Below are 57,671 nucleotides of genomic sequence, written 5' to 3'. Positions count from 1 at the left end.
GGTCGGTATCAGGCATCGCACCCCACACGCCGAGAGCATCCGATCCGGTAGTGCGGAGATCGAGTTCAAGGCACTCGTCGATTACTGGGCAGCCGGCGCACAGCCGCTTGGCCAGCTCCCTGTCAGGTGGATCGTCCCCGGTCAGTTCCGGTATGTCCGCGCGCTCGAATGCCCAGAAGCACAGGCCGTCCCTTTCGACGACATCCTTTAAGACCGAGTCAGGAACAGGGGCGAACCGGTCTAGTTGGGCGGCGATCTCCGTGTAGTCGGGTTCGCTCATCGCGCACCCCCACCGAGGGCTCGCCGCAGCTCCGAAGCCGGGATGACGAGTCGCGAACGGCGCCGCTCGGCCCGCAGCTCGCCGATCCGGATGGCGCGATGGATCGAGTTGAGGTCAACGCCGAGAATCCAGGCGGCGTCAGCCGGAGAGTAGAACGCTGGACCGCCAGCGTCAGGCATTTTCTTCTGCATTGGGTAGTCCTTAAAGTCATAAAGCTGATTTGAGCCTTGAAAGTGCGCTGATTTAGTCGCACAAAGGCGCGAGAATGGTCCGAACGCGCGACGCGGTGTGGATCTCAGCGTCGTTGATTCCGTCAAGCGCTAATGTCGGCGCTGAGGCGGACCACGAAGGAAGAGGAATAGGTGTCGGAAGACTGGGCGGCGGTCGCGAAGACCATCAACGAGCGCGTACACGAGCTCGGATGGAAGCAACGCGAACTGGCTGAGCGCTCGCAGGTCTCCCAGGCGATCGTCCGCGAAATCCAGAACCACACCGTGGAGCGCAAGCGAAGCGACCGGACGCTCGAAGCGCTCGCGGTCGCGCTCGGTTTGCACCCGCAGCATCTGCTCGCTGTCCTGCATGGCCGCATCCCGCCGACCCTCGGCCAGCCTCGCGAAGACATGGAAGACGCCGTGTCGGCGCGGCTCGCTGTCATCGAACAGCGGCTGTCGCAGATCACCGAGCACCTCGCCGATCTCACCGAGTTGCTCCGCCGCGATGGGACTTCCCGCGGCTAGCGCGAAATCCTGTTTGCGATCGGCCGACTCGGTCGACCGCCGGTGTTCCTTGTCGTTTCTCATGTCACCAAGAAACGGTATTTTTCCGGGCCGCGGGAGCTGGCAGCGGTTTACATGCCCCGTGTTATTTCCTGTTATCTCCGCAGTTCAAGGCCGCTGCCGGAGGTGCGCGTCATGAACTCGACAAGTCCTTTGAAGGCCGCTCGCAATGCGCTTGACTGGAGCCAGGAGAGACTCGCGCGAGCAATCAACGCGCGTGCGGCGGCACACGGATTGCCCGAACGCTCGGTTCCCAGCCGCAAGACGGATATCTCCCGATGGGAGAACGGCCATGTGGTGCCCGAACCGCCGATGCGCGCCGTCCTGCGCGAGATCTATGGCCGAACCGACGACGATCTCGGGTTCCCGACGGGCGATTTCGCCGGCCCCTCCGGCGATGAACTGGCCGAACGACTGGTCATCGCCCGCCGCGTGGACGAGCAGACCATCGAACTGTTCCGCGATGAGGTCATCAGCGTTCGCCATGCCGATCGTCGGTTCGGATCAGCCGCGAGGCTCGAACGGCTCCGCGGACAGATCACCGAGATCGAGGGCCTGCTCAGGCACACCATCCTCCGTCGCGACAGGGCTCCGCTGGCCGGGGTGCTCGTCGAGGCATCCACGCTGGCGGGGTGGAACTCCCTCGACATCGGCTCACTTGCTCAGGCATGGACGCACTACGAACGCGCGAAATACGCGGCAATGGAGTCCGGATCGACCGGATTGCTTGCTCACGCCACAGCTGAGCAGGCATTCGTCCTCATCGACACGGGCAACGTCGATGACGCACTCGCCCTGTTCGAGGAGGCGCGTTCGATCGGCGAGCGCGCCCCCGAACTGCTGCGTGCCTGGCTCGCGGCCGCGGAGGGCGAAGGCCACGCGATCGCAGGTCACCGGGACGAAGCTCTCCGAGCGTTCGATGAGGCCGACACGCTCCTGCCGAACGAAGTCGTCCACCCGGAGCTTCCGTTCGTATTCCTCGGCGGCAGCCATCTCGACCGATGGCGCGGCAACGCGTTGGTGCACCTCGGCGCCCCCGAAGCGATCGAACATCTTGAACGCGTGGCCGATGATGCCCGGTCGACGTCCTTCGTTCGCGCCGGCGCCGCCGTATATGTGGATCTCGCCCTCGCCTACAGCGCATCGGGCGACCGGGAGGCCGCCCGAACCTACGCACAGCAGGCCCGGCGGATCATCTCCCAGGTCGGCTCCGTGCGGCTACGACGTCGACTGGAACGACTGGTGTTGCCAGGCGACTCAAACCCGGCGTGAGTTGAGGTAGTAGAGCAGGGACACCAGCGTGCCCGATCCGAGCAACTCCTGACGCTGCGCAAGCTCGTTGACCCTCGACAGTGGCACCCACTCCACCCTGCCGACTTCCTCCGTGTCGGTGGGCTCGCCGATGTGTTCGGCCTCGCGCCACAGGTACACGTCGACCGGCGCCGTGACCTGCCCCGGCAGCGGCTCGAAGCTCACCAGATGTTCCGGCTCACCGACCGGCTGCCAGCCGGACTCTTCAGCCGCCTCCCGCGCGGCCGTCCCGGCGGAGTCGTCGCCGTCGTCGACCATGCCGCCCAGCAGCTCATAACCCCATTGCTCGGTGGCGAACCGGTAGCGCCACAGCATCAGCGCCTCGTCCTGGTCGTTCACGATCAACGCGATAGCTATCCGCGCGAGGTGCACGACGTGGTAGTCCCAGCGCTCGCCATTCGGCGCCTCGACGTCCGTCAGCCCGACCTTGACCCATCGGTTGTCGTAGACCAGGCGCTCACCGAACGTCTTCCACGACCCATGCTCGTCAGCCACGCCGCGAGCCTACGGGCTGGCAGTTGCCCGTCGTACCACCTCCCGCTCAGTCGTCGCGCCCCGAAGCGATGAGCTGGGCAATTCGACGTTGCTGCCGCACAGACCCGATTTCGACAGCAAGGGCACGAGCACGAGCTGCGTGCGCTCGACCTTCTTCGTGCTCGCCCATAGCGACGAATGCCGTCGCGAGGTCCACTCGCAACGCTGCCTCCGCGCGCGTGAACGTCGGATCGAGACGGCTGAGCGCTGTCGAAAGCACGTTCACCGCCTCCGGTTCGCCGATCCGGGCGAGCGCGTGCCCACGCCACCTCGCGAGATGAACAGGATCAAGCACCACGTAGGGACCGTCCGCTGCGGATACGTCGGTCGGCAAAAGGGCTGCGGCACGATCAAAGGCCAGCAGACTCGCTGAACGCTGCCCGTCTGCCGCAAGAGCTTCACCGTGCGCGGCGGCGAGCCACGCTCGAAGGAGGCGGCTGGCTAGATGCCGGGCCTGACGCTCGGCAGCGCACAACAGGTCGACCGCTGGTCCAGTCTCGCCGACGTCGATCAGCACAAAGGCCTGTTCAGCGAGGCAGTGCACTTCAAATGCCTCGTCACCAGACTCGTGAGCAGCCGCCTTGGCTTGCTCGTAGAACTGCCAGGAGTCGTGAACGGAACCCATATCCAGCCTCTGCCAGCCGGCGAGCGTGCCGAACTCGGCAAGCAGCGCGGCAAATCGGCTACGAACGTCCGAAGTGAGGCTGTGGGACCGCAAGCGCGCGATCTGCCGGATTTTGGTAGCCACCTCTTCGTGGGCTGTTGAAGCACCCAGCTCCCGATCAAGGCGCCGGACCGAGGACAACTGGCTCTGAAGCAGGGTAAACACGTCCGCGTTCACACGGCGAGCAGCGCTAAGTCGCTGCCGGAGTTCCGCATCGGGGTCTTCGGTGGAACTGCGGACGGCGTCAGGTGCCGACAGCAACTCGCCGATCCCAAGACCGAGCATCCGTTCGAGCAGGCGCGCGGTAGCCGGACGCGGGCGTCCGACCGGTGATCCGTCCGGCTTGCGTCCCGAGATCAAGCGCTGCAGGTGCCGCACGCTGAGCGTGCCAGGCTCACCGAACCTGCGCGCGAACCGCTCGGCATCCTCGACGAACTCGGCGAGGGTCTGATTTCGCTCCCGGAGCTTCATCTCCAGAACTGTTCGCGGCAGGTCGTCGGTGCCGCCGCCAGCCGTCATCGTGCCCTCCCGGGGTTCATGGTGCCCGCTAGATGTCCTAGCTATGTCGTCCGCGCGTCCTATCGCCTAAATGAGCGCATAAGGCAGGCTGATTTCAGATCATACAGCCCGTTGTGGCTGGTCAGCCTGTAGGTAGCGGAGGACTCATGCGCGATGTGCTGCGGCCAGGTGTGGCCGCCGGGATATACGTCACCTGGCACAGGAGCGAGATCGACGGCCTCGATCACGCCGTAACCGACGAAGAGTTCGCGCGCGGCCGGGATGACGACCTCGGACGATACGAGGGACTCTGCGGTCACGCCGTGCTGCCCTTCTCGATGCTCGTTCCACCTGGGCGACCATGTGGCCGCTGCAAGGCGTACCTGTCAGCTCGGTCGACGCTATCCACCGTCGACCAGCGCCTCCGCACGCCTCAGCACCGCAAGCCGTCGCGCTTGCGCCGGCTCTTCCAACTTTCTTCTGGCTCCGATGCTCAGAGACCGTGTGCACGGCATTTGCTGAGCACTGCTCGAAGCCGCGGGCTTCCGACTTTGAGCGCCGCTTTCTGCACTGCCGAGCTACCCCGCGACAAGTCATGACATCGCCAACCGACGCCTCGATCCCCGTCTTCCAGCTTGAGCTTGACCCACTTCTGCTCCTGCCGATCCGGCTGTTCGTGCTGTGCCTTCTCACTGACGTCAGGTGGCAGGAAGAGGGCGCTCTTGCGACGCGCCTTCGCGTCAGCTCACGAGTCCTCACCCCTAATACCGACCGGCTGCTCGCGGCCGGGTACCTGGCTCGACACGAAGGGCATCGAAGCCTGCTACGTCTCACCGAACTTGGCTTCGAGCGACTTACCAGTCACGTGACCGCGTTCCAGCGAGTCGCTAGCCGAGCCGTAGATCTCGTCGCGACGCAGCGCGCCGGCCCAGTCCACGGATGCGACACCTGATCGCCGTCTCCCAAGGCTCGCCTCCAACGGCGATTCGTGACGGGCGTGACGGGCTCAAAGCCAGCCGACTCAACCGTCACACGAAGCGTTCCCCCAGTTCAGGGCCGCCTTCATGTGTCACAACACCTGCGACGGCACGTGTCTCACGAGACGGCCGTTCTATCCCCGCTTCCAGCACGGCGTTTGCCACTACACCCCTGAGCAGGAACTGGTGAAATCGAAGAAGACGCCCCAGCTGTCTACCGCAAAACAGAGGGAGCTCGGCGCCGAGCTGCGACGAATCCGCATGCGCGCCGGCTATCTCGCAACTGACATGAGCCGCATGCTCGGCTGGCCCGCCTCCACCATCTCTCGCCTAGAGAGCGGTCTACGCAACTACCAAGCCGGGGACATCGCCATCTACCTCGCCCGAGCGAAGGCAACCCCTCGCGAACTCGATGACCTCGTAGCCCTGGACCGCCACCCCGACGACGGCTACCAGGTCAGAAGTCACCCCGTGGGCTTCTCCGACGACCTCCCGCTCATCTCCGTGCTCGACACTGGCAGCGAGTCCGTTACGGTCTACGACCCTGTAGACATTCCGCGACAGCTCCAGATCGAGCCCTACATCCGCCAGTCCCTCACCAGGAACGGTCCTGCTCTGGATGCAGCAGTGCATGCGCGACTCGCCAACCAGCTCACATCCCTCCGGGTGTCGGCTCGTCTCACTTTCTACCTTTGCGAAACCGCGCTGCTCGCGATTCCTGAAGGTCTGGCCGTCAAGCACGAACAGGTGCTACATCTGCTGATCACATCGTCGCTGCCTCGTCGTCACATCCATCTCGTCCCCGCTGACTCAGTCGTGACCGATGTTCACACAGGGTTCACCGTCTACCGACACGACCAACACCGTCCGGTCGTCCACCACCAACAGCCCACCACAAGCCTCTTCCTAGAGAACGCCCACGACATCGCCTACTACGAAGGCCAGCTCGAACGCGCCGCTGACCAGGCGCTCAGCACCCAGCAAACCCGCGACTGGCTCACCAGCTACCTAGCTGAGCTCGAGTCAAGGCTTGACCACCAGTCAGCCGACCCCGAGACCACTGAGCCATTGGGGGCCTAGCCCCGCCTGGGATTGCGTCCTCGAAGCCAGCTGCTGCTACCTCCACCTGCGACACTGTCGCCTATTGATTCAGCTCGACATACCCGAGGCGATCGAGCACATCCCATGAGGGCACCAGATGGAGCGACGATCGGCAGGGTGATCGTAAAGAGCGGCTAGCACTACCGACTGCGACCGAGAACCTGACGGGATCGGCGAACAGTGGGCTTCAGCGGCACGTGCACCACCACCAGTGGGACGGTGACGACCGCAGCTGTTCCGGTAGCGGCCGGTTGGAATATCGCCACGCCCTTGGTCTCGCCGTACACGGAACACACGCCTAACATTCGAACAGTTGTGCGATTTATGCACGCACGACCGACGACCCGGCACGATCTCCTGAAGTACCTGGTGAGACATGGACAGTATGAGCGAGTTCGAGCCTGGCCTTTCCAACGAGTTGCACTCGCGACCTGCACCAATCCCAACGGGCGGAACCACAGCCGAAGCCGAAATCAGGGCCTGCAGTACCCGACCGCAGCGCACTGATGAGTGCTGGCTAGGCTCCTTGCCATTGCCTGACCGCATCGATGACGGCCCACAGGCTGCTGTCGGTGCGCTGGTAGTAGATCCGACGCTGCTCCTTGCTGTCGGACACAGTGAGCATGCCGAGGGTCACCAATCGGCTCAGCTCCGCGCCTGCCGCGCTCTGAGAGATCACCTCGTCCGGTGGCTCGGATTGGTAGAACCGCGGTTTCGGGTAGGTGAGGATCCAGAGCGCGAGCCGGAGCCGACAAGATCGGCCGAAAAGCAGATGGCCGAGTTCGTCGGTGTCCAAGATCGCTCCTTGGATGTAGTATTCATCTTCAAGATAGTTGATAGTTGAGTTACGTCAATCCTGTGACCTGGCGAAACTCGAACGAGTCGATCAAGCAGTTCAAGGGACGTGCTAGGCAAGGAGGTCGGTGTGGACGCAGCGGTCAGCTCCGGCCTTCCACCGCGTTTAGGCTCAGAGGGGCTATGTACCCGCCTCCCCGGCCACGGCCCCGTTGCCTTCGCCCTGTACCGGTTGGACGTTGACGAACACGGACGTCGCCAGGGTGAGGGCGTCTGTGACCTGACTGACCTCTCTGCCCTGGACGCTTTGCTCACGTTGCCGGAGGGCGCGGCCGTGGCACGCCAGGCGGTATCCGCCCGAGTGCAACGCATTGTCGAGCGGCTACCGCAGGCAATAGTGTCGCGGGATTCGCAGCACCTGTGCCGGCTCGCGCGGACACCCGTGACCGTCGACTGCGTCAGTGTGACCGTCCAACGATCGTGGTCCGCAGCTTTGCATCGCGTGCTCGAGTTCAGCCAGTACGCCGAGCGGATACTGGTCTGTCGGTCGAGCCCCGACACCGAGCAGGTCCTCGAGGCATCCTACTGGGGAGTCGGGATCACGGTCCCGACCAGCGCGGGCTGGGATTGGCTCATCGAGCCGGCCGCGTTTGTGGTGAAACACCATTCGGCGGCACGCTGGGAGTTCGCTGAGCAGATTTACGGTTTACATCTGTCACATCCGAACGCACCTGCGTCGCTCAGCTCGGAAGCTTCGCCCAGCGGATCAAGGCTTCCGGCGGCTTGAACGCCTTCGGGTTTCCTAGCTGGTTGTTGAGGAGTTCGTGGTGGTCGACTGCCACCTGGCAACGCTTCTTCCACCATCCAGCCCGATCGGCCCGCAGCGGCAAGTCCCGATGCAGGGTAAGCATGAGGTCACTCCAGACCGCGATGTTGTGCGAACGGGCTTCGAGCTTGTCCTCTTTTGGGTCCAGCAGGCGAGTTAGTCTCTGTCCTTGACAGACCGTGCATGAACACGACGGCGGCGTCGAGTTGGCGAACTTCTTCAGCAGTGTTGTGGCCCAGATGAATCGCAACAGTTCGCTGACCAGTACGCTCGGCGGAACGGGGCCGTCGCTCGGCCCGGACTGTGCCTTCTCCTCGGGGGGAACGAGGTGTCGACGCGTGCCGGTGAGCCCGATCGCGCCAGCGAAGGCACCGTGACAGAGTCCGTCGATGGCGGACAGGTCGGTGGACAGCCTCATTAAGTGGGGCACCTCCGCTTCGAGCCGGCGAAGGTTTCCAGGGGCGTCTTTGAACTGGGCGAGGGGATCGAACTGGCCGCCGAGCCGGAGCGCGATCGGCTTGCCCACCGTCCGCAGAATAGCGATGAACTGGTCGATGAAGGTCTCGTTGATCCACGCGACAGCAACGGCCGCGACGTAGATGGTGTCGTCGCGCTGCAGCTCCGCGACCCTGCGGACCTGCGCCTTGAGACTGGCGGAATCGCCCGGTGCGATGTACAAGGAAGGTGTAGTCGCCACCGTCGCACCCCGCGCGAGCTGATCGTCCAATGCGGCCTCCAGCCCATCACCGAGCGTCTCCGGCAACTCAAACGGTTCCTCTGGCGTAGCTGTCCGCTTGCAATACGCCTCTAGATCCGGGACAAGAATCAGATCATCGAAGCCGGCATCCCGGTAGCCGGCGATCTTGAGCGCCGCGTTGTTACCACCGACCCAGACGCCACCCCAGGTGGGATCGACGGCCCCCAGCACCTTCAGGAGTTCGCGTGTCCCGGCCGCGGTAAGCAGCCGATCGGTCAGAAGGCCGACGCGCCCTGGTGGCCGAAGTCGCTCGATATCCCTGATCGCGGCGTTCAGTTTGCCGTTCTCACGCGGTCTGGTGCGATCATCGTCAACCACACCTGCCCCTTTCGTTTGCGACGGGCTCAGAACCTGTCGCCCCGGCGAGCCCGAAGATCTCCACGAACTCCTCCGTCGTTAACAGCGTGCGAGCGGCCAGGCCGTCAACGCCATCCTGCTGTCGAGTGATCCACTCCTGCGCGGCCCGTAGTGGGAGTTGCGGTTGCTCCGGCTCCAGAATTCCAGGCTCGTCGGTTCGGTAGCCCAAACTGGACAACTCCACGTTCAAGCTGCGATAACGCCAATCCGTGATCAACCCCAGGTCACGGGCACGGCGAACCAGAGCGGCCATGGACACCCTCCACCGCTGCTTGAGCACGCCGAGTTTGCCGATATCGAGATCATTTCCGAGCTCCCTTGCGATCTGCGCCGCGGGCATGAGAAATTCGGCGGCGAATTCGTCCGCCTCGCGCTCTTGTTCAGGCCCTGGCACGGGATGGCACACGATGTGGCCCAACTCGTGAGCCAAGGTGAAGCGCTGTCGATCGGTCGGCGTCGCCGCATTGAGCAGGAAGATCGGAGCTTCATCGTCCGGCCACTGGCTGACCGCGTCCCAAGCGCTCGAGGAAGTCCGGCGCTGGACCACGATACCGCCCGCTTGCTCCAGGAGAGCGACCATCGAGGCGACCGGACCGGGCGGTACAGACCATCGCTGTCGAACCTCGGCCGCGGCGTCGCGCGCGGTGTCTGCGGCCGAGACCGGGAAGCGGAAGAACGCGTTGTCCGGCTGAACGTCGCTGCCGGTGAGAAGCAAGCGAGTCTGGATACGCGCCAGATTAAGGTAGGCATGGATCCGTCGGCCGGCGGCAGCGCTGAGAGATTGCCGCTTCCGATGGTGGACGCACGCGGTTCCAAGCCCGTAGACACCTCCGGACATCGTCAGAAGCTCGGAGGGATATCCCAACACGGCGGCGAAGAGTTCGAGGCGCTCGCCGATCACGGATACCGCGCCAGCCTCAGCCTTCGAAACGTAGCCCTGGGTGATTTTCGGCCCACCACCCCGTCGGTCGCTCATCTGCCTCGCGACGTCCGACTGAGTGAGCCCACGAGAGTCCCGAGCGAGCGTGAGCATCACCGGGTTCCCCGCTGACTGATCCATGCGACCTCCTCACCTCAGATAATACCACCCCTCATTACCTCCAAAAATCTCGCGAAATATTCCAGCTCGTTGACGCCCTGAGCACGAGGCGGCGCCCACCCGGGCCGGACGTGGCTGTTCAGGGACCGTCGGGGACGCTTGCCAAGAAAGACACGCCGATCGAGCCTGCGCGGAGATCGCTCCCGCAACGGCAGGAGACGCTAGTTTTGTCGGTGTCGTCTGGTATTTCTGTGATCATGTTCGTTCATGGGGGGTCGGTCGCCGAGGCCGCCGACGCGATCGAGGCGTCGGTGGCGCAGTTCGTCAAAGCGGCTGAGGACCGGTTCACGATGCTGTATCGGCGGCAGCTGAGCGACTCGGAGCGTTCGAGTTGGGAGAACAGCTGGCCGGCGCTGCTGCGGACGCTCACCAACGCAGGACTTGGCGATCTGCGGCTGTTCCTCGAGTACGAACTGCCGTGCAGCGGGCAGCGAGTCGATGCCCTGTTGCTGGGTTCCCGCGGCGACGGCGGAGTGACCGCGGTCGTGGTCGAGCTGAAGCAGTGGACAGAGCTGGACTCGACCACTGCGCTGTTCAGCTGGGTCCGCCGCGTCAAGTATCTGCACCCTAGCCGTCAGGCCGCGGGCTACCGCGCTTACCTGGATGACTGGATCGACGAGCCCGGGCTTCGGTTGGAGACGCGGGCCGTCGCCTACCTCCACGATGCCGGCAACGACGTGATCGGCCCGCTGCGCGAAGCGGTGGCGAACAGCCCGGGTAGCGGTGAAGTGTCACTCCTCGGCCGCGACGACATCCAGCCGTCGCCGAGCCCGCCGCAACTCGCCAAGATGTTCGGCGCCGATGACCTCCAGGCACCTGCGGAGGAGCAGGTTCAAAAGTTTCTGACGGCTCGACACCGGCCGTCGGGTGGGCTGCTCACACGTGTCGACGACGTGGTGAAGCGCGAGCCGGTCTTCCGCCTGGTCGGCGCTCAGCAGAACGCCTACCTGGAGGTCCTGGACGCGGTACGCCGCGCCCGATCAGATCCGCGCAAGCAGCTGATCGTGGTGTCCGGAGGCCCGGGAACTGGCAAAACGGTGATCGCGATGCGACTGGTGGCCGACATCCGTGGCGTCGTCGGCGACGAGGTCTACGGGTGCTACCTGACCCCGTCCGGAACCCTGCACCATCAGCTCACACGCGCGATCACCACTCCCGGCGCGGACGGACTGGTCAGCCACGTCGGCGACTTCGGCAGGCACGCGGGCAACGCCGTGGTGCCGATCGTCGACGAAGCCCAGCGGCTGCGCCGGAACCAACGCCAGGTCGAACGGATGCTCGCCCGCACGCGTGTGTGCGTCCTGTTCCTCGACGAACATCAGATCGTCCTGCCCGAAGAAGGTTTCACCTTCGCCGAGCTGGAACAGCAGGCGGCCCGGGCCGGTGCCGAAGTCACGCACGTAAAGCTGGTCAGCCAGTTCCGATGCAACGGATCCCAGCAATACCTGGGCTGGCTCGAGCAGCTGCTCTACGGCGAGACGACGCCATGGACACCGTCGGACTACGACCTGGCGATCTCCCCCACACCCGACGCCCTCAGCGAATGGGTCGATCACCACACCCGCGCCGGGCACACCGCCCGCATCACCGCGGGCTTCTGCTGGCCCTGGACCAAAAAACCGGACAGGGATGGCAAGCTGACCAAAGACGTGACACTTCCATGGGGTTCGCCCGAGCCGGACTGGGCGATGCCCTGGAACGCCTTCGACGAAGGTCACGACCGCGAAGGGCCCGTCCCGAAGACCCACTTCTGGGCGACCGACAACGGCGGTGCTCGCCAGGCCGGCTGCATCTACACCGCACAGGGCCTGGAGTACGACTACGGAGCCGTCATCCTCGGTCCCGACCTCGTCCGCCGCAGCAACCGCTGGGTGGCCGTCCCCGAGACCAACGAGGATCCGCGTATCCCGAGGGACATCGACCCCGACCACTACCTACGACTGGCAACGAACACCTACTGGGTACTCGCCACCCGGGCAAGCCTCGGCTGCCGCATCTATTCGGCCGACACAGAAACCCAGGAGTTTCTGACGAGCTTGGTTCCCGAACCGGAGGGCGCTTCTTGAACGCGCGGCTTTGTCGGTACCGGCCGCTACTCTCCCGATCATGAACGACAGGCAGCTGGCACTGCAGCCTCGCGGAGGCAGGGTCGCTTGGCCGGAATGTGGGAGAAGCGGTCAGCACTCAGCTGAAATGCGAATTCAGCCGCGGCGCGGACTCGGCCTGACGGAAGGCCAGGCGAAGCTCCTAACTCCGTGCAACCTGAGCGACTCCGTTCCCAGTTCTCACATGAGGCTCGTTCATCGAGGTGACGAGCTGTCGGTCATAGTTGCTGGCATGACAGTCGAGGAGTTGCAGCAGCGGTTACGCCAGTTCGCGCAGGAGAGGTCGTGGGAGCAGTTTCACACACCGAAGAACCTGGTGATGGCGCTGGCCGGCGAAGCCGGTGAACTGCTCGAGCTGTTCCAGTGGCTCACCCCAGACGAGTCAGCCGAGATCATGGCCGATCCGCAAACTGCTGTGCAGGTACGTCATGAGATGGCGGACGTGCTGGCCTACCTGCTTCGGCTGGCGGACGTGCTTCAGGTCGATCTTTTGTCGGCCCTAACTGACAAGATCGCGGTCAATGGCGCGAAGTACCCGGCCGAGTTGGCCAGGGGCACGGCGCGGAAGTACGACCAGCTCGGCAAAGGGGACAAGTGAGGATCGCTCTTCAGCCCGCGGGGCTCAGCAAGCCCTCGGTAAACCAGCACTTCCAGGACACCATCGAGACGCAGGTCCCGTTCGCGGCACACCGCGACCTGCTCTCTCCCAACGTGTACAAGGAGCTGCGTAAACGCTTCCCGCGAGGCAAGGCCCAGTTCTGGGGAGCAACCCCGGGCACGTCAGGAACGACCGTCGGGAAGTGGGCAAAGCTGCGGCCAGGCGATGGTGTCCTCTTCTACGGTGATCATCACCTCTACCTCGCGGGCCACGTAGCGTTGACATTCCGCAACGAAGCGCTCGCGGAGCGTCTGTGGCAGCGGACTGACAACGGCCTGACCTGGGAGTTGATGTTCGCCCTCACCGACCTGCGCAACATCAAGGTGCCTATCACCGAGGTCCGCGCGGTACTCGGCTGGCAGGACCGTGCCGTAGTTCAAGGGTTCACCGTCATCGACGGCGACCGGGCCGAACGCCTTGCCGACCTGGTCGACCTCGACGACATGCTCAACCTCCCAGCTACCTCACCTGGCCCTGCAGACACCACGCCTTCTGGAACAACCACTCCCCCGGCCGGCCCGACCGACGAGACCCGGTCGACGACAGGGCGCCGCGAGCACCGTGCCCTCAAACGGCACCTCGTCCGGATCGGTGGCGGCGTGTGCGGGCTCTGCGGCAGCACACTGCCGCCAGACTTCCTGATCGCAGCTCACATCAAAAAACGCTCATTCTGCAGCGAAGACGAACGCAAAGACTTCGACAACGTCGGCATGCTCGCCTGCTTCCTCGGATGCGACAGCCTGTTCGAGCACGGCTACATCGCCGTCGACACCGGCGGCGACATCCTCATCAGCAACGCCGTCGACAACGCCCCCGACGTCGCCAAATTCATCGCAGAACACCTCCAAGGCCGCACCACCACCTGGTGGAACACCGACCGCGAACCCTACTACGCCTGGCACCGCAACCACGTCTTCAAGAAACTTCAACGCGGCAAATAGACAGTCTGCCACCTCATGATGATCGGCCGCGCTCCTCGCGCCGAGTTGCGGAGATGATCGTGGTTGCGGCCACCTCGGACGGCACGGCAGACTCGGCGAGCTGCTGAGAGCCCTCCCATGGTGGCCACAGTCGGCCCGAGGACGACCACCGTCTGAACATCCTCGGGCCTATCCCGTCGTCCTAGATTAGGCGATCCTGCTTGGCCTGCATCCTGAGACGAAGTCACGCTTGCGAGGGTGCGCTGCCACCAACGCCCTCCCACCGAGTCGAGCGGCAAAAACGTGATGAGCTTCAATATTGGTCAAGCAGACCAACGACTGCCAACGTCTCCGGCGTAACCGGAGCCGTAGACCGTAGTCAGGAGCACGATCATGGCCAGGAAGTCACGCGACCTGTTCGCCCCTGTGGTCCCAGCGGACAAGCTCAACCGGTTATTCACGGAAGTTTCCCGGGGAGCCGGTCACGACGCTGGCCGGGCGATGATGAACGGCACCTTTGAACGTTTCGTCGATGTCGACGGCAGTTTCGTCCGCGAGTTCCAGACGACCGGGTTCTCCCCACGGGTGCTCGAACTGGCGCTCTTCGCCTATCTCGAGGAACAGGAGCTCCCCCTTGAGCGTGCTGCGGCTGCCCCTGACTTCGTCATCCGAGGCGACCGCCCCGTCGCCATCGAAGTGACCACCACCAACCCTTCCCAGGAGCCGAAACCCGAGGCAGCACCGTCGCCGAGCTGGCTGCCAGACGATCTGGAGGATGCCAATCAAGAGTTCGTCTTCCAGCTCGGCAAAGCACTCCGCCGTAAACTAACCCACCGCGACGCACAAGACAAAGCCTACTGGGAAATGTCTCACGTCAAGGGCATTCCGTTCGTGATCGCGGTCGGCGCCTTCCACAACGATCACGCCCAGATCCACTCGGACGGCCTGCTCGCCCGCTATCTCTACGGCGTAGACCAGTCGTTCAGCCACGACGAAGCAGGCACCCTCACCATTATCCAGAACGAGCTGACCGAGCACCACTGGTCAGCGAAGCCGAAGCCACTTTCCAGTGGGCTGTTCAAAGAGCCCGACGCCACCCACCTCGCCGGAGTGTTGTTTAGCAACTCGCACACGGTCGCTAAGTTCAACCGCATCGGCATCGAGCGTGGTCTCGGAAACTCCGAAGCAGCTCTGGTGCGCTTCGGCACTTGCTACGATTACACACCCGACTCCGCTGGCCCCGCCGAATTCGCCTACGTCGTGGGCGACCGGCCCGCAGAGCAACCAGAGACCTTCGCCGAAGGACTCACACTGTTTCTCAACCCCTGGGCGAAAACACCCCTCGCGCCGGAAGCCCTGCCCGGGATCGTCACGACCACCCTTCGTGAAACCGATGGCATGCTGGAGTCCACGTTCACCCCACGGTTCAGGCCCTTTGCCTCGAAGACCATGGTGTTCGAGGGTCCATACCATGATCAATTCGCCAGGTACTTCCAGCAGGACCAGCTCGGCCTGCTCAAACCCGGGGCACCCAGCTTCGCCGAGCTGATGGAAAAACTGCTAGAAGAGGGTGAATAACCTGCCCAGAGCCCTGAATTCGCCTGCTCAAGTGCAGATGATTTCGCGTATTACACCGCTAGCGTCAGAGATAGGCTAATCCGGCGCGCAGCCAAACCAGACGGGGCCGACCGGAGCATTTGAGCTGACCTTCCAGTTCCACTTACGCGACACTTTCGATCGTCGGGCACCGCGCCGAGGCCTGATCGGATGCCAACGCGCGGCGGCGAGCACCACATAACTACTTTGTGGGCAATACTCACAAAGTGCACGACCTTGCGGTCAGCCACCGACACAAGCGTAGACGTTCCGCCAGGAGCGACGGCGGCAGCGACTGTGCCCTCGCCCGCTGCACCACCACCGCGCCAGCGCGGCTGGTGTCCGGCGATTGCACCAGGTCACAGCAGTGAGCCCACATAAGCGGTCGGACCCTCTGAGACGGGATTGGTTCAGCAGGAGGGAAGACATCCGTCCCAAAGCGGGAAGGCCGGTGGAGCCGCACCGCCGCGCTGACGGGGCTGTAGCTGGTCACTCCTAGCCACGCTCCCTCGCCATGGCGCCTCCTTCTGATATGACATAGGGGCATCACCCAGCCGAGCGGACAGATAACACTCCTCGGACATGCCAATCCGGCTACGCCAGGACCACGGCCGAGCTGGCGAGGTCGCAAGCACGCTCTCGCTACGGAACAACGCCTACGCGAGCGACTTCCGGAAGGAGCGCCGTGACCAGGTTGGAGCGGCACCTCCGCCGGGTGTCCGCCAGGATCAGCGCAAGCCAGACACGGCGCTGTGGCCGAAGCGATGAACGGCTGGCTGGCCAGAGTCTCCGAGGCTAGTCACCCAGGTAGACCATCTCCACGGTATCGTCACTGCGCTGGACACGAGGGGGAGAGAACATGCAGCGGACGCACACCATGAAGGATACCGAATTCCAGGCACACACATACCGCGCTACGTGGGGTACACAGCAATAATGAATGCAATCCCTATCCACCGCCTCGGCGAGATTTGCCAGGTGCTGAAGGGGCGTAATCGGATCGCCAAAGGCGACGACACCGACCCTGATTTTCGTGTCATCCAGGCATCAGACGTGGGATCGAGATTGAGATCCTTCGACGAGCTCGACCAGTCGACTCGCCGTAAGCGTAGTTCTGTCGAGGTGCTGCCCGGAGACATTGTGGGGAGCGTTTCCGGCCCCTATGGCAGGTGGGTCATCGTTCCCGACGGCTACGGTCCCGCCCTTGCCAGTGATCACACCGTCGTGCTGCGAAAGCGCGATCGTGTGAGTATGGGCTACCTGCTCGGCTTCCTTCGTTCGCCGCCGGGCAAGGAACTAATCAGTGGCACCGTGAGCGGAAGCGTGATCAGGCGGATATCCCCCAGTGCTCTAGAGGACATTCTCGTACCGTCCTGCCCATTGGACGCAGACCACGTGGACCGCGTCGTCAAGGAGTTCGAAGACGAGCTGTACCGGATCGACACCGAGCTCAACGAGTTGCGGAGCAATCTGGATCAGGTTTACCAGAGCTCCGCATCCGCCGAGGTGGTTGCACGGCTCGACGCCCTACAGGGCATCAGCGCCTCTGTGCGCACCATGACCGACCTGAGCAACCCGCTGCTCACGGCAAAGAGCTCCTTCCCCTATCCGATCGCTCGCACGCTGCGCGTGATGGAGCGATCACTCTCGCCAGGATCGCGGTATCGGGAAATCGTCCACGAGGGACTGGAAACACTATCGATCACACTGGTGTCGCTCTGCGCCGCCATCGCTCGGAAAGAAGGGATCATCGGTGGCCCCGAGACCAGCGGCTGGCTCTCGGCAGTTCTCCGCGGCCGGGCGACCATAGGCAGCCAACAGCACCTCGCCTTCCGAGTGGCTGCGAAGATATCCGCTCCCGGTGCGGCATACGACATCGGCGGGCTCGGCCGAGCACTGGGCAGCACCGATTCGCCTGCCGTGGTCCTGTTGAAAAAGTTACTCAAGGAGCGCAACAGAACCCATGGAGACCACCCTAGAACCGACTTTCAGTTCCAGCAGCGCCTCCCCGAGTCGGAGGAGAATATGCAGCAGCTCCTGGTTGCCCTTAGTTTCCTCGCCCGATGGAAGCTGATGTACGCGGAGTCTGTCGAACCGGTGGACAGCGGCGACGGCACTCCGCACTTCTCTGGTACGTTCCGCATTCTCCGGGGCGACAACCCTGACTGGGATCTCGCTCAGAAAGTTGAGCCAACCCCGCTGTACCGAGGAAGAATCTACGCCCTGATCGACAACGAGGCATTGATCGACCTCCACCCCTACCTCCTAGTGCGGGACTGCCCGCAATGCGGAGCAAAAGAGGTCTACCACCCCAACCGGTTCGACGACGCCGAGGCACACCTAGTCTCAATCGATCGAGGTCATCCTCAGGTCACAACGGATCCGGCCCTGTTGAGCGATTTAGCGGCAGCCTTCACAACTTAGAAGAGGAGGCAACCGCCGACGACAGATCTGATTGGATTGGCTGATGGCGATCATTCCACCTGATTTGAAGGTCGAGGAGCCACTGGTTCCCATCTTCCCGTTCAATGAGCCCGGCGAAGACATCCAGCTCTATGAGGGCCCTCTCATGGAAGTAGACGGGCAGGAACTGGACGGCAAGATCTTGACACGATGCGGGTCACAGCTCCGCGTCGTCTGGCGTCTCGATGAGCACCCGTCGTCACTCTGGACATTCAACGCGCTGACGGAACCGGACATCCGGCTCCGCGTCCATCTACCGTCTGGCGTGCATGAGCTGGTTGCCCTCAAAGGGAATTTTTCGGAGGGAACCGTCCAGGGACAGACACTCGGCAGCGACACAGCGCCACTGCAGCGGGTGCTACTGCACTGGATGAACCTCCCCTCGATCCACAGTCCGACACCGATCTTCCATGGCGACGGCGAACACCGAGGATGGCGGACGGGCCGATGGCGTTTCCAACTAGGACCATGGAAGATCACACTCGATAGCCGCGAGGACTACAAGCGGGTGTGGGAAATCCTTGGCAGAGAATACAACTTCGCTATTACTCACCTCATGGAGATCACCAGGGACGATGGCAAATGCTTCACCGCGATGGAGCTTGCACCTCTTCAGAAGGCGCTGCATTTCGGATTTTCCTTTGCCTTCGGACGCTGGGTTGGGCCAACGGGGCCGATAGGGATGGACTCGACTGGCTCGATCGTCTGGCAGCAGTGGGGCGACTTCTTCTGCGAACCGGGCCGCAGCGGCGGCCTCGCATGGCTGTACCACATCTACAACGAAGATCTCCGCGACCTACTCTCGCGCGTGTACGCCGCGTTCGCCGACCCCGACCGCAGCCACACCACACACATGCTACTGGCGATGGCAGTCGAGTCGAACCAAGCCGGCCGGGTCGAGCAGCGCACAATGACCGCATTCTCCGCCCTTGAGCTACTCACGTGGATCACTCTCAAACTCGGCAAAGGGCTCAGCAAGAGTCAATACAACAAGCTTCTCGCGCAAGGACGCATCAGAACCCTGCTTACCACTGCGTCGATCGACACAGACATCGACTCGAAGCGGCAACCTACCCTTGCACAGTTTGCCAACTCAGAATTGAGCACCGATAGACCGATAGACGGGCCTGCCGCGGTCAGTGAAGTTCGGAATCGACTGGTTCATCCGAACTCGCCTCAAGATGATCTATACCATTTAAACGGCCTCGTCACTGACGCTTGGCTACTCAGCCGAGAGTACCTCAACCTCCTCATCCTACACTGGCTCGGATACAAGGGAGCTTATCAATCGGTCCTCGGAACAGGCGGCTGGGCTGGCGACTCAGATCCCGTTCCCTGGGCCCCAACTGCTCCGAAAAGCCAATAAGCACAACGGCTCTGCTATTTCCAACTCTTGAAGGTTCATGCAGCGCCTAGGGGCCGAAAGGTGACGCACAGAAGACCGATGCCGATCGCGGGGAAATCAAGGAGTAGCTGAAAAATCACTTCAGGGCAGCTGCGGTTACTGCGCGGCGCCTAGACAGTCTCCGCACATGTCATCGAGCACGCAGACTAAACCGACGAGCCAGTGCGATGTGATCGCACCGGCCGTGGTCAGCGCCACCAACGCGACGCTACCGGCGCCGACGAGCCGGGGCACGAAGGTGGACATCGGCCTCGTCGGAGACACGACGACGAGCGGCATCCCGTGGCTTACCGGGGATACGTTGCTTGCCCGGCTCGCGAATCACCTCCGCTACCTTAGCTCCTCATTCGATGGCACTCTTGGGGCGACCACAGCAGTGCTTGAATTTGCGGTCCGTTTTGGGAATACAGACGCACTTTTGGTTGCGGGAGGGCGGCTCCACGGTCAGTTTGACGGCTGAGCCGACGAGGGTACCGGCTTGGGCTGATTTGATGAGATAGCTTGTGGGGTTCCAAAAGTCGCTCACCGGCTCTGACCAGTGAATTTACGCGGCTCGTTCGTATTCGTTGATCATGCCTCCGAGAAGCCGCTGTCGCCTGATCCGCTGAGAGTTGTGGTCCGCCACGGGGTGGGTCGGTTGTGGTGGGCGGAGCTCGCGTGCCCGGTGCGGCCGTCGACCGTTGTAGTGTCGGACGTACTCGGCGAGCACGGCGCGCAGATGCCGCTCGCTAAGGATCAACATCCGGTCGGCGAGCTCGGTTCTGGCCGTGAGCACGAATCGTTCGGCGTAGCAGTTCGCCCGCGGGCAACGCGGAGGAATCCTTACCGCCTCCATGCCGACGTCGGCCAGGACGGCGTCGAACGAGGCCGAGAACTGGCCAGCCCGATCACGGATGAGGAACCTGAACTCGTCGATTCGATCACCAAGATCCAGCATGAGATTGCGGATCTGCTGAGTAGTCCACCGGCCGTCCGGATTCGTGGTCATACCGAGGATGTGGACGTAGCGGCTGCCGACCTTCAGCACGAAGAACACGTAGATTCTTCTGAGGGTGAGCGCGCAGTCGACGTGGAAGAAGTCGCACGCCAGCATCGTCGAGGCCTGCGTGCGCAGGAACTGCCGCCAGGTCGTGTCGGTGTACCGAACGGTCGCGGGAGGTATGTGTGCCCGCTTCAGGATCCGCCGGATGGTTGAGGCACCGACCCGGTGTCCGAGCTTGAGCAGCTCGCCCTGAATCCTCTTGTAGCCCCAGCTGTGGTTCTCTGTGGCCATCCGTTCGATCAGCCTGGCGATCGCGTCGTCGACTGGTGGCCGGCCGCGCCGGTGTGGATAGGTCCACTTCGCAGTCACCAGGCGCCGGTGCCAGCGCTGGATCGTGCCCGGGGTGACCAACCGGTGTGTCCGCAGCGCCTTGGGCAGCAGGCGGACCAACGCGGCGAACACAGCCCGGTCAGCCCAGTCGAGACGAGGTTTCGGGTTACCTCTGCGCAGCACAGCAGCCTCATGGCGCAGTACCAGCAACTCGACGTTCTTCAACGCCGACGAGCGACCGAGCAACACCACCAAACCCACCAGCCGAAAGGAGATCAGATAAAGCAGACGCAACGACATGGCCGACGATCAAGCCTTACCCGTCGAACACGCCTGCCGCCACAGGTCTGATGCTGGAAACCGACTTCTGGAACCCCACACCCTCCAGCGGCCAATCGCGGGACGAAGGGTTCCGCATCGGGTCAGACGGCGCCCTGTCAAAGACCGTCGGCGTACTCCCCGAAGCGGCAGCGCACCGAACTTCTGGTCAGCTTGACCCAAAGGACGCGCGGCGCTAGCCTGACACCCACAGGGCATACTTGTCACTATGACCATAAGCAGTGCCCGCGACAGGCCAGGTCACCGTTCGGACCAATGAAACGAGGAGTGCCATGACGACAGCGAGAGCAATGCCCACGGCGGTGACCGCAGCCCGGCGGGCGTTGCGGTTGTTGGTCGAGCACTCACCGATCACCTTTGATGGCTGGACCTTGTCACCGGATCTACCTGAACAACCACTCTCGCTAAGTGAAGTCGTCGATCTTCTCGGGAGTCGAGCGACTGACGATGCAGTCAAGGGCGCGATCTGGGCCGAACTGGTCCGGCTAGCTCAGCTAGAACCGCAGCCCTGGCAGATTGTCGCCGCGGGGTTGCTCACTCCTGGCCTCGCAGCGACGGCACATCGTGTCGTCGTCGAACGCGGTGGAGATCCTGCCGAAGTTGAATCGGAGGTCATGCTCGGCTTCATCGAGGCGCTACGAGCAGTAGATCCCTCAATGCGACGCCTGGTCCCCCACCTCAAGCGAGTCGCGTACGACCGAGCCATGAGCGCGTTCCAGTATCCACCTACACGCCGCACTGAGTCGACAGCATTCTGCGTAGTGCCAGTTCTGGCTCGCCCAGGACACGTCGACTTCGTTCTCGCCGAGGCTATCGACTACCACATCTTGACTCGCGCCGAGGCAGAGCTGATTGGGAGAACCAGGATTGAGGGTTTGGGCTTGGCCACAGTGGCGGAACAGCTCGGCATTTCGGTTGCGCAGAGCCGAATAATTCGCGCAAACGCCGAGTTCAAGCTCAACGAGTTCCTCCAGTCGCCCAACTATCGAAACCAACGAATTCACATTCTTCTACGAAGAGATCACTCGCCCTAGTCTCACTGCAACACAAAGCAGTATGTACGAAATCGTTTCCACTGCCCCACTCCATCAGGCGCCAAGCATGCACAAACCCCAGATTAGACAGGCCAGCAGAAACGATAATTACTCAGCGCCAGAGATGGAGTTTACGTCGACGGATAGAGATACAAAGCATCCAAATCTCACATAAATCGCCGCTATTTTGGTTGCCCCAGCGACGCCAGATGCCTAGTTGCCGACGTCGCTATAAGCCTATCTCAACTACAATTGCAGCTGTTCTTGTCAATGCGACACTAAGCCTGTAGGGTGAAGCTTGTGGAAAAATGGAATATCCCTCGCAGCGCCGTCGCGGTCGACCTGGCAGTGCTGACCATCCGGGACGGCGGTCTCCACATTCTCGTGGTCGCGCGAGCCAATTCTCCTTTTCAGGACCGGGTAGCCCTTCCAGGCGGCTTTTTGGAGGACAACGAGGACCTGGACCAGGCCGCGCACCGCGAGCTCGCTGAGGAGACGGGCTTGAACGCAGGCGATCTAGCTGTGCGCCAGCTGCGAAGTTATGGAGCACCTGATCGTGATCCCCGCGGGCGCGTCGTGTCCGTGTGCTACGTCGCGCTGATGCCCGACCTGCCCGTGCCGGTCGCCGGCGGAGATGCAAGAGCCGCGCATTGGGTTCCCGTCGAGAACCTTCTCTCCGATCCGGGCCAGCTCGCGTTCGATCACCACAAGTTGCTCATCGATGCTGTTGAGTACGCCCGCACCCAGCTGTCTTACACGACCCTCGCAACGAAGTTCTGCCCACAGGAGTTCACGATTGCACAGTTACGCGAGGTGTACGAAATAATTTGGGGCGTCGAACTCGATCCGTCGAATTTCCATCGCAAAGTTACCGGATCACCCGGGTTTCTCGTGCCCACAGGAACTCGCGCGGCGAGAACTGGCGGGCGCCCAGCCAAGCTGTACCAGGCCGGACTTGGAGTCCGGCTGCACCCCGCACTTTTACGCGACTCGGTGCCCCACAGGCCGGATGATACCGGTACCCCGTAACGCAGAGCAGGAAGGCGATGAACCGCCGATGAGTACCGTTCACGACACCGTGCTAGGCACCGTAGTCATTTGCACGGCCGTGGCCGACGAATACCGCGCCGTACGCGAACATCTGGTCGATCCGCTCGCGGAACGCCGGGAACGGGGCACCCTCTACCAAGTCGGTACCTTCCCCACCAACCGCGGCTCTTGGACCATAGTCCTGACCCAGACCAGCGCGGGCAACACCGAAGCCGGTGTACAACTCGACCGCGCGATCGGCGCATTCGACCCGCAGATCGTGTTCTTCGTTGGTGTGGCGGGAGGCCTCAAGGATCTCAAACTCGGGGACGTGGTCGCCGCCGACACTGTCTACGGCTACGAGTCCGGTAAAGACACCGCAGCCGGATATCGGCCGCGCATCAAGACCTACCCGAGCACGTATCCGCTCGTCGAGCGCGCAAACCAAATCGCCCGGGACAACGAGTGGCAGCACCGAATCTTGCCGGCTCCGCTGACGTCTCCGCCGACTGCACTGGTCAAGCCAATCGCAGCCGGCAGCAAGGTCGTCGCCGACCAGCGATCGGGAACCGCGGGTTTTTTGCGCGAGCACTGCGGTGACGCCGTCGCCATCGAGATGGAGGGGCACGGCTTCCTCTACGGCGCTCACGTGAACAGCGATGTCGCCGCACTGGTTGTACGCGGCGTTTCCGATCTGCTCAGCGACAAGACCGGGGAAGCTGACCGCAAATGGCAGCCGATCGCCGCCCGGCACGCCGCCGCGTTCACTTTCGAACTACTGAGCCGGATGCCGCAGACCGACACTGAACGCGATCAGGCTCGCCAGAAGGACCGTGCAGCGTTACACGAGGTCACCGAGTCGAACCTCCGTGCCCTCGACGACCGCATGACTTTGCCGGGTGCGGAGGGGCCTTCCACCATCAATCGCGCGGCGCTTCCGGCACTGCTCGTCACGGACGGCACCTTCGTCCTGACCGGCGAACCGGGCTGCGGCAAGACAGGTGTGCTGAGCCAACTAGCTCACGAGATGATCGACCGCGGCGATGACGTCGTCCTTCTGACCGTCGACAGTATTGGGTCCGAAGCTAACTCGATTCGCGACGACGTACAGTTGAGCCAGTCGTTGCTCGCGGTCCTCCGCGAATGGAACGGCGAATCACGCGCTACCTTGCTCATCGACGGCCTGGACGCCGCTCGAGGCGGCCCGCTCCCCTGGCTGGTAAAGCTGATCCGCGGGCTCGCCGGTTCGCGGTGGCGAGTATTCGCGACCATGCGGCGGTTCGACCTCCGTCACAGTCCGGTATGGACCGAGGTCTTCTCCGGCACACCGGTGTCTGATCAGAGTGAGCACGTCGACGATACGCTTCGCACTGTCCGCCACTTCCTACTCGGGAACTTTTCGCCCAATGAGCTCACACTCGTTGCCGGCAAGCATTCCGGTGTCGCGCAGCTGGTCTCCGGTGCGGGCGAGAATATGCTCGACCTCATCCGCAATCCGTTCAACCTCCGCCTCGCCTGTGAGCTGCTGTCAGCCGGAGTCAGCCAGGCTTCTCTGGCCGAAGCACGCGACCAGCTCGAGCTATTACACAAGTACTGGCATGTTCGCGTGGTCCCGGACTCCGATAGCGAGGCACGCCTCCGAGCGCTGGAATGCCTCAGCGAGACGATGCTGAAACGGCGAGCCCTGCGGGCGAGCAGCCGCTGCATACCTCACGCACTTCTCGACGCACGAACTGCGCTTGTCCAAGATGGAATACTGCACGAGCTCCCGAGCCGGCTGAAAGCCAGCGGCTCGCCGTTCCTCACCTACTCGCACCACATCCTCTTCGACTACAGCGTCGCCGCACTCATCTTCACCACCGACGACGAATCGCAACTAGTGGCACGACTACGAGACGATCCCAATCTCGTGCTCGTGGCACGGCCGAGCATCGACCTGCACCTGGCTGACCTCTGGCACGTCGACCAAGACCGCTCCACGTTCGCCACTGCCGTCGCGGCGCTGGCGCAGCACCGCGACAGCCTCGCCGGACTTGCCTCAGTACGGGTCCTTGTTTCCGAAGCGGACACCGATGACGACGTACGATGGCTCATCGACCTCTCGCGCAGCGATACCGGAACGTTCTCGACTATCATCGGGTGGATCGCAAGTGTCCTGGACGCGGATGACGAAACGGTCCGCGAGCGCGCACGCGACAAGATCGATTTGTGGACCAAGGTGCTCGCGAGCGCAACCAAGCAGACAGCGGCCGGCTTCGAGGTCGCTCTGGTGAACCAGACATACCGTCTCCTGACACAGATCGACAAATTATCGACAATGCGTCCTGGGACACTGGCAGCTTACGACTGGGCAGAATGCGTAGCTGAGTTGCTGTCCACAGCACTCGAAGCACCGGTTGAACGCGAACGTTTAGCCACCGCGGCCGCCAGGTTCCTGCCTCGCGCGATCGCGATCGAGCCCGGGCACAGACACCTACTCCGAGAGACCATGAAGCCGGAGACCATGGAACTCTGGCCACCAAGCTACCTCTACCACTACGTGGAAGACGTGTGCGCGATCGCCGCCGCCGACCCCAACCTGGCACGTGACCTCCTGGTCAAAGTTCTCCGACGGAGCGACGACCGAGACGACGTCACTCCTCTGTTCCAGGGAATCGTGTCGATGACCACGACCCACCGGCAAGACCTCGAAATGGCAAAATACGGGGTCGGCCGGCAAATGGGCGCCTTCATCAACGTCGCAGGGCTCAGACACTCCATCGAAGTCCTTGCCGAAGCCCTTTCCCTAGACCGAGACGAGGTGACCACGGAAGTCGGCTATCCAGTCACCGTGCGGTCCGCCTACGGCCAAATCGATCTGTACGGTCGTCACCTCAACCACGGACCAGGTCACGGCGCCACAAAGGCCATCCTCGCCGCTTTCACTGCCGCCTTGCTCGAGTTGACTCCTGTGGATGCCGACCTCGACGCGATCGTCGACGACCTAGTCCGTCATATCCGGCACCCCGAGGCCTGGCAGGCACTGCTGACCACTGCTGCCGAGCAGCCCGCCAGCTTGGGGCACGCCTTCCTGCCCGTATTGGGAAGCGGAGGACTGATCGCGCACTCCCACACCCGCGCTGCCGCCGGCAACCTGATCCGGGCAATCGGTTCCTCGATCTCCGAGGCCGAGCAGCGCGACCTCGAGCAAGCCATCCTGACTGCCCCTACACACTTTCGACACCCTTCGGACGAGGCGACAGAGCATGTCCTGGACCAGCTGTGCGGATGCCTTGCCATCGATAGAATCCGAGATACGGCGCTCGCTGAACGAGCACGTCGGCAGATCGAAGCCGACGACCCTCCACCCATCCCCCAACCTCACGGACCTATCGCAAGGTTCGAACCCCTTACCTTGCAGGACTACCTGGGGAAACAAGACGCAGAACTCACCAACTTCGAACAGCGTGAGGCGCTCGATGACCTCCGAACGCTAGTTGACGCGTTGCCTACCAGCCCGTCTCCGGACCAGGCGACTGACGTAGAACAGGCGCTCCGGCGGGCGCTCGCAGTCGGTGTGGGCGGCCTTGACCACCGCGGACCCGGCGCTGAAATGCTCTTCCGGGCCGTCGAGGCCGTCATCCGCGCAAAACCACCGGAGCCGGACTCCGACCTGGCAGAACTGATCATTCCTCTGCTGCTCTCCGCAGCGAGCACGAACGACACACGGGACAAGGAAGGGCCCGCGTGATGATGTCCTGGACCCCAACCCCAAAACGGACAGCTATCAGCACATTGGCAACTCTCTGGTGCCGATCCGCGTGGAGGTCGTCACAGCACGCTGACTCGATCCGTGCGATTCTTCGGGCCGGGATCAACGACGTCGACGACGTCATCCGGCTCCATGCCGCCCAGGTGGGGCGCCTCCTTTGCCCCGAGCCAGAAGCTGGGTTTGAGCTTGTACACGACCGTCTTCTCGTAGAAAAGCAGCCACTTATCGCCGCTGTGCTCCTCCGGGAGCTTTGGGCTTGCGGCTCAGAACGGCCCTCAGATATCGACGTTGTCCTCGCGACCCTTGTGAAACAGGCACCCTGGACACTGCTCCTGAACGAGACCGAATCCAATGCAGATCAACTCGAACCGCTCGAAATCATCACCTCACTAGCCTTACTGCTCACCATCCGGCATCAGACATCCTACGCCCAAGAGCTGACCCGAACCTGGCTCGCTGATCCCATCGCAACAACGGCCGCTCAACAGGCCGTCAGCAAGCTGCGCGCATGGATTGAACTGCCAGCTGCACAAGCGAAGGAGCGCGCATACGCGTTCGACATGCTGGACGCTGCAACTGCCGCCTTGGCTCACCTGCGCCATGCGGCAGCAAGGGACCCACACCGCTTAGGTAAGGTCTACCTCACGGCTGACCTGATCTCCCGGAACATCAAATTCGCCTCCGAAACGGTTCTTAAGACCGATGGCCAAGCCACTGAAGATAACGAATTCGCCACGAGAGCTTTCTCTGCATTGGATGGTGTTGCTCAATTCAAGCATCCCTCGATCACACATTCCCTGATCGAAGCACTCGGTCATCTTGCGACCGCAGACCCGGCGCGGGCCTTCCACATTGCAGCAGCTGCGGTGAACACAGGCGACGAATACACGTACGATTCGGTAGCAGCCGCCGAAACAACCAAATTCATCGAACGCTACCTGGCCGAGTTCCGAGAATCTGTGATCGCTGACGACAGGCTGCTAACGGCGATCCGATCAGTACTCCACGCCTTCGTCGACGCGGGCTGGCCCTCCGCCATCTCCCTCGCCTACCGGCTGAGCGAGGCATTTCGCTGAGAACTACTACCAGCGCCGTGTCAGGAACTCGAAAATTCAGATCCGCCAGCGATCACAGTCGTGCAGGTTAACCTCGCCGAGCGTGTAGGTGCCGAGAACTGTGTCACGTCATGCGACCTGCTGATATTCGTGGATCAGTCCGCCGAGTCGATCGTACCGACGAACCCGTCCGACGCCGGTCATCCGGCAGGGAACCTGCCCACGGTCGAGTGGATGCTGGTCCAATGAGCGATGGGGCCGATGCTGGTTGAAGTGATCGACATACTCGGCCAGCACCTGCCCCAGATGACGCCGGTTGACAATGAGCATCCGATCCAGACACTCGCGACGCACAGTGCCCACCCACCACTCAGCGATCGCGTTCACCCGAGGAGCTCGAACAGGGCTCCTCAGTACCTCGACACCGACCGATCCGAACACCGCATCGAACGCCGCGGTGAACTTCGCGTCGCGGTCACGGATCAGAAACCGCAAGCCTTCCACTCGATCACCGAGCACCACCAGCAGATTCCGGGCCCACTGCACCAGCCACTCCGCAGTCGGATGAGCCGCCACCCCCACGATGCGCACCCGGCGACGATCGTGCTCTACGACAAACAACACTTACAGCCGGCGCAGCAACACAGTGTCCACGTGGAAGAAGTCCGTCGCCACGATGCCTTTGGCCTGGGTAGTCGTGTATCCCAGCCCGACCAGTTCGCCGTGGATTCGCCGGTAGCCCCACGACGGATTGTCCCTCGCCATCTCCAGCACCAACCGGCGGATCACCACAGCAGTCCGTGGCCGCCCCGGCCGACGCCGGTATGTCCACCGCCGTCGCACCAGCGTCGCGTGCCACCGCGGGATCGTGCCACGCACGTCCGGCCCTCGGCGCATAGCATGACGACTGGCATTACAGCGGGCGCGTCAGCCAGCCGAGCCGCTGTGGCCACTGCGGACCTAGATGATCGTTCAGGAGCACGACCAATCGTGAACCATCGACGAAGTCGAACCGGCCGATCACCAGGCAGGACCTGATGTCGGATCCGGCTTTTACAGGCGCGCTGATCATCCGGATGCCCGGCACCGCGAACCCGATCCCGCTGGAACCCGGGGAATGGGCGGCGATCGAACTGCGGGCAGGGAACGCGAGCCGACCCGTGAGCACCGAGCCTGTCAAGACCGTGGTGACCTCGCGCCCGGTGGGCAGCATCCCCGAGGCGACAACGGCGAACAACGACTCGGGCCCCCGCGAGATCGGCTTCCCTGAGGCGAAGCTGGTGAAGCAGTACGAGGACTTCGTGGACAACGAGCTGCGCTGCCTCAGCGCACTACTGTCCTCCGGCGAGCGGCTTGTCTGCGACCTCTTCGACCCGGCGGCGAACACGCTCATTGAAGCCAAAGCCTCCAACAGTCGGCAGGACGTCCGCATGGCGCTTGGGCAACTGCTGGACTATCGCCACCACATCAAGCCCGACGCCGAACTGGCGGTGCTTCTCCCGGACCGTCCAGCGCCGAGCATCACCGAGGTCCTCCACGCACACGGCGTGCCTCTTATCCACCCCGACGATCAGGGCTTTCGCAGCGTCGTACCCGAGGAATGATGTAGCCACCGCCTCTGGCCAGCTGCACGACACGCAAACGAACGCCGCGAGGAAACACCCAGTCTCGGCGATCAGCCATGGGTGCACCTATTCGGCTCACGGGGCGGGAGATACGCCGCTTCGTCAACCGGCCACAGCACGCGCCGGCTTTAGTTCCGAGGCGGTCTGGCAAGGTCGTACGACACTCGCGCCGGAAGACCGGCGATAGCGTGGTAGCAACGCAGGCAAAGCACTCCGCCCGGACCGGCTGACGAACGGCCGCACTTCGAGCACATCTTGACCTCGACTGCGAGATCCTGCGAGGTGTGCGGATTGGCGCACGCGGTTGTGCGTGACGCACGACCGCCTCGCCGAGCCCGGGTGCCAGGCTCGTACTCGCCGAGTGTCCCCGACAGTTCGCGGAACAACTCAAGATCAGAGTGCGGTATGAGGCGGACATTGCCCCTCAGATCGCGGATGGGAACGATCTCCCTGGCTGGGACCATGCCGGCTACATCGTCGACAGTCAGCCCTCCCCAAGGCTCGGGGATGGGATGAAACTGCCCGCACGGCCGTTTCGACTTTTTGCCGACAGTGACAGGGCAAGTGTCCATGTTGACGATTGTGCAGCGCGTCGCGACCAATCGACGCGGGCCGATCGCGGTGGCCGCACGCCGCGGCGGCATCGAACGCCATGGACGCGGGTTGCTGCCGACGGTCGGCACCTCGAAGAACCACGGCGACGGGCGGTCGGAATCCAGAAACCACACCGGCAGCCAGCCCCCATGGAACGACTTCGTCGTGCGGGCTTTCACCGACCCGGTTTGGATCGACGAGCGCTGTACCTCGATGCCGGTACGCCGAGGGCCTTCGATGGCGACGTCCAGGATCGTGCCGTGCCCGGTGCTGCGCTCCTTCGTGACGCTGAAACCGGCATCTTCCGCGGCGCGTTGCCAGTAGTCCTTCTGATAGCGGTGCTCGTCGGATTCGTGTTCGACCGCGTGCTCGGCGGCGCAGTCGCTTCCCGGGAAGTGCACAGCCCAGTAGCGATCACGGATCTTCTTGATGTACATCGCCGCACCGTCGTCTCCGCCACCGTCGCGACACTCTCGCTCCAAAGCCTGCTGACACAGCAGAATTCGATCCTTGCGACCGATTTGCCCGTGCAATGAGGAGATCAGTGCGAAATCCGCAGCGTTCAGCTTCGCTAGGTCGAGAAGTCGTTCCTCTTCGCAACCTTGGGTGTACCGAACGAGCGTCGACATGCGTGGACCTCCTCAGGCTGACTGACCAGCATAAACGGGACGGCCTCTGGTTTCACTCCGCTAGACCAGCCAATCGCCGGGCGTAGCAACCGACGCACAGCTGAAATCCGCAGGTAAACGAAACCCGCAACCTGCCGACGCGCCGACGCCGGCACCCGTGTTGCCGACATCTCGACGCTGATGTCCGACGGCACCGCAGCGAGGCTGGTCAAGCGGTACGCCGACTTCGTGATCGAGAACTGTCGTACCTCAGCGCACTCTCCCCATCGGGAAGCGGCTCATCTGTGATCTCTTCGAACCGCAACGAATTCCCTCCTCGAGGCCACGGCCCCCCAACCCTGCGCCGAACTGGCAGTCCTGCTCCCTGGCCGAACCCGCATCCAGCGTCATCGAGGCACTAGGAGCGCAGAACGTGGCCTTGATGTACCCGGGCGATGACAAATTTCGCGACGACCGCGCGCGAACCGGCGGGGCATCTCCGGGCTGGCCACGAACTCCTGTACCTTGATCGCCATACAGCCGCCTGGCTTCCACGGGTTCGCCCGCGGACATGCCACACATGTATGGGAGTTCCGTCGTGTCGTCGTTCCTGCTTTCCAGGTCCGCGCAGAGCGTTCTGCAGCTCGCCGCGGGTGACACCCTCGCCGATCAGCTCGCCACCCAGTTCGCCGTCAAGTACGGCTTCCGCCCGTCCGACTCCGAGCGGCGTTCCTGGCGGATGAGCCTGCCCGCGCTCGCGCAGGAGCTGGCGGAGTGCGGCCTGGGCGAAGTCGAGATGCTCATCGAGTACCAACTGCCGCTGTCCAGCCTTCGCGCCGATGTCGTGCTCGCAGGCGTCCACCCCGAGACCGGCAGGTCGTCTTACGTCGTCGTGGAGCTCAAACAGTGGAGCAGCGCGACCGTCGAGGAGGACGAACCCCGGCTGTGCACCGTGCCGGGTGCCAAGCGCGCGTTGCTGCACCCGATCGCACAGGTCGAGCAGTACTGCGAGTACCTCGTCGACTTCACCCGTGTGCTGCACGACAGCACTGACGACGTCGTCGGGGTCGCCTACCTGCACAACGCCGACGACGCGGGGGTCGCGTCGCTGCTCGAGCTGCCGCCCCGGCAGTACGGGCAGATGTTCACCGCGTCGAACCGCTCCGCGCTGCGGACGTTCCTGAACACCCGCCTGGCCCCCAAGTCCGGTGTCCAGGCCGCGGAAGACCTCGCGAACAGCAGGATCGCGCCGAGCAAGCAGTTGATGGCGGTCGCAGCCGACGAAATCAAGCACCAGCGCAGCTTCGTGCTGCTCGACGAGCAGCAGGTCGCCTACCTGATGGTCCTGCGAGCGGTCCGGCGTGCCCAGGACGCCGACAGCAAAGAAGTCATCATCGTCAACGGTGGCCCGGGTTCCGGCAAGAGCGTCATCGCGCTCGAACTCCTCGGCGAGCTCTTCCGGAACGGCTACGGCGCGATCCACGCGACGGGGTCGAAATCGTTCACCACCACCCTGCGCAAGATCGCGGGCAAAGGCACCACCCGGGTACAGAAGCTGTTCCAGTACTTCAACAGCTTCTCCCAGACGGGACACAACAACCTGGCCGTCCTGATCAACGACGAAGCCCACCGCATTCGCGAGACCTCCAACAACCGCTACACCCCGGCCGCGAAGCGCAGCACCAAGCCCCAGGTCGAAGAACTCATCGACGCCGCCCGCGTCCCCGTCTTCCTGCTCGACGAGCATCAGGTCGTCCGTCCCGGCGAACTCGGCTCCTACGACGAAATCCACGCCAAGGCAAAGGAGAAGGGCTTCACGGTCCGGCGGATCGATCTCGACGGTCAGTTCCGCTGCGGCGGCAGCCGCACCTACGAACAGTGGGTCCTGGACCTGCTGGGCCTCTCCGGCAACCCTCCCGCCTCGTGGCAGGGCGACGACCGATTCGAACTGGCCGTCGCCGACAGCCCCGCCGACCTCGAAGCCCACCTCGCCACGAAACTCGACCAGGGCTTCGGCGCGCGGATGACCGCCGGTTTCTGCTGGCCCTGGAGCGACGCCCACCCCAGCGACGGCCTTGTCGACGACGTCGTCATCGAATCCTGGAAACGTCCCTGGAACGTCAAGGGCGACCGCGGGGTCAACGGCGCGCCCCCCTCCCAGCTGTGGGCGACCGATCCCGCCGGCTTCGGCCAGGTCGGCTGCATCTACACCGCACAAGGCTTCGAATACGACTGGAACGGCGTGCTCTTCGGCCCCGACCTGGTCTGGCGGACCGACCACTGGGTGGCCGACCCCTCCGCCAGCAAAGACACCGTCGTCGCCCGCGCCAAACCGGACGAATTCGAGCGGCTCATCAAGCACACCTACAAGGTGCTGCTGACCCGCGGCATGCAGGGAACAGTCCTGTACTCCACCGACCCCGAAACCCAGGCCCTGTTCCACACACTGGCCGACGACTGAAGCCTCGCTGACCCTCGCGAACCCCAGCGCGGGCAGTCATCGAGCGCCATCGGCCCGGTACGGCCCCAGTACACGCGCTGATGAGCGACACGACGACGTCCGTGCCGCGGTTCGCCACCCACGAAAGGAAGCCCATGTGGGCTTGGTTCGTCGGCGGCTATGCGGTGCTCATCGCGGTCCTCATCGCGTATTCAGCACACGTCGCCATTTCCTGTCACAACAAACAGCGTCGCGCCGACGCATTCAGGGTCCTTAAACTTCTCGCAGTCAGCGCAACCGCTGGCACCACTGGGCTTATTCTGACTGCGCTACGCCTCCACGAAGCAGGTGTCTTACCATAAGCCTTTCTTCAGCCGCGTCCCGTCCGGATCCAATCATGGCCACCACCGCCGGAGGTCCCTAAGTGCATTGATGACCTCGCTGACCCCGGCGTCGCCGAGTAGCCGGGGCAACGCAGGTGCTGCCGCCTCGATCAGGTCAGAAAGGTACCAGCTGAACGATTGTTCTCGCCGGAGCATCTCAGCGAGCGCGGCGTCCGCTTCGGGCGTACCGACTTCGCAGAGAACGGTGACTAGGCGGGGCAACAGATACCCTGCAACATACGGACGAGCGATGGCGCAACCTTTGAGGTTGTCGTTATCCGGCAACGTGGGCATGTGTGTTTCCCCGCCGAAGTACGAATGAAGATCGTGGTCCCTGATAGTCCCCAGACCCTCGGAAATGAGGTCGGCCCGATTGCCACAATATCCAAGACTCGTCAGGACCAATGCGACCAGAGCGGCCTCATCGAGCTCTCGCGCCTGCTTCACCGCAAGTTCGAACTCAGCACCGGAGAGGTACCCCGCGATCGCCGCCAAGGCTTGGGCACGTTCCCCGGGCGACCGAATATCGGCGACGGCGCTCAGCACCTCCCTCTGTGTCAACGGGAAGCCCTCGTGCCGGACAAGATGGGCCAGAGTGAGTGCGACATCCGACGGTGTCCCGGGGTCCGTCCTCGTGCGAAGCACGCGGTTGAGCTGTTCGGCGGTGAACAGGTCGGCAGAGGTTGACATGATGACGTGTCGCGCCGTCGAACCACACTGGTCAGCCGCATCGAGTGCATGATTGACGTATGAGGTGCGGGCTTCAGGCGGCATCTGCTTACTCAGAACGGCCAACGCGAGACCTCTGCTGTACGGGTCCTTCACCTGCAGTACAAGGTTCGCCGCTTGAACCGGATCCGGTAACTGAGCGGCGAGCCGAATCAGAGGTCCGACACGCCCTTGGCCGACCGCTATGAGTGCTGTCTCCACGTCAGTTTGATCATCACAACCAGCAAAGGCGATTTGCTCCCTCGCAACCTCTGCGTCCTTCGCACGTGCGAAGGGGGCTAACGCCTTTAGCGCGGACGCAACTGTTGCAGCGTCGGTCTCGGTACTGAAGGCGATCCTCAGTCCTTCTTTGACCAGGCCGAGACGGTCCGAAGCAGGCGCCAGCTCTATCAGATCCGCAACTTCTGTACCGTGCGCTCGCCAATCGTCACGAAACAGCGCCAAGACATACTCCAGCACTGTGCCCTTGTGCTCCTGTGAGGCGTTGCGCATCACGGCGTTCATCACGCTTCCGAAGGCAAGCGTGCCCAGAGACCAAGCCTTGTCCAGCATGCCCAGGAGCAAGTCTGGTGGTCCGGCCGGCGTGTGCTCGAGGAGACCTTCGATGGCCTTGTTGTGGAAGAGAATTTCGGGCAGTACGGCGAACACCGCTCGAAACCCCGGCACGCGTGCCGCGTCAGGTACCCTGCCCACCAGCGCGCCGACAGCGTCGATCCGCGCGAATGGATCAGCGAATCGCGTTGCCATGTCGAGAGCCCGGCCCGCTTCCTCGGGAGGCAGGAACTTGCCGAGCCACATCAGGCAGTACGCCTTGGTGCGTTCGTCGTCAAGTTCCAGCACCTCGGTCAACATGGTGGCCGGTTCGAGACGCGGGTCAAGGGCGGCCTCGACACATCGTTGCTCTTCCAGGCCGAATTGCGTCGCCAGATCCAAGGCGAGCAGTGGAGCGGTTCGGCCCGGAAGTTCGAGGAGTATGCCGATGCGCCGACGGTCATCGAGTCCATCGACGGCAGCGACGAAGGTAGCGACTTGATCTTCCAGGCTCCTGTGTGCCGAGCAGGCCAATGTCCGTACCCAGTACTCAAGCAGTCTGTACAACCCGCCGACGCGCTCGATGTCGTTGGCCAACGCGCCGATTGTCCTTTGCTGTTGAGTTTCGGATAGGTAAGGGAACAGACCGAGTTCGGCGCGGACCCGGTGGTCGGTCTTACGCATGTTCCAGGTGTGCCGGAGCGCTACGTCCAGAAGTTCTGGTGATAGCGCGGGTGCCATCGCCTCTAGCGCCTCGGCCTCCACCCAGTCGGCCCCGATCGAGCAGACCGCGTCCAGCGCACGAGGGAGCAGTTCTGCCGGAAGATGGCCAGCCAGTTCACCGAATGTCCGAGGCATCCTCAATGCGTTGGCGAATACGCGGTCCAGCGGCCAGAGTCCATACTCGAGCAGCGCCGCCAGAAGCTTTCCGGAAAACACGTGGCTACCGATATCGACCGCGTCGGCGATAAGGATGTAACGCAGCTCTAGGCCGAGTGACGGCGCGGAGCGTTTGGCGATCAACACGTCTTCACGGAAGCCTGCCGGGTCGTCACCCTTTGCGGTCAACCACACATTGGTGGCATGGCGATCATTGACAGGTCGTTCAAGGCGGAGAAGTCGATCCAGATCCTCGAAACGACCGACCTGGGACAGGTGGGTAGCAAGGTGGCGCAACGCGTACCCGTCGTCCGTCCCGGCGATGGCCGGATCGTCCACAAGGGAGTGGAAAGCGGTCAAGTAGCGATCGCAGATCCGGTTGTGCGCGTTCACCGCTTCGACGGCTAGAGTTTCCGCCCACGAATATGCGATGTCACCGGCGCCCGGCACCGGTGTCCCGGTAAGCAGCTCGCGAAAGCTCGCGTGATGCAACGCGAACCTCCGCGGGGCTCCCTCGGTTGCGGTCAGAAAAGGGCGCAGCACGTGATGGCACCAGTGCCGAGCAACGTCGTCACTCACGCCGGCCAACCCAGCCAAGGTCTGCGTTGTCAACGGTTCCGCGGCGACCGCCAACGTCGCCAGAACGGCACGTTCGGACCAACGCTGGACGTGATCGAGGTAGTAAGTGCCCAGGCTCGTCGGCAGCATAGTCAGTTCATCGGCTCGGCGCTGTCCAAGGCGGATCTCTTCGAGCACGTACCGCATGTAGACCCAGACGCCACCACAGCGTTCAGCGAGTTTGGTGGAGAACTCATGTGGGTCGACGTCGGCCTCGCGCAGGCGAGAAGTCAGCTCCGACTCCGTGGCAACCTTCACGAGGTGGCGTTCGAGATCCTCACGGTTGCGTTCGCCACGAGCGTTGATCGAAAAGACCCGCGAGGGTGAATCGACATGCCCTGGCGAGGTTCCCGTGCGATAGGTGCCGACGACAAACACACCGACCGGTAGAAGGCGTGGCAGCCCCCACGGGAGGAGACCGTCCGGCCGTTCGGCCTCGTCCGCGCCATCAACCACTAGCACGAGCGGTTCGGAAGCCCGTTCCGAAGCCTTCCCGACCAGTGATTCGAAATCCTCCGGGCTAACCGTCTCCGCCGGTGGGGCGACACCGTAACGCGTCGCGAGCTGAGCCGCCAGGTTGCCCAAGGCCACCGCGGACGCGTCACCCTTGACATACCGGGCAAAGTGGGAAAGCCACCCTCTTTCCCGGACCAGATGCGCGGCTAGAGCTGTCTTGCCGAGGCCAGCGTCCGCCTCGATCCAGACGAAGCCACTGTCGTGCGAGGCAATGAACTCGTCGATTTCTGCGACCAGCCAGTTCCGCCCGGTAAAACCATACGTGAGCACATCGGCGAAGACGCCAGCCGGATCCTTGACCCCCTGCCGGCGCTTGCCCGCCGTGGCTCTCGGCTGCACGCCGTACTCGGCCAAGGCGTTCCACACAGCCTCGCTCGTCAGTCGCTTGTGGACGGAATTGTCGACGAGATCGCCGAGGAGAGCCGCGACGATCTGCGGTGGTTGCCCATCCACCAATGAGATCAACCGGGCCTCGATCAATTCCTTGAGGTGTGGCTCATCGATCAGGTTGACTTCGACCTTCGTGAGGGCCTCGTACACCTTCTCCGGTTCGGGGTTTCCCCACGCCTCGCGTAGCCGGTCGAACCGCTTGCGCTGGTTCGCCGACTGGAGGAAATCCCGTTCGAACTCAGCCCAGTCCCCCGCGTCGGCTGCACGTTCACCAAGCTCACGCAGCTCCCCTGCGCCGGTACTCGACACGAACGCACAGCGACTACCACCTTGGATCTTGGACCACCACGATGCCAGGACTCCTTCCGAGTGCAGCGCGGCCATCGTCCAAGGTCCAGCAGCTCGCTGACGTTTTACCTGGTGCCAGGTGGCCGTATCGCTCGACATGAGCTGGAACTCCGCACCTGTTCCTGCATCCCCAGGCACCTCGACCTGCAACCAGTCTGCTGTGCCCGCCAGCACATCCAACAAGCACAAGACCGTCCAACGGCGCTCAAACCTGTTGCCCGTCTTGTCTGCAGCTCCGCCAGCAAGTGGCAACCTCTCCCCTCCCCACTCGATCACGTCCCTACGCGCCCACATCGTACTGGTGCGACTCATAGTCCTCGATCGAAGATCGAAGCTTCGACGGTAAAATGAGTGATCCCTCGAGCATTTGACTCAGACCTGGCGCTCACGCAAGAGCCCATCAGGTCAAGCGTTAGCAAGCCCCCTCGCTCTAGAGGATTCTCAACCAGCTTCCGCCGGAGTGCTCGACGTGGCAGTTCCGGCCTTGCCGAGTCGGCGGCGTCGCTCAACGATTGCGACTGCAGGTCTGCCAGGAGCGGCCGATGGACATCTAACGACGCCTTTCCTGCCCAGTCTCCCAACTCAAAGCGGAACCGTCGGTTTCAGCAGGCACTCCCCAGTCGACGAACATCACGATCGCTCGCACGAGATCACGGAGACCCGTGATGGAGGCGGACCACGACTCGCGCCGGCGGACGCGAACACCACCTCCACAGAGCCTCTCGACACGCTTCCGTTCACAGACCACCCGAACGCCATATTTACTGTCTATCTGACAGTAAGTACGGTCAGGGACATGCCGGATGACGACTGGACTCCCCCGCCGGTGCTGCTGGCCGTGGACCTGGTGATCTTCACCTTGCGCGAGTCGGTGCTCCACGTGTTGCTCGTCGAACGGGGCATCGAGCCTTTCCAGGGCGCTTGGGCGCTGCCGGGCGGTTTCTTGGACAACGACCGGGAGGACGTACTCGCCGCAGCCCATCGCGAGCTATGGGAAGAGGCGAATCTTGATGCGTCACAACTGCACTTGGAGCAATTGGGTGCCTATGGAACCCCAGACCGCGATCCCCGCGGCCGTGTCATCTCGGTGGCGTACCTGGCCATCGCTCCCGGTCTCCCGGAACCACTGGCGGGCACTGACGCAGCCCGCGCGGCGTGGACGCCGGTGCCGGACATCCTGCGCGGGCGGGTTCGGCTGGCGTTCGACCACGCCGAGATCCTCGGTGATGGCTTGGAGCGAGCGCGATCCAAGCTCGAACACTCGGCGCTGGCAACGGCTTTCTGCCAGGAGACGTTCACCATCAACGAACTGCAGCAGGTCTACGAGGCCGTGTGGGGCTGCCCGCTCGATCTGCGGAACTTCTACCGGAAGGTCCAGGCCGTCACCGGCTTCATCGTGCCCGCCGGCGCCGAACGCCGCACCGGCAAAGGCCGTCCCGCCCGGCTGTTCAAGGCCGGTGATCGCACGACACTTCACCCGCCGCTGGTACGACCCACCACGGCGACGACACGAGAGGGGAACCCATGACCGACGACCTGGTGGTGATGCTGACCGCCTTGAACCCAGAGTACGAGGCGGTCCGGAACCGGCTCGAGAACCTGCAACCGCACCGGCACGACCGCGGCACTCGCTTCGAGATCGGCACGGTTCGCGGCACATCCTGCCGCGTCGCCCTTGCCCTCACCGGCAAAGGCAACCACTCGGCCGCGGTACTGGCCGAACGCGCCATCTCGCACTTCTCCCCGACCGCGCTCATGTTCGTCGGTGTCGCCGGTGCCCTGTGGGGCACCCCGCTCGGCGACGTCGTCTTCGCGACTCACGTCTACGCCTACCACGGAGGCACCAGCGAGGACGACGGCCTCAAGGCGCGCCCCAGGACGTGGGAAACCTCGCACGAGGTGGCCCAGATCGCGCAGCACGTCGCACGCGCCGGCGACTGGACGCAGGACGTTCCCGACGGCACGAACGCCCATTTCGGCCTCATCGCCGCCGGTGAGATCGTGCAGAACTCGACCATTTCCGCCGAGGCGCGATGGATTCGCGACCACTTCAACGACGCGCTCGCGATCGAGATGGAAGCCGCGGGCGTCGCGCAGGCCGGTCACCTCAACGGCGCCCATGTCGCAATCGTACGTGGCATCAGTGACCAGGCCGACGGAACGAAGAATTCCGCCGCGGACCGGAACTGGCAACCACGGGCCGCCGCGAACGCCGCGGCGTTCGCGACCCACCTCGCCACCGAGCTACTCAAGGAAGGGGAACACGCCACCATGCGGAACTCGAACGCCTCGGGCGGGCCGCGTACTGTCCACATCAGTGGGACCGGCACGATCGGGATGCAGGCCGGGACCATCACCGGAAGCACCGTCGTGCAGAACGTCTCCTCCCGTTCCGAGGGCGCCCCGGATTTCGCGACCGAGTTGTCGCGCCTGCGCCGCGATCTCGAACGGGAGCACTCGCGCGGACAGCTCGACGACGACACCTACGAAGATGCTCGTTGCCAGCTCGACATCGCTGACAAGGCGATCGCGTCCGACACGCCAGAGGGCCGAAAGACCTTTGTGCTGGCACTCAAGCGGCTCGGCGGGCTGATCGCGGAACTTGTCGGTCCCGCGGCGAAAATCGCCGCGCTCGTGGCCGCGGCAAAGGGGTTCCTGTGATCCCACCGAATCAGTCCACGTTCACAGCTGAAACCGGCTCGACGGTCGGGATGCAGGCCGGTGAAATCCACAATTCGACGGTCTATCAGGTCCTACCCGACGCTCCACCCGAGGAAAAGTACAAGGTCGGCATCGCGTATCTGCAGGACGGCGTCCCGACCCGCGCTCGCAAACTCATCGATGAAGCACGCGCCCACGGATACGACAACGCCGAAGTCAGGTTCCACTGGGTACTCGCGATGCTCAGCAAACGCTCCTACCGCGATCTCACCCCGGAAGAACGACAGCGCCTGGCATCCGAAATACACTGGTGCGCCGACCTCCCAAGCGACGAGTGGACGCGCTCGCTCTCGGCAGTACACGACCTGCTCGACTACCTCATCGGCACCGACAAAGACCCCGAGCACGCGCTCACTCAGCTGGCCAGCCTGCCGTCACCACAACGTGGGCAGGTCATCCACCACCTGGACCTAATACTCACCGGCGGCCTGAAAGACCGGTTCTGGGCGGACATCCGTCGAAACGCGAAAGAAACACGCACAAGCCACGACCGGCAGAACCGCGTCTGGGCCTACTTCGAGCCATCCCCGATCGGCCCGCGAACCCGACAGCCGACACCCGCCACGAGCACGACACGCGATCGCGTCCGAGCCGGATTCGCCACAGTAGCGGCAGCCCTCGGAGCAGGCTACCTGGCCAAAGCGGTCATCCTGACCGCACAACCGCTGCCGATAGTGGCGTATCTGGCCGCGCTCGCCCTAGCGTGCTTCGCGATCCGGAGCGGACTCCAATGGCACTACCTCAGCGGACGCCTCGCCGAGCACGAACGGCGATACGCGGGCCGGAGCGGAACCACAGAAACCTCGGACCAGGGCTTTGCCGCCAGCGTGACCCGGCAATTCGAGTACTACTTCAATCGGTACCCACCCAAGGGCATGGATCGCACGCACTGGACGAGGACAACCGCCGGTATCCGATCGTGGTTACGCAACGAGATCGTCGATCTCTACCGCGAAAGCAGGATCCCCGCCGGCCGGGTCAAGTGGCTCGTCCGCTTCCTCGCGCGAGATGTGCGCGACAAGTGGCACAAGGGTGAGCTGTTCGCGTACCGCGAAAGGTACCAGGTCGCCGTCTCCACGAAGATCGTCTGCACACTGTCCACAATGGCCTTTCTCGGCCTCGCCTACTACGCCGTCTCGGCGGCGCTCGAAACCGAGCTCCTGGCAACCGTGGCCGCGACTCTCGTCCTGCTCCTCGGAGCGGCGTACGCACTCCGCGGCTGGTCGGACATCATCAGCGAACGCCGACGAGTTGCGGAAGACCAGCTCGAACGCGAGCAGGTGCATCAGGCCCGCGAGGGCGAGTATCAGCGCTGGAAAGAAAAACTGGACGCGCTCCGACCATCGGAAACCGAAATGGAAACGTGGCTGACCGCCGACAAGACGATCGTCGTCGAACGGGCACTGCACCACTACCGTCTCGCTTGGCGTGACGTGCTCACCCACGCAGTCCTTCAGACACCGGTCAAGGACAGCAAACACGCGCGCGTCCGCGGTGGCCCGCGACGATACGCGAAGTACGACATCCGCCTCTTCCTCATCACCCTCGACGGCGTACGTGAACTGGGCACCTCGATCGACTTCGAGCACCTGACCTTCACCGACATCGAACGCAACAACTTCCGCTTCGACGCCGTCTCCTCGGTCTACGTAGCGACACCGACCGACCTCAGCTGCGACCTCCAACTCACCCTCACGAACGGCGAACCTCGCGGCATCCACATCACCGACCCCACCGGCGACCAGACCGCCCCCGACGAGAGCCCGCACGTGGTCGCACAGATGAACCTCGACGTCACCGGGTTCACCCACACCCTGCACATCCTGGAAGGCATCGCCGCAGAAGGAAAACGGTGGATCGAGCGCGACCCATACCTCACCAAGCCCGTCGAAGGGCTCGCGGACGAGCTCAACCGTCCCGAACCCGTCGAGCGCTGACGGCGCGAAAGCCCATAACCAGGAGAAACGGGAGACGAAGGCCTGCAGAACCTGAGGAACTCCTGGTCAGGAGCTAGTTTGGTCTTTCTGACATGGAAGTACTCACTCGCCGGCTACAGACACACTCAACTACCGATCACTACTTCAACCAAAAGCGTGTGGATAGTGAGCAACTCGCCCCTCGGACACACTTGCACGGGAAATCTCCCGAACCACAGAGTAACAACCCGGTCGCACCAGGTCACTGGAGCGGTCCGGGTTTTTCTGGTTGGGCTAGGCTGGACCTGTCCACTGGTTCCTCCCCTGAACGTCCGTACAGGGGAGGCATGTCATGAGCAGCCCCGTCCCGGGCTTGTCCTTGCGGAACGCTCGCCGTTCGCCCCGCCTGGCCTCAGGCACTCCATCGCCGCCGCTGGCGCCGGCCTTGGCGCCGCTGCCCATCCCGCCGTCGTCCTCCGCGCCGTATGTCGGTATGGCACGGGTCGACGCGTCAGGCCGGGTGCAGAACCGCGATTCGGTCGATCTCCTGGGGTGGACATGCGGTGACACGCTCCTGGTCACCGTCCTGGAGACGTCGGCGGTGTTCCAGCGTCGTCCCGACGGTTCAGTGGCGATGACGGCGAAACCGTATGTCGTGATCCCCGCGGCGGTCCGCGCACGATGTTTCCTGCACGCGGGCGCCCGCGTGCTGGTCGCCGCGGACCCGTCCCAGGACGTCCTGGTCGTGCACTCCCCCGCCTCGGTGGAGCGGATGCTTCAACTGTTCCACGCCCGCCTGAGCGGGGGTGATCAGTGATGGCCGCCGACCCCGCAACCGCCAGCCCGGCCGAGATCGAGGCCGCGCGGCTGCTGCTGACCAAGATGGGCGTCTCCCCCGCCGATCTGCTCGTCACCACCCCGGCCGCACCGGCGCGACCGATGCCGACCGTCGGCCAGTGGATCGACACCGTGAGCGAGATGGTGTCCCCGGGCACCGCCCGCTCCTACGGGTCCTACTGGAAGAAGGCCCGTGCAGTGTGGGAGGACCGTCCGCTGGACCAGGTCAGCGCCAGCGACATCCGGGCGGAGGCCGAACGCGCCAAGGCCACCGCCGTGGTCCGCCGCAACTCCCGCGGTGGCCGCAACGCGGCGGAGAACTTCGTCGCCGCCATCCGATGCCTGTACCGGCATGCCCAGGACGACGACCTGATCGACGAGCGGAACAACCCCGCCCGGCGGGTCACCAAGCCACGCCGCCTCCCCTCGACTCGTCGGGCACTGCCCGACGATCGGCTCGACGAGGTCAACACGGCTGTCGCCACTTCAGGCAACGACCCTGAACTCGATTCGCTCATCATGCGCCTGCATGAGGAAATCGCCTGTCGGCGAGGCGGCGCGATCGCCCTGCGGCCGCGCGATCTCGACGAGGAACAGTGCCTGGTCTACTTGCGGGAGAAAGGCGAGACGGCGCGCTGGCAGCCGGTATCGCCCACCCTGATGCGCGAGCTGCTCCGGCACGCGGAAACCCGCGGACACGGTGACCGTGACGCGCACCTGCTGCGCTACGCCAACGGCCAGCCCATCACCGACCGGCGCTACGACAACATCTGGATACGCGTGGGGCGCCGGCTGCCCTGGGCCTACGCGCAGCAGATCAGCGCGCACTGGCTGCGTCACACCACCCTGACCTGGGTTAAGCGTAACTTCGGTTTCGCCGTCGCCCGTGCCTACGCCGGGCACAGCGATTCCCGCGACAACATCACCGCCGGCTACGTCGAGGCCGACATCCACGACGTCGCCACCGCGCTCGCGGCACTCACCGGGGAGCCTCATCCCCTCGCCGCACGGCCCGACAGCCGAAACCTGACGCCAGCGCCCGCACCAGTAGCCAAGCCCGACTGACCGCTGCACAGGGGCGGACACAGACGTAACGCCACGTCTGTGTCCGCCCGGCACGGTCATGCCTGCACGTCAACGGTCACTGCCAACGCACCAGGCGCGCCTTATGCGGGGCAGACTCTCACGTTCGGCTACCCGGTCTCAGAATCTGGACCGGATCCCGGCGCGGCGTGGAACAACTCGACCATCCGATTCAGCGCCCCGAGCGGATAGACCACCAACGCGGCATGTGCGGGCAACGCACACAGCAGTAGTTGCTGGGACGCGACGATCCCATGGGAACGGCGCAGGGGCGCGGGAATCACGATAGTGGCCTTCCGCGGCAGTGCGTGCAATCCGTCGGCCGCGGGATACGCCACGAGGACACCGGACTCGCTGCGGTACACGATGCGATCTCCCGGCGCCCACGACAACACCTCCCGTGCCGACCTCGCCGGAACCGTTCCCGACGCATCGACACGCGCCATGCTGTAGGAAACCGACGAATCCCCGGACTCCCGCACCAAGGCCGCGAGCGGCAACGGTCGACGAACGACCGCGTTCTCAGTCTCGCCCGAAGGGATCGCGAGAGCGTTGATCACCTGCTCAGCTAGCTGCACGGTCATCTAACAACCCCAGGACGAGGGCCAGACGGCTTGAACCGCCAACGCAGCCACACGAAAACACATTCGAGAATCGTCGCCGCTGACATCGGCCTGCATCACGCACCTCCACCATCAGAACAGGCAACTGCCTGGGGGAGGCATAGGCTGCGCCGTGGGGCAACGACGCACTCAACACCCAGAATGTTGAGCTGACACCACTTTGTCAAACGAGCAGCCCACCGGTAGGCGCCGGTCGTAAAGCCGGAATAGCACCAGGCGAGCGATCATTGTGAGTACGAGATGTGAAGTATGACCAACGGCGCCCTGCCAACACGCGACGAACGGCCCATTGTGCTGGAACGCTGGATTACCGAGATCGTCCAGGGCTTCGGCGGCCTCGCCAGTGCGCCAGATACTGCACGGCTCCCGCTCTACCATCATCTGCGCCGGTTACGCGCCGCCTGGGCGACCAGCACCCACCCGACTGCAAGAGCTCAACGTCCGGTGTCGCGTCACCGCCAGCCCCGCGTGGCGGACAGTGTCATTGAGCTTCCCGGTTCGGCTCTCTGTTGGTGTCGCCGCATGCCGCAACATGCACGCGGCAAATAGTCGAGACCGAAGACCACGAAGTCCCGCCTCGGCAACAACGCCAGCTCACGCGTGGGCGCTCCTCGGAGATGCTCGGCTGGAGACGCCATCAACCTGAACCCAGACGACGAAAAGTCCCACGCAGCTTGTTCGCGCGAGACTGTCCCAGTAACGGTGTTTCCGGCCTGTCAGGTCGCGGTGCCGGTGCGCCGGGCGAAGTCGTGCAGGCCCGGCAGCTGGTTGGCGGTGGGGTGGCTCAGCAGGGTGGCGGTCATTGTCGTGGTCGGTTTGCGGTAGCGGACCTCGTCGGGCGAGGCATGTTCGGCGGCGAGCAGCGCGCGGTAGCAGTGTTCGGGTTTGCCCCACTGGTGATAGGCGCGGGCGACGTCGACCCAGTAGCGGGCGCGGCGTTCGGTGCTGGGGATGCTGGCCGGGGTGATACGGCGGGCGTGCTCGATCGCGGTGCCGGAGTCGCCCAGGACGCGGGCGATGCTGAGCTGGTAGAGCCCGACGCCGGTGGGCCCGAAGCTGGTGTAGCGGTGGTCGGCGTCGGCTCCGAGCCGGGTGGCGGCGTCGACGGCTTCGGCGATGAACGTTCGGGCGGTGTCGCGGTCGCCGTCCGCGGCGGCGGTGTAGGCGGCGGTTTCCATCAGCGACCCGTACACCGACAGCTGATCGGGTGTGCGCAGGTCGGGCTGGAGGGCGAGCGCGGTGTCGATCACCATTTGCTGGGCGGTGTCGGCGTGCCCGGCGCGGCGCAGCACGATCGCCCAGACCCGGCGCGCGGTGGCCTGGGTCAGTAGATCACCGCTGGCGTCGGCGGCCTGCGACGCGCGGTCGGCGACGGTCCAGGCGAGCCGGTCGCGGCCGGTTTTGATCGCGAGGTCGGTGCTTAGGGTGTAGAGCTCGGCGAGCTGGGCGTGCGCCGCGGTGGCGGTGTCGCCGGGGCGCGGATCGGCGCGGGTGGCCGTCGCGGCGGCGATCAGGTCTGGCAGCCGCGTGGCGACCTCGCCGTAGCGGCCCTCGGCGAACACGGACCGGGCGACGGCCACGGCCTGCCGGAGCTGGGCCACTTCCGCCGGGGCGCCCGTGGTCAGCGGCGGGGCCAGTAGCGCTCGCTCCAGCACCGAGATCGGGTCGCCCGCTGAGGCTGCTGCCGGGTTGCGTCCGGCGGTGCCGAGGACCGCGCTGCCGGCGAGGGCGCCCATCCCCGCGAGCAACGTGCGACGACGCATCGGGTCGTACTCCTCCCACACCGGCATCGGATCGCCGCTCACCCTAGGGGCTGCAGTGGCGCCGGGCCGGGTGGACACCCCGGTGGAGTGGTCGAGAGCGAGCCCGAAGACCTGCACCGGCAGGAACAGTGCTCGGGCGAGGGCGCGCAGGGTTTCGACGTCACGCAGCGGGGTGCTGCCGGTTTCCCAGCGGGAGACCTGGCTGCGGGAGTAGCCGCACCGCACGATCTCGCCGGGCGTGTGCTGCTGGCGTGTCAGGGCCGCGACGACCCCGCGGTGCGCGGTCGAGGGCATCGGACTCCTCCCGGGAATGTCCACCTCAGCGGTCTCACCGTAACCGATTTTTCGCCGGGTCAAATGGATGTGCATGACATGCACACCACGCGCGGAAGCCGCACAGCCCCCTGCCCGCCGGTGACCGGCGGCGGTTGTGTGACAGAGGCCTGAGCAGCCGCACCCGAGGAGGGCTTTCCGCGATGTATCAGTCGACGTTCCCCACCAGCCCACAACTGGAGGCCTATCTGCGGTCCGGCCGGATCATCTCCGACCACGAAACCGCACAGGACATGATCACCCGCATCGTCGCCGCGCTCGAGCACGCCGACGCCCGGTTCGACCCCGACGGGGCGGCCGCGTTCGCCGAGCGGCTCGGCTGGGCGTGCGACACCGAACGGATCGTGTTCTCCACCCCGATCATGACCAACGCCGGGAGCTACGCCGACCGGCCTCTGGCCGCCTGCGCGGTGCCGCCAGTGGACCTGCGCGGCGACCTCGCCAGCGTCAAGACCATCGTGGACGGCTACCACCGGGCCGGGATGGGCACCGGGTTCGCCCTCGACGAGCTGGACGACCCCGTCGGGGTGCTGCGCTATCTCAACGACATCGCCGTCACCGGCGCGAACTCCGGGCACGAGGACCGGCCGGTCGGGAACATGGCCATCCTCTCGCTCGATCACCCGGCCGCCGCGGGGTTCATCGGCTGCAAGGTCGGCGCGGACGCGCGCGGCGAGGCATGGAAGTTCAACATCTCGCTGCACGTCACCGACACGCAGATGCGCGCCGCGCTCGACGGTGCCGGGCGGGAGCACGATCTCCTGATCGCCGCGGCCGAAGCCGCGCACGCCTGCGCCGATCCCGGGCTGCTGTTCGCCGACAGGATGAACCAGGACAATCCCACGCCCGAGATCGGCGCGTACGTCTCGACCGCGCCATGCGCGGAGGTCGGTCTGGTCGCCGGGGAGACCTGCCAGTTCGACTATCTCAACCTCGGCCGCTTCCACACCGGCGACGCCACCGTGCCGGTCGACCTCGGCGCCCTTGCCGACACCACCCGCGTCCTCGTGCGAGCGCTGGACGACGCGATCGAGGCCAGCCTGGCGCACTACCCGTCACCGCTGTCGGCGCGGGTGATGGGCGCCAAACGCAAGATCGGTGTCGGGGTGTGCGGCCTGGCGGACCTGCTGCTCGCGGCCGGGCTCCCCTACGACAGCGCCGAAGGACGGCGCCTGGCGCAGGAGGTGCTGGCGCTGGTCAACTACACCTCCAAGCTCGCCTCGGTCGAGCTGGCCCGAACCCGCGGTGGCTGCCCGGCCGTGGCCGGTGGCCGGTCCCGCTACGCCGACCCGCGGTTTCTGCGCCGGTTCACCGATCTGGAGGTCGACAGCGTGACCCGTGGCGACTGGGCCGCCCTCGCCCACGAGATCGCCACCACCGGGCTGCTGCGGAACTCCTCCACCATCGCGGTGCCGCCCACAGGCCGCTCGGCGCCGGTGGTACGGGCCTCGACCGGGATCGAGCCCCTGTTCCGGCTCTCGGACGACCTGCCCGGTCAGCAACGCGCGGGAGTCGTGGCGGCACTGAAAACCGCAGGCCGGACCGATTTGCTCGGTTTCGTCGACACGCACGGACGGCTTCCGGCCGACCCGGCACTGCCGCAGCGGCTGCGCGCGGTGCTGGCGACCGCGACACAGATCCGGCCGGCAGGGCACCTGGCGATGGCCGCAGCGGTGCAGGCCTGCGTCGACGAAGCGGTGTCCAAGACCGTGAATCTGCCCGCCACGGCGCGGCCGATTGACGTGTACGACACCTACGCCACCGCGTTCGAGCTCGGCTGCAAGGGCATTACCGTCTACGTCGACGGATCACGCGACATCCAGCCGCAAGCCCTCGCCACCGCATCCGCCAGCTGAGGAGACCCATGGCCGCCCCGCAGTACGTGTTCGACACCAAACACGACCGCTACCCCCTCGCCGTGCACGTCTTCCTCATCCAGGAAATCGATCGCGGGCACGAACTAGCGGAACAGAAAGTGCTGCTGATGCGGCGCGCCGGCTCCGGCTACGCCGACGGGCAGCTCGGGCTCCCGGCCGGCCACGTCGACCTCGGCGAGACCCCGACCGAGTGCGCGATCCGCGAACTCGGCGAAGAACTCGGCATCGAACTCCGCGCCGCCGACCTGACCCCCGGCGCCACCTGGTTCCGCATGTCCCAGGAACCCCGGATGGACATCTTCTACACCACCCGCACATGGAAAGGCACCCCGCAAATCCGCGAGCCGCACAAGTGCACCGAGCTCGTCTGGACCGATCCCAACGCCATGCCCGCCGACGCACTCGAGTTCCTGGCCCCAGCCTGGAACGACGCGCAGAACGGGCGCGTGCTGCGCGAATACGGCTTCGCATCCACGTCGGCGTAGCCGCACCTCCGCTGACGCTGGCACTCAGTGGACATGGATGAACGGTAAGGACCTCAGGTCCTGTTCTGGCCGGGGCAGATAGGTTTCGGTGGTCTACAACTCGGGGTCGCCCTTGGCCCAGCTGACCGCTTCACGCCGCACCACTGTTCGGGCAGGCCGCAGCACTACGAAATGTGGCCCTCGGCTCGCAAGACGGTCTCCAAGGCCGGGTACCGGTAGAGGGTGTCGCCTTCCTCAGCCAGAGACTGGACACGGGCGAGGAATGAAGCGAACGCCGGCGGCTGAGCCGTACCCAGATGCGCGGTGTTGCGGAAGAGAGCCACGGCGAGGTCTGGCATCTGGTTCGCGGTCCGGCACTCATGGTTCTCCGCCCACGCTGTCAGCGCTGTCTTGAGATCCTCGATGCCCAGGAAGGAGCTGTGTTGCACAAGAAGCTGGCCGGCTTGTTCGCCGACACGTCAGCGGGTTCTTCAGGCAGCCCTCGACCTTCGCCCGGCTGATCACGTTCTGATCCGTGCTGTCCGGGACGGTGTAGCTACAGGTCAGCGGGGTGCTCTGGCCGACACCGCGCGGATCGAAACCGACGAAGTCGTACTGCGAGGCCAGCACGGGGCTGCGCATCGCCATCGCGGCACCCCACGGGAGGCCCTCGCCGCCGGGTCCGCCGGGGTTGACCAGTGCGATGCCCTGCCTGCCGGTGCCGGGATAGGCGGTCGCCGTCTTGGAGACGCGGACGCCGATGGTGTTGCCGTCCTGCGGGTTGTGCCAGTCGCGCGGCACCTGGACGGTGGCGCAGGCGAGGCCCTTGACCTTCTTCAGCTCCGCTTCCGTCGCCGGCGCGACCGAGGGGAACGAGCACTCGCCCCAGGCCACGGCCTGGTCGGCCAGCGCGCCGGCGAGCGCCGCGGTGTCCGGCTCGGCCTTGGCCGCGGGAGCCGCACCCGCCGCCGGAGCCAGCACCAGGCCCGAGGCCAGGAAGGCGCCAGCCAGCGCCACCACTGTGGTGCGCGAGCGACCTCGCCGCGCCGGCCGCGTCTTTCTCGTACTACTGATCACCATGTTCCCTTTCGACAGGAGCCCCCGACGTCCGTACGTGAAGTAAAGACCGGTGATCACCTTCCGTACACGGCCGAAAGAGGTCGGATTCCCGACATGTCAGGATCTCGTCACCGCGGGCGCCGGGCCTGGCGGGCCGTCGAATCTCCGGTCACGGATGCAGGCCGGGCACGGGCTCGGGATCCTGCAGGGGCGTGGTCACGCCGCGCGCAGATGATCCCGCAGCGTTTTGGCCACGCGGGCCATCAGCACTTCGGCCTCCGGCTGGACCGCGGCGGGCACGCGGGACTCGGTCAGCGCGGCGACGGCGAAGATCCCGCCGTCGGCGTGTTCGACGACACCGACTTCGTGCCGCAGGTTCAGCAGCGTGCCCGTCTTCGACGGCCATTTCGTGGCGTCGGAGACGAAATCGGGGCTCAGCCGCTGACGCAACAGGTTGAGCCCCATGAGTTCGCGCACCCGGCCGGACACGGATTCGTCTATTCGGGACGGTTCCACAGCGCTTCGAGCGGACTGGCGAACGCCCGCGCCGAGCCGGAGCTCGCGCGGGAGATGTCGAGCCACGTTGAGCCAACTACTGCAGGGTACCGATCGCATCCTGCAGCGAACGCGTTCGATCTCCCTGGACCTCCAGCAAGTTTTGTCGTCCACCTTGGACCCATCGCCGATGGCCCTTCATTTCGACGGAGCTCCGACAGCCCACCTGGATATCCCAACAATCTGCTGGATGCATCGGGTCGCTGTCGAGATACCGTCTCTTCCGCAGAGCGTTCGAGGTGCACTGCGAAAGGTTTCGGTTACAGTTGCCAATGGCAATGGTGAGACCGTGCACGTGCCTCCAATTCCGGGCGATCTCCCCGCCGCCCTTGCCGCATGGACCAGCTCATGGCGCGATGGCTATGAACATGTGCCGCACGCAAGCGCAGACGAAAAGATCACGGCACTTGCGGAGTTCTATTACAAATTCCTGGAAATCCATCCATTTTTGGACAGAAATGGTCGAATGGGATTTGTTCTACTTGACCAGGCTTCTCGTGAAATTCTAGAGCGCCCCGTGTCGCGAGCTATAATAATTGAGAGTGATTCTCTCTTCAAGGCCTTGAATGCAGCTAACGGCGGCGACCTTAACCCCCTGCGGGAGAGAATCAAAAGCGCGATAGCATAGAACGCAGTTGTCGAAATCCGGCGCATCCAGCATCGCCATCGCCGTGACCTTGCTGTCCTCAGCCCGAACTCGCTAGCGCGGTCAGGTATCGCACCTGCCTCCCAAGTCCATACGGGCACAACGGCTTCGATCGTGACGCGACAATGATCCGATCAGGCCGCTGGTCACCTCGCTCGCGTCCGCTCATGCCGAGAAGCGGACGTCAGCGGAGCGAGCGACGAGTTGCGCGGTCCTACAGTTTGTTCGGTGAGAAGGCGTGGACAAGCCCGCCACTTTCGCTGTACGAGGTTCAAAAGGGACCGCAGGCGGGTGCCGCCGTTCGGGTGAACCTCCGAAACAGTGTTAACCCCGTCTAAGGTGGGAGCGACAGTGGGACGGAGGGCCGGGAGAATCGTCGCTAGGCGATCCCCCGGCCCCCTCTGTCAGAACAGATCGATCAAATACTCGGCGACGGCGCGAGCCACGCCAGCGCAGATGCCGCGGACGGCCGCGGCTATGAGGACAAGGCGGGTCCATCGGCTGCCACGTCGAGGATTGGTGCTGGTCATGTGCGTCTCCTGGTGCTGGGCGGACAAGGACGAGCCGGCTCATGTCCAAGGCTGTCAACGGAAACACCGCCTTCCTGAGCGGATCCTGCTCAGTTCGTGAACGGAGTGAGCGTGCGACTGAACGACGTCGTCGGGGTGCTCGAACATGTGCGGAAGGTCGGCGCGTCCAACCTGGGCGACGATGACGCCAACGTCGCCGCGCTGCTGCAACTGGTGCACACCGCGAACCTCGCCGCCGCTGCCCAGCGGCGCCCCAGCCAGGTGGTCAGTGCGCTGCTGCGGGATGCCATCGCCTCCGAAGCGATCACTAACCGCTACTCGAAAGCCGAGCAAAACGCGTTGCTCGTCGCGTTCGGCGCCTCAGGTACGCACATCGACAAGGGCAACGTTACCAAGCGTGAGACGCAAGCGGCACTGAAACTAGGCATTGCCTACGGTTCCTACCGCAAGCCACACGCGAGGCATCAGCGCCTCGGCGACGTGGCAGAAGCGATTCTCAGTCTCGTCGAGAAACACCGGTACGTGCTCGTTGCCGCCCCGGCCGAGCAGGAGCCGTTCGTGCCCCGTCCGCAACTGGAGAACCGATTCCGGGAGCTGCTCAGGTCCCATTCGCCGGTGATCGCCTTTGCGGGCCCGCCGAGCGTCGGTAAGCGGACGCTGGCACGGCGACTCACCGATGAGTATCGGGCTCCTGGTTCGTCGGTCGTGCGACTCCTCGGTTCGAGTCAGGAGGCGCTTCAGCAGTCGATCATCGCCGAGTTGGACCGGCTCGCCGTGCAGAACATCAACTATCACGTGCCGAGGCATTCGCTCCGAGAGCTGGTGCTGTCACCAAGCAGCCCCCGGTTCGTGGTGATCGAGGACGCTGGGGACATTGAGCTCGCTCAGTTCCTGACCGCGACCAAGACCGACACGACAGTCGTGCTGACCACCACCCACCGCCTCCGCGGCATCGACCACATCGAAGTCGGCGAAATGGCGCCGGCCGAGTCCGCTGCTTTGCTGTCACTGGTTTTGCCAGCCATCACGCCCGAGGACGCGGCGTCCCTCGCTGACGACCTCGGGCACCACCCGTTGGCTTTGCTCGTCGCCGCCGCCTTGGTTGCCGAGGACCAAGCCGACGTGAGCGAGTTCCGCCGCGGTCTGCGTCGCACCGTCACTGGGCTTCTCGATGCGGCGGCAGGGTTTCCGTCGCTGCCGAGCGTGTACCGGACGGCGATCGATCGTCTCAGCCAGGACGCTCGCGCGATGCTGGAAATGCTGGTGTACCTTGACCCGAGCCCCATTCCCACCGCGTTCGTAGTACAGGCCATCGCCGACTACCGAGGTCTTCAGGACACCAACATCGTCCACGTGCGAATGTTGGCGCGCTCGGCCTTGCGCACGTTGCGGGACCACTACCTAATCAGAATCGTCAACGACCAAGTCACCGTGCCAGCCATCACCAGGGCACTCGTGATCGACAGCACGCACGGCAGCGGCGCGCAAACAGCTGAGCGATCCCGCGCGAGTCTGCTCGCGCTGGTTCGTCTCCTGCGCGCTGACCATCCCGACGTGCCCCTCCTGGACTTCGTACGCAAGTGCAGTCCGCTCATCATCCACCTCAGAACAACGTTTCTGGACCCGTGGAAGAACGGCGGCAGCCTGGCGGAGCACCTTTACCACTACAGCCAGGCCCTCGGTCATTTCCTCACCGCGGCCAGCCATCCATCATGGCGGCTGGCCGTGATTGCGTTGCAGACCTCGGAGGACGGCTTCTCGGTGATCCTCCTCCAGATTCCGGAGAAGGCCGATGGCGTGCGGAACCTCGGCCTGAAGGTCCAGTTCTCAAACCCCGATCCCGTGGAGTTCCAACTCAACTTGCCGAACTGGCGTGATCGCAAGCGCATGCAGCTACTACTGATCAGCCAAACCCTCGAGGTCGACGACATCCTGTCCGACCCAGAGCTAAACGTCGACTAGCTCCGGTCCTGCCAGCGGTAATCACAGCGACGGGTACGTTTCGGTGGTGGTCGGTCACGGCGAGTCGCTCTGCGTGGCCAAGTCCGTCACTCAGTGCGTAGCATGCACAACACCCAGTCCACTACCCTGCGAACACTCGCCCATCGGCGTTACCGCGCCAGCAGTACGAACGTCCGCTCCTACCGCGAGTCTGCCGAACGACCTAGCGCACACACATGCCGATGAGCGTGCCCAGTCACGGGACTGGAGGTGCAACCTCCACGACATCGGCTAGGCCGACCAGCCGGCACCCTCGAACATCGACAGCCGCAGACCCGGCGCGACTTGTGGCAAAGATCGGGTGCGAGCGGGTGGAGGCGAACCACGGCCTCTTCGCCAGGTGCGAGTTGTCCTCGTCGGCTCCAGCGTCAGAGGCGCGTCGTTGCCTTCCTGACGGAAGCCGGGCGGAAAGCCCTGTGCGACCGGTAGCCCGAGTCGATCGGGGTGTGGCGACCACCTTGCGCCGTGGTAGGGAGCCGCAACCGTGCACGGATGTACCCACGCTCATGCCGACGGGTGAGCGAGCCCGGTGCCCCACGTGACCCGTAGGGACTTTCGCCGGGATCTGTGCTCCATCCGCATGAAACGTGACTTCTGGTCGCTGCATTTCCCTGGCAGTAGGAGAAAACTCGCCGAGGCAGCGGCCGGACCCCCCACGTCGCCGATGTTCAGTCGCGCCCAGGAGTTGACGATGGTCGCCTCACCCACATCACCCCAGCATGTGCTGTTCGAGACCACCGACCACGACCAGGCGGGGGGCACCTGTCCCGCGTCTACGGCACCAGGCCGATGGGCTACCTGCGCCGGGTGCGGCTGGATCGCGCCTATCAGGACCTGCAGGCCGCCGACCGCAGCAGCGCGGACAGTGTCGCGGAGATCGTCCGTCGCTGGGGATTCGCCGCCCGGGCACGGTTCTGTGCCCTGTACCGGTGGGGCTACTGCCGCCAGCCCCACGGAGACCTGATCCACAAACCTCCGTTGAGGAGAGCGAGGGAACATCATGGGACTGGCTTTCGAAAGCGACGACTTGGACGAGATCGAGGAATTCGTCAGCGCGGCCTACACGACGCTGCGGTTCAGGACCCGCGCCGAAGAGCAGCACCTGCTGCGGATCATCCGGAATCCGTTGGGGTCGATCAGCCTGGATCTGGTCGACTGGGGATTCGGGACGGATGCCGTCGGTGCCCCGTTGGGCAGCGTCGACCTGGTCGGGGTGGAATCCGGCACGGTTCGCGTGGAATCCGGGGGTGTGCAGAACGGCTATGGCCCGGGTGAGGTGTTCCTGATCGAGCAGCCCGATCGGCCTTTCGCCGCCCAAGTCCGTCATACGCGCTACAGCCACACCGTGCTGGAGCCGTCCTTGTTGTGTCAGGTGGCCGCGACCGTGCCCGGCCGTACCGAGCACCCGGTGCGGTTGACCGGCTACCGGCCGATCTCCCCGGCCGCTGGCCAGCACCTGATGCGCACCATCGCCTTTCTGCGCGACCACGTCGTCTCCGACCCGACGATCCGGGGCGCCGCGTTGGTCGCCTCGACCGCACCCCAGTTGCTGGCGGCCACAGTGTTGAGGACCTTTCCCAACACCGCGCTGATCGACCCCACCATCGAGGACCGCCACGACGCCCACCCCGCCACCCTGCGGCGTGCCATGGCGTTCATCGATGACCACGCACATCTGGAGATCAGCGTCGCCGATATCGCGGCGGCCGCGCACGTCACCATCCGTGCGCTGCAATACGCCTTCCGCCGCCACCGCGGCACCACCCCCATGGGCTACCTCCGTGAAGTCCGCCTCCACCACGCGCGCCAGGAACTACTGTCCGTCGACCCCGCCTCCGGGGTCACCGTCACCGAAATCGCCGCCCGGTGGGGCTTCTTCCACCCAGGCCGCTTCGCTTGCCACTACCGCACCGCCTACGGCTGCTCGCCCTACCGGACCTTGCGGTGCGACGATCGCTGACCCGCTGCCGCTTTGTGGTTGGTCTCCGCGAGGCCTACGGCCGCAAACCCTGCACCGCGACGCAAACCTGACTCTGGGCGGCAGGTCGCCGCCCGGAGTCAACTCCCGGAGGCGGGGGCTGGGCCAACGGGAGTCAGGAGCGACCCAGCGGAGCCGGGCAGCTGGCCATGTCCCCATTTTGTTCCCCGAGCGGATCAGCGCAGCACACATGGCGAAACTGGTCCAGCCCCGCTCAACGGACAAGCCAGCCGGAAAACGAACAGAACCGCACCGATGGACAAGCATTCGCAGAGACCGCAACCACCCTCTCGCCCCGGACGGCCAGGCCGTGGAGCCAACGAGTGCTCGACCATCCGCACATGCCACGAGGCGCGCGTTCCGAGCGAGGCGCGCACGTGCCAAGATCAGTTCAGGTATGACAGGAAGCGAGGCGCATAACGTAATTGGGAGGCAGGACGGGTCGGGTTGCGCGACCCTTCCTGGGTGATCACGATGCAGCCTGTCTTGGAGGTTCACGCGATAGATGGCTTTGCCCTCTGGCCTGTCGGCGAGGTCGAATCGTTCGGCTATCTGGCGCTCAGCGGCGAGCTCACGCCCCTGGAGGTCGGGACAGCGGTGATGCGCATCGCCGGCTGCAACGACATTGACCCTGAGGACGACGGCCGCCCGCCCCGCCCCGCCGACCCGCTGGGGTCGTTCCTGCACGGCCTGCTCACCTTTGACACGCTCTTCGCGGCTGGCGGCTTGCGGGTGACAGACAGCGTCACGGGCGTGGCGTTTTTGCCGGGCTGCTGCAACGGTCTGGAGGATTGGCGCGAGTGGCACGCGGTCCTCGATGGCAACGGGCAGGTCGGGTTCGGGCACGATCCCGATCCTTGCGCCGAACGCCACGGCGAGACTGTCCGGCTGACCGTCGACGCTGAGCTGAACGACAGTCCGGTGATCGAGTTGCCTGGCGCTGATTTACGGCGTCTCCTAGCCGGAGCCGAGCACGATCTTGTCGGCTTCCTCGCGCTGGCAGCCGTCTGGGCCGACCAGAACCTGCCCCGCCACGCTGTCCCGGTCATCGCAGCCCTCGCCCGCGCACTGGACCTCCCCATACCCGCCGACGTGTCGGCCAGGAACCTCGAAGCGCACACCGACGCCCCTTGACTTGAAGCCGAGATATCGAGTTACGCAAGGCCGCTTCGGGAATCTGCGGGCAGAGCCACCGAATCTCTTGATTGCGACCACGAGTCGAATTCGTAATTTCATCATCTGGCTTGGCGCAGCCTGATCAGCAGCTATCGTGCGGTCGTGACAGGCACCGGACAACTACCTCTGCTCTTCCTCGACGTCGACGGGCCGCTCATCCCCTTCGGCGCCCCTCCAAAGCACTACCCGACCTACCGGTCCCACCTCGACTCACCCGCAGCCGGTTCGAACCCGCTCCTGGCCAGGGTCAATCCCGGTCACGGGCCCCGGCTAGCCGCGTTGCCCTGCGACCTGGTCTGGGCCACGACTTGGACCTCCGACGCCAACGAATGCCTCTCGCCGCGACTTGGCCTTCCACCGTTGCCGGTGGTGGACTGGCCGGAGCCATCCGACCTCGACGAGCAGGACGAGCGCGACGGACTGCACTGGAAAACCCGAGCCCTCGTCAACTGGGCAGCGGGACGGCCGTTCGCCTGGGTCGACGACGAGATCACCGACGTAGACCGACACTGGGTGTACACCTGCCATGAGGCATCAGCGCTACTGCACCGCGTCGACCCACGACTGGGCCTCACTGAGGCCGACTACACCGACCTCGATGAGTGGCTACACAGAGCCTGACGAACGCCACCACACCACGCATCTTGCCCCACCCGAAGAGCCAGACTGAATGCGACGGCCGTTTGCCAGTCTGCCAGCGCCGTCCTCTCCTGCCGCGATGAGGAACTTCGGACAGGTGGCTGTACCAGAACCGAGAACGCCCAGGTCAACAAGATCGACACGCCATGGCCGGCGAGAACCTACAA

44 protein-coding genes and 2 pseudogenes (1 of these 46 running past the window's edge) are annotated in these 57,671 nt (G+C 64.3%); 28 read left to right on the top strand and 18 right to left on the bottom strand.

Annotation, left to right across the window (positions count from 1 at the left end; translation table 11 throughout):
* Together AC069I_RS27785 and AC069I_RS27780 are read right to left on the bottom strand one after the other, a co-directional pair.
* On the bottom strand, positions 1 to 280 hold the 5' portion of the coding sequence (locus AC069I_RS27785; protein ID WP_478266729.1) for a WhiB family transcriptional regulator. It extends 53 nt beyond the left edge of the window; 280 of the gene's 333 nt are visible here — the first part of the coding sequence; its start codon is at positions 278 to 280; the stop codon falls past the left edge of the window.
* Positions 277 to 459 (bottom strand): helix-turn-helix domain-containing protein, encoded by a 183-nt coding sequence (locus tag AC069I_RS27780; protein ID WP_228688366.1) that lies wholly within the window; start codon positions 457 to 459, stop codon positions 277 to 279. Before AC069I_RS27780 ends, AC069I_RS27785 begins: the two co-directional genes overlap by 4 nt.
* Before the next feature lie 183 nt (positions 460 to 642).
* Here AC069I_RS27780 and AC069I_RS27775 point away from each other — a divergent pair, with 183 nt between their 5' ends.
* Both AC069I_RS27775 and AC069I_RS27770 read left to right on the top strand, forming a co-directional pair.
* On the top strand, positions 643 to 1,017 hold the full coding sequence (locus AC069I_RS27775; protein WP_016333690.1) for a helix-turn-helix domain-containing protein: 375 nt from the start codon (positions 643 to 645) through the stop codon (positions 1,015 to 1,017).
* A gap of 174 nt (positions 1,018 to 1,191) precedes the next feature.
* Positions 1,192 to 2,328 (top strand): tetratricopeptide repeat protein, encoded by a 1,137-nt coding sequence (locus AC069I_RS27770; RefSeq protein ID WP_478266728.1) that lies wholly within the window; start codon positions 1,192 to 1,194, stop codon positions 2,326 to 2,328.
* Here AC069I_RS27770 and AC069I_RS27765 read toward each other — a convergent pair.
* Together AC069I_RS27765 and AC069I_RS27760 are read right to left on the bottom strand one after the other, a co-directional pair.
* Positions 2,314 to 2,862: an NUDIX hydrolase gene (locus AC069I_RS27765; protein WP_016333692.1), complete on the bottom strand. Its 549-nt coding sequence runs from the start codon at positions 2,860 to 2,862 to the stop codon at positions 2,314 to 2,316. The genes AC069I_RS27770 and AC069I_RS27765 overlap by 15 nt on opposite strands.
* Positions 2,863 to 2,908: 46 nt before the next feature.
* Positions 2,909 to 4,084: a hypothetical protein gene (locus AC069I_RS27760; protein WP_478266727.1), complete on the bottom strand. Its 1,176-nt coding sequence runs from the start codon at positions 4,082 to 4,084 to the stop codon at positions 2,909 to 2,911.
* Positions 4,085 to 5,226: 1,142 nt separating this feature from the next.
* Here AC069I_RS27760 and AC069I_RS27755 point away from each other — a divergent pair.
* Entirely contained in the window at positions 5,227 to 6,120 is an 894-nt protein-coding gene (locus AC069I_RS27755) for a helix-turn-helix domain-containing protein (RefSeq protein WP_478266726.1), read from the top strand.
* A 538-nt stretch (positions 6,121 to 6,658) separates the two neighbouring features.
* Here the strand turns inward: AC069I_RS27755 and AC069I_RS27750 are convergent.
* From AC069I_RS27750 to AC069I_RS27740, 3 genes are all read right to left on the bottom strand, one after another.
* On the bottom strand, positions 6,659 to 6,937 hold the full coding sequence (locus AC069I_RS27750) for a hypothetical protein (RefSeq protein ID WP_192744792.1): 279 nt from the start codon (positions 6,935 to 6,937) through the stop codon (positions 6,659 to 6,661).
* A 739-nt stretch (positions 6,938 to 7,676) separates the two neighbouring features.
* Positions 7,677 to 8,837, bottom strand: coding sequence for a hypothetical protein (locus AC069I_RS27745; RefSeq protein ID WP_478266725.1), 1,161 nt, complete (start codon positions 8,835 to 8,837; stop codon positions 7,677 to 7,679).
* A complete protein-coding gene (locus AC069I_RS27740) occupies positions 8,830 to 9,936 on the bottom strand; it encodes an ImmA/IrrE family metallo-endopeptidase (protein ID WP_478266724.1) in 1,107 nt (368 codons plus the stop codon). The genes AC069I_RS27745 and AC069I_RS27740 overlap by 8 nt, the downstream gene beginning before the upstream one ends.
* Positions 9,937 to 10,172: 236 nt before the next feature.
* Here AC069I_RS27740 and AC069I_RS27735 point away from each other — a divergent pair, with 236 nt between their 5' ends.
* The 6 genes from AC069I_RS27735 (at position 10,173) to AC069I_RS27710 (ending at position 19,083) form a co-directional block, all read left to right on the top strand.
* Positions 10,173 to 12,041 carry a DNA/RNA helicase domain-containing protein gene (locus AC069I_RS27735; RefSeq protein ID WP_478266723.1) on the top strand — a complete coding sequence of 623 codons (1,869 nt, stop codon included), beginning with the start codon at positions 10,173 to 10,175 and terminating at the stop codon, positions 12,039 to 12,041.
* A gap of 271 nt (positions 12,042 to 12,312) precedes the next feature.
* The gene (locus AC069I_RS27730; protein WP_192744796.1) at positions 12,313 to 12,678 is read left to right on the top strand and encodes a nucleotide pyrophosphohydrolase; all 366 of its coding nucleotides are present in this window, start codon (positions 12,313 to 12,315) and stop codon (positions 12,676 to 12,678) included.
* Entirely contained in the window at positions 12,675 to 13,679 is a 1,005-nt protein-coding gene (locus tag AC069I_RS27725) for a hypothetical protein (protein WP_478266722.1), read from the top strand. Before AC069I_RS27730 ends, AC069I_RS27725 begins: the two co-directional genes overlap by 4 nt.
* 372 nt (positions 13,680 to 14,051) lie before the next feature.
* A complete protein-coding gene (locus AC069I_RS27720) occupies positions 14,052 to 15,236 on the top strand; it encodes a hypothetical protein (protein ID WP_478266721.1) in 1,185 nt (394 codons plus the stop codon).
* A gap of 954 nt (positions 15,237 to 16,190) precedes the next feature.
* Complete coding sequence (locus AC069I_RS27715; RefSeq protein WP_478266720.1) at positions 16,191 to 17,678, top strand: restriction endonuclease subunit S domain-containing protein; 1,488 nt, start codon at positions 16,191 to 16,193, stop codon at positions 17,676 to 17,678.
* Between the two features lie 43 nt (positions 17,679 to 17,721).
* Positions 17,722 to 19,083, top strand: coding sequence for a YopA family protein (locus AC069I_RS27710; RefSeq protein WP_478266719.1), 1,362 nt, complete (start codon positions 17,722 to 17,724; stop codon positions 19,081 to 19,083).
* Between the two features lie 583 nt (positions 19,084 to 19,666).
* On the opposite strand, the gene AC069I_RS27705 is transcribed toward AC069I_RS27710, so the two are convergent.
* On the bottom strand, positions 19,667 to 20,734 hold the full coding sequence (locus AC069I_RS27705) for an integrase core domain-containing protein (RefSeq protein WP_478266718.1): 1,068 nt from the start codon (positions 20,732 to 20,734) through the stop codon (positions 19,667 to 19,669).
* A gap of 311 nt (positions 20,735 to 21,045) precedes the next feature.
* Between AC069I_RS27705 and AC069I_RS27700 the strand changes: the two genes are divergently transcribed.
* The 3 genes from AC069I_RS27700 to AC069I_RS27690 all read left to right on the top strand — a co-directional run bounded on the left by AC069I_RS27700 (position 21,046) and on the right by AC069I_RS27690 (position 26,566).
* Positions 21,046 to 21,807: a sigma-70 RNA polymerase sigma factor region 4 domain-containing protein gene (locus tag AC069I_RS27700; protein WP_478266717.1), complete on the top strand. Its 762-nt coding sequence runs from the start codon at positions 21,046 to 21,048 to the stop codon at positions 21,805 to 21,807.
* A 291-nt stretch (positions 21,808 to 22,098) separates the two neighbouring features.
* Complete coding sequence (locus AC069I_RS27695; RefSeq protein WP_478266716.1) at positions 22,099 to 22,836, top strand: NUDIX hydrolase; 738 nt, start codon at positions 22,099 to 22,101, stop codon at positions 22,834 to 22,836.
* Positions 22,837 to 22,864: 28 nt separating this feature from the next.
* Complete coding sequence (locus tag AC069I_RS27690; protein ID WP_478266715.1) at positions 22,865 to 26,566, top strand: phosphorylase family protein; 3,702 nt, start codon at positions 22,865 to 22,867, stop codon at positions 26,564 to 26,566.
* Positions 26,567 to 26,646: 80 nt separating this feature from the next.
* On the opposite strand, the gene AC069I_RS27685 is transcribed toward AC069I_RS27690, so the two are convergent.
* A complete protein-coding gene (locus tag AC069I_RS27685; protein WP_478266714.1) occupies positions 26,647 to 26,781 on the bottom strand; it encodes a hypothetical protein in 135 nt (44 codons plus the stop codon).
* Positions 26,782 to 26,892: 111 nt separating this feature from the next.
* Here AC069I_RS27685 and AC069I_RS27680 point away from each other — a divergent pair, with 111 nt between their 5' ends.
* The gene (locus AC069I_RS27680) at positions 26,893 to 27,663 is read left to right on the top strand and encodes a hypothetical protein (protein ID WP_478266713.1); all 771 of its coding nucleotides are present in this window, start codon (positions 26,893 to 26,895) and stop codon (positions 27,661 to 27,663) included.
* Between the two features lie 108 nt (positions 27,664 to 27,771).
* Here AC069I_RS27680 and AC069I_RS27675 read toward each other — a convergent pair whose 3' ends face one another.
* Together AC069I_RS27675 and AC069I_RS27670 are read right to left on the bottom strand one after the other, a co-directional pair.
* Positions 27,772 to 28,233: an integrase core domain-containing protein gene (locus AC069I_RS27675; protein ID WP_478266712.1), complete on the bottom strand. Its 462-nt coding sequence runs from the start codon at positions 28,231 to 28,233 to the stop codon at positions 27,772 to 27,774.
* 33 nt (positions 28,234 to 28,266) lie between these two features.
* Positions 28,267 to 28,431, bottom strand: a complete 165-nt coding sequence (locus AC069I_RS27670) for a hypothetical protein (RefSeq protein ID WP_478266711.1) — start codon at positions 28,429 to 28,431, stop codon at positions 28,267 to 28,269.
* Positions 28,432 to 28,679: 248 nt separating this feature from the next.
* Between AC069I_RS27670 and AC069I_RS27665 the strand changes: the two genes are divergently transcribed.
* Positions 28,680 to 29,246 (top strand): hypothetical protein, encoded by a 567-nt coding sequence (locus tag AC069I_RS27665; RefSeq protein ID WP_478266710.1) that lies wholly within the window; start codon positions 28,680 to 28,682, stop codon positions 29,244 to 29,246.
* A 149-nt stretch (positions 29,247 to 29,395) separates the two neighbouring features.
* Here the strand turns inward: AC069I_RS27665 and AC069I_RS27660 are convergent, their stop codons facing one another.
* Positions 29,396 to 30,490 carry a hypothetical protein gene (locus AC069I_RS27660; protein ID WP_478266709.1) on the bottom strand — a complete coding sequence of 365 codons (1,095 nt, stop codon included), beginning with the start codon at positions 30,488 to 30,490 and terminating at the stop codon, positions 29,396 to 29,398.
* 577 nt (positions 30,491 to 31,067) lie between these two features.
* Between AC069I_RS27660 and AC069I_RS27655 the strand changes: the two genes are divergently transcribed.
* Positions 31,068 to 32,930 (top strand): DNA/RNA helicase domain-containing protein, encoded by a 1,863-nt coding sequence (locus AC069I_RS27655; protein ID WP_478266708.1) that lies wholly within the window; start codon positions 31,068 to 31,070, stop codon positions 32,928 to 32,930.
* 374 nt (positions 32,931 to 33,304) lie between these two features.
* On the opposite strand, the gene AC069I_RS27650 is transcribed toward AC069I_RS27655, so the two are convergent.
* Complete coding sequence (locus tag AC069I_RS27650) at positions 33,305 to 37,486, bottom strand: hypothetical protein (RefSeq protein WP_478266707.1); 4,182 nt, start codon at positions 37,484 to 37,486, stop codon at positions 33,305 to 33,307.
* 613 nt (positions 37,487 to 38,099) lie between these two features.
* On the opposite strand from AC069I_RS27650, the gene AC069I_RS27645 reads away from it, so the two are divergent.
* The 5 genes from AC069I_RS27645 (at position 38,100) to AC069I_RS27625 (ending at position 43,842) form a co-directional block, all read left to right on the top strand.
* Entirely contained in the window at positions 38,100 to 38,831 is a 732-nt protein-coding gene (locus AC069I_RS27645; RefSeq protein ID WP_478266706.1) for an NUDIX hydrolase, read from the top strand.
* The gene (locus tag AC069I_RS27640; protein ID WP_478266705.1) at positions 38,828 to 39,964 is read left to right on the top strand and encodes a 5'-methylthioadenosine/S-adenosylhomocysteine nucleosidase family protein; all 1,137 of its coding nucleotides are present in this window, start codon (positions 38,828 to 38,830) and stop codon (positions 39,962 to 39,964) included. Before AC069I_RS27645 ends, AC069I_RS27640 begins: the two co-directional genes overlap by 4 nt.
* A complete protein-coding gene (locus tag AC069I_RS27635) occupies positions 39,961 to 41,961 on the top strand; it encodes a hypothetical protein (RefSeq protein ID WP_478266704.1) in 2,001 nt (666 codons plus the stop codon). The genes AC069I_RS27640 and AC069I_RS27635 overlap by 4 nt, the downstream gene beginning before the upstream one ends.
* A 331-nt stretch (positions 41,962 to 42,292) precedes the next feature.
* Complete coding sequence (locus AC069I_RS27630; protein ID WP_478266703.1) at positions 42,293 to 42,757, top strand: hypothetical protein; 465 nt, start codon at positions 42,293 to 42,295, stop codon at positions 42,755 to 42,757.
* Entirely contained in the window at positions 42,757 to 43,842 is a 1,086-nt protein-coding gene (locus AC069I_RS27625) for a tyrosine-type recombinase/integrase (protein WP_478266702.1), read from the top strand. Before AC069I_RS27630 ends, AC069I_RS27625 begins: the two co-directional genes overlap by 1 nt.
* A gap of 128 nt (positions 43,843 to 43,970) precedes the next feature.
* On the opposite strand, the gene AC069I_RS27620 is transcribed toward AC069I_RS27625, so the two are convergent.
* Positions 43,971 to 44,444 (bottom strand): hypothetical protein, encoded by a 474-nt coding sequence (locus tag AC069I_RS27620; RefSeq protein ID WP_478266701.1) that lies wholly within the window; start codon positions 44,442 to 44,444, stop codon positions 43,971 to 43,973.
* A gap of 755 nt (positions 44,445 to 45,199) precedes the next feature.
* On the bottom strand, positions 45,200 to 46,540 hold the full coding sequence (locus tag AC069I_RS27615) for a helix-turn-helix domain-containing protein (RefSeq protein WP_478266700.1): 1,341 nt from the start codon (positions 46,538 to 46,540) through the stop codon (positions 45,200 to 45,202).
* A 182-nt stretch (positions 46,541 to 46,722) separates the two neighbouring features.
* Here AC069I_RS27615 and AC069I_RS27610 point away from each other — a divergent pair, with 182 nt between their 5' ends.
* Entirely contained in the window at positions 46,723 to 48,435 is a 1,713-nt protein-coding gene (locus tag AC069I_RS27610; RefSeq protein ID WP_478266699.1) for a hypothetical protein, read from the top strand.
* A gap of 8 nt (positions 48,436 to 48,443) precedes the next feature.
* Positions 48,444 to 48,941, top strand: coding sequence for an NUDIX domain-containing protein (locus AC069I_RS27605; RefSeq protein WP_478266698.1), 498 nt, complete (start codon positions 48,444 to 48,446; stop codon positions 48,939 to 48,941).
* Between the two features lie 357 nt (positions 48,942 to 49,298).
* Here AC069I_RS27605 and AC069I_RS27600 read toward each other — a convergent pair whose 3' ends face one another.
* Together AC069I_RS27600 and AC069I_RS27595 are read right to left on the bottom strand one after the other, a co-directional pair.
* Positions 49,299 to 50,000: a hypothetical protein gene (locus tag AC069I_RS27600; protein ID WP_478266697.1), complete on the bottom strand. Its 702-nt coding sequence runs from the start codon at positions 49,998 to 50,000 to the stop codon at positions 49,299 to 49,301.
* Between the two features lie 195 nt (positions 50,001 to 50,195).
* Positions 50,196 to 50,557, bottom strand: a pseudogene (locus tag AC069I_RS27595) (serine hydrolase); the annotation flags it as partial.
* A 107-nt stretch (positions 50,558 to 50,664) separates the two neighbouring features.
* Between AC069I_RS27595 and AC069I_RS27590 the strand changes: the two are divergent.
* Complete coding sequence (locus AC069I_RS27590) at positions 50,665 to 51,162, top strand: Fic family protein (RefSeq protein ID WP_478266696.1); 498 nt, start codon at positions 50,665 to 50,667, stop codon at positions 51,160 to 51,162.
* A 422-nt stretch (positions 51,163 to 51,584) separates the two neighbouring features.
* On the opposite strand, the gene AC069I_RS27585 is transcribed toward AC069I_RS27590, so the two are convergent.
* Positions 51,585 to 51,710 carry a hypothetical protein gene (locus tag AC069I_RS27585; RefSeq protein WP_478266695.1) on the bottom strand — a complete coding sequence of 42 codons (126 nt, stop codon included), beginning with the start codon at positions 51,708 to 51,710 and terminating at the stop codon, positions 51,585 to 51,587.
* A 111-nt stretch (positions 51,711 to 51,821) separates the two neighbouring features.
* Here AC069I_RS27585 and AC069I_RS27580 point away from each other — a divergent pair, with 111 nt between their 5' ends.
* From AC069I_RS27580 to AC069I_RS27560, 5 genes and pseudogenes are all read left to right on the top strand, one after another.
* Entirely contained in the window at positions 51,822 to 53,672 is a 1,851-nt protein-coding gene (locus AC069I_RS27580; protein ID WP_478266694.1) for a P-loop NTPase family protein, read from the top strand.
* Positions 53,673 to 54,419: 747 nt separating this feature from the next.
* Positions 54,420 to 54,629, top strand: a pseudogene (locus AC069I_RS27575) (helix-turn-helix domain-containing protein); the annotation flags it as partial.
* 82 nt (positions 54,630 to 54,711) lie between these two features.
* The gene (locus tag AC069I_RS27570; protein WP_478266693.1) at positions 54,712 to 55,671 is read left to right on the top strand and encodes a helix-turn-helix transcriptional regulator; all 960 of its coding nucleotides are present in this window, start codon (positions 54,712 to 54,714) and stop codon (positions 55,669 to 55,671) included.
* A 492-nt stretch (positions 55,672 to 56,163) separates the two neighbouring features.
* The gene (locus AC069I_RS27565; protein ID WP_478266819.1) at positions 56,164 to 56,823 is read left to right on the top strand and encodes a hypothetical protein; all 660 of its coding nucleotides are present in this window, start codon (positions 56,164 to 56,166) and stop codon (positions 56,821 to 56,823) included.
* A gap of 144 nt (positions 56,824 to 56,967) precedes the next feature.
* A complete protein-coding gene (locus tag AC069I_RS27560) occupies positions 56,968 to 57,486 on the top strand; it encodes an HAD domain-containing protein (RefSeq protein WP_478266692.1) in 519 nt (172 codons plus the stop codon).
* The last annotated feature ends 185 nt before the right edge of the window (positions 57,487 to 57,671 follow it).

This window comes from Amycolatopsis sp. NPDC043885, assembly GCF_056435685.1.
This window is presented reverse-complemented; position numbering and strand designations above follow the sequence as displayed.

What these genes read in the sequence shown, in the direction of transcription:
- AC069I_RS27780 (WP_228688366.1), bottom strand. Translation starts at nt 459, where the DNA reads ATGCCTGACGCTGGCGGTCCAGCGTTCTACTCTCCGGCTGACGCCGCC.
- AC069I_RS27770 (WP_478266728.1), top strand. Translation starts at nt 1,192, where the DNA reads ATGAACTCGACAAGTCCTTTGAAGGCCGCTCGCAATGCGCTTGACTGG.
- AC069I_RS27760 (WP_478266727.1), bottom strand. Translation starts at nt 4,084, where the DNA reads ATGACGGCTGGCGGCGGCACCGACGACCTGCCGCGAACAGTTCTGGAG.
- AC069I_RS27740 (WP_478266724.1), bottom strand. Translation starts at nt 9,936, where the DNA reads ATGGATCAGTCAGCGGGGAACCCGGTGATGCTCACGCTCGCTCGGGAC.
- AC069I_RS27735 (WP_478266723.1), top strand. Translation starts at nt 10,173, where the DNA reads ATGTTCGTTCATGGGGGGTCGGTCGCCGAGGCCGCCGACGCGATCGAG.
- AC069I_RS27730 (WP_192744796.1), top strand. Translation starts at nt 12,313, where the DNA reads ATGACAGTCGAGGAGTTGCAGCAGCGGTTACGCCAGTTCGCGCAGGAG.
- AC069I_RS27720 (WP_478266721.1), top strand. Translation starts at nt 14,052, where the DNA reads ATGGCCAGGAAGTCACGCGACCTGTTCGCCCCTGTGGTCCCAGCGGAC.
- AC069I_RS27715 (WP_478266720.1), top strand. Translation starts at nt 16,191, where the DNA reads ATGAATGCAATCCCTATCCACCGCCTCGGCGAGATTTGCCAGGTGCTG.
- AC069I_RS27710 (WP_478266719.1), top strand. Translation starts at nt 17,722, where the DNA reads ATGGCGATCATTCCACCTGATTTGAAGGTCGAGGAGCCACTGGTTCCC.
- AC069I_RS27705 (WP_478266718.1), bottom strand. Translation starts at nt 20,734, where the DNA reads ATGTCGTTGCGTCTGCTTTATCTGATCTCCTTTCGGCTGGTGGGTTTG.
- AC069I_RS27700 (WP_478266717.1), top strand. Translation starts at nt 21,046, where the DNA reads ATGACGACAGCGAGAGCAATGCCCACGGCGGTGACCGCAGCCCGGCGG.
- AC069I_RS27690 (WP_478266715.1), top strand. Translation starts at nt 22,865, where the DNA reads ATGAGTACCGTTCACGACACCGTGCTAGGCACCGTAGTCATTTGCACG.
- AC069I_RS27665 (WP_478266710.1), top strand. Translation starts at nt 28,680, where the DNA reads ATGTCGGATCCGGCTTTTACAGGCGCGCTGATCATCCGGATGCCCGGC.
- AC069I_RS27660 (WP_478266709.1), bottom strand. Translation starts at nt 30,490, where the DNA reads ATGTCGACGCTCGTTCGGTACACCCAAGGTTGCGAAGAGGAACGACTT.
- AC069I_RS27645 (WP_478266706.1), top strand. Translation starts at nt 38,100, where the DNA reads ATGCCGGATGACGACTGGACTCCCCCGCCGGTGCTGCTGGCCGTGGAC.
- AC069I_RS27640 (WP_478266705.1), top strand. Translation starts at nt 38,828, where the DNA reads ATGACCGACGACCTGGTGGTGATGCTGACCGCCTTGAACCCAGAGTAC.
- AC069I_RS27630 (WP_478266703.1), top strand. Translation starts at nt 42,293, where the DNA reads ATGAGCAGCCCCGTCCCGGGCTTGTCCTTGCGGAACGCTCGCCGTTCG.
- AC069I_RS27625 (WP_478266702.1), top strand. Translation starts at nt 42,757, where the DNA reads ATGGCCGCCGACCCCGCAACCGCCAGCCCGGCCGAGATCGAGGCCGCG.
- AC069I_RS27620 (WP_478266701.1), bottom strand. Translation starts at nt 44,444, where the DNA reads ATGACCGTGCAGCTAGCTGAGCAGGTGATCAACGCTCTCGCGATCCCT.
- AC069I_RS27615 (WP_478266700.1), bottom strand. Translation starts at nt 46,540, where the DNA reads ATGCCCTCGACCGCGCACCGCGGGGTCGTCGCGGCCCTGACACGCCAG.
- AC069I_RS27610 (WP_478266699.1), top strand. Translation starts at nt 46,723, where the DNA reads ATGTATCAGTCGACGTTCCCCACCAGCCCACAACTGGAGGCCTATCTG.
- AC069I_RS27605 (WP_478266698.1), top strand. Translation starts at nt 48,444, where the DNA reads ATGGCCGCCCCGCAGTACGTGTTCGACACCAAACACGACCGCTACCCC.
- AC069I_RS27600 (WP_478266697.1), bottom strand. Translation starts at nt 50,000, where the DNA reads ATGGTGATCAGTAGTACGAGAAAGACGCGGCCGGCGCGGCGAGGTCGC.
- AC069I_RS27590 (WP_478266696.1), top strand. Translation starts at nt 50,665, where the DNA reads ATGGCCCTTCATTTCGACGGAGCTCCGACAGCCCACCTGGATATCCCA.
- AC069I_RS27585 (WP_478266695.1), bottom strand. Translation starts at nt 51,710, where the DNA reads ATGACCAGCACCAATCCTCGACGTGGCAGCCGATGGACCCGCCTTGTC.
- AC069I_RS27570 (WP_478266693.1), top strand. Translation starts at nt 54,712, where the DNA reads ATGGGACTGGCTTTCGAAAGCGACGACTTGGACGAGATCGAGGAATTC.
- AC069I_RS27565 (WP_478266819.1), top strand. Translation starts at nt 56,164, where the DNA reads ATGCAGCCTGTCTTGGAGGTTCACGCGATAGATGGCTTTGCCCTCTGG.